A 57,671-nucleotide genomic window follows, 5' to 3' on the forward strand; every position below is an offset into this window, starting at 1 on the left:
GGCATTGTATTCACTCCTTACTATTCAGGATCGTTAATTGTCTACGTTTTTATGTGCAAGACACTTAAATAATTTATCACAATCAATGAATGAATGCAACAGCTTTGAAGAAGTCTTTCAAGAAAAATCACTTGACAGTGAATAAGCGGCAGATCCGGCCCGTGAGTTGTGAAGTGGCAGATAAATATAGTAAAATGAGAATAGTTTGATTCGCGAGGAGGATGTTTTGTGACGATTGAATTAACGACTGAACTTGGTCAAATTGACATTTCAAATGAAGTCATCGCGATGATCGCAGGCGGTGCGGCGGTAGATTGCTACGGTATTGTCGGTATGGCATCAAAAAATCAATTAAAAGATGGCCTTGCTGAAATGCTGCGTCGTGAAAATTTTACGCGCGGCGTTGTCGTACGCCAGGAAGAAGACCGTATTTTTATTGATATGTATATTATCGTGAGCTACGGAACGAAAATCTCTGAAGTGGCAAGCAATGTGCAATCAAAAGTAAAATATACACTTAATCAAACCGTCGGATTATCAGTTGATTCTGTTAATATTTTTGTACAGGGTGTGCGGGTAACGAACCCGTAGTGTGAGGAGGAAATTTTTGTGGGTATAACTTCATTGGACGGATTGCGCTTTGCCAGGATGGTGCAAGCAGGCGCACAGCATTTATCAGCAAATGCACAAATGGTTGACGCGCTGAATGTATTTCCCGTGCCGGATGGCGACACCGGCACGAATATGAATTTATCAATGACATCAGGAGCAAAGGAAACAGAAGCGGGCACGCAGCGCCATTTCGGGAAAACGGCAGAAGCGCTGTCGAAAGGGCTGTTAATGGGCGCGCGCGGAAACTCAGGCGTTATTTTGTCCCAGCTTTTTCGGGGGTTTGCAAAAGCAGTGACCGGCAAGCAGGAAGTATCCGCGTTTGAACTTGCTGCCGCATTTGAAGCAGGCGTTCAAACGGCATACAAAGCGGTGATGAAGCCAGTGGAAGGAACGATTTTAACGGTGGCAAAAGACGCCGCTAAAAAAGCGGTAGCCGTTTCTCAAAAAGAATCTGATATTGTCGCGGTAGTAGAAGCGCTTGTGAAAGAAGGACAGGCTTCCTTAAACCGGACACCGGAGCTTTTGCCTGTGTTAAAAGAAGTCGGCGTAGTCGACAGCGGCGGGCAGGGTCTTTTGCTTGTATACGAAGGCTTTTTGGCTGAGCTGAAGGGAGAAGCACTTCCGGCAGCGCTTTCGGACCGCCAGGACATAAAGGAGCTTGTCAGTGCGGAGCACCGTAAAAGTCTGCAGAGCTTTATGAACACAGAAGATATTGAATTTGGCTATTGTACGGAATTTATGGTCAAATTTGAAAAAGAAAAGCTCGTTAAACATCCTTTTTCTGAAGAGCGCTTCCGCGATGAATTAAGCCGGTTTGGTGATTCATTGCTTGTGGTTGCTGATGATGAAATTGCCAAAGTGCATATTCATGCTGAACATCCGGGAGAAGTACTGACCGTTGGGCAGCAATACGGAAGCTTAATCAATATGAAGATTGAAAATATGCGTGAACAGCACAGTGCGATTACTGGCAGCACATCCCAGGCGTCAGCCCAGCCGGTGCAACAGGCTAAATATGGTGTTGTAGCGGTTGCGATGGGAGCCGGTGTTGCTGAGTTATTTACGAGTATCGGAGCAGCCGCTGTTATTGAAGGCGGTCAAACGATGAATCCGTCCACAGAAGATATTGTTAAAGCAATCCAGGAGTGCCATGCTGAGCACGTGTTTGTTCTGCCAAATAACAAAAATATTATTATGGCGGCCGAGCAGGCAGCAGACATCACGGAAACGACTGTGTCTGTTATCCCAACCAAGACCGTTCCGCAAGGTCTGGCAGCCCTCATTGCGTTTAATCCAGAAAGTGATGCAGCATGGAATAAGGACGCCATGACCGCAGCATCCACGCAGGTAAAAACCGGACAAATCACATACGCTGTTCGTGATACGACCATTGATGGCATCGATATTAAGAAAAATGACTTTATGGGACTGGCCGAAGGGAAAATTGTGGTCACGCATACAGAATCGGCATCAGCGGCGAAAGAGCTGCTGCAGTCGCTGATCGATGACGAGTCAGAAATCGTAACGGTTATTCATGGGGAAGAAGCGTCAGAAGAAACGGTTGAACAAGTAACAAGTTTTATTGAAGAAACGTACCCGGATATCGAAGTGGAAGTGCATAACGGCAGACAGCCGCTGTATCCGTTTATTTTTTCGGTTGAATAAACAAAAGAGGGAGATCATTCTCTCTCAGGCTGTTGACAAACGCCCGCTTTCGGCGTCACTTGCTGGCTGTGAATGCTCATGACCCCCCCAAAAAGGTCACTCCGCTTCTCATCCAGCTGTGTTCCTAGAAAGGCAGGCGTTTTCAATCAGCCTGCTTTCTAACTTTGTCTACATTCTGAGAGGGAGATCATTCTCTCTCTTTTTCACGTTGAAAAGGAAGGGAGGAAAAAAACATGCTTGAAACAAGCCATCCGCTGAATCAGCCTGTCAGTGTGTTAAAAGGCGCAGGCAAAGAAGCGGAAGCATCTCTGGCTTCTATTGGTGTGCTTACGGTAGGGGATTTAATGGAATTTGTGCCGGCACGCTATGAAGATATGAGACTGAAAAGCCCTGAAGAAGCAGAACACGATGAAAAAGTTACGATCGAAGGTGTGATTCAAACCGAGCCTTCCATCATGTATTACGGAAAGAAAAAGTCGCGGCTGACATTTAAATTTTTGTCAGGTCCTCATTTGATTAACGTCACTTTTTTTAATCAGCCCTACTTAAAGAAAAAAGCGTCCGTCGGCGACACGGTTACCGTGACCGGAAAGTGGGACCGCCACCGCCTAGCTATTTCCGGCCAGACAATGGAGAAAGGGGCCTATGCACGCGGTACGGATTTCGAAGCGGTCTATTTATTGCGCAATGCCATTCCTCTCAAGCAGTTTCGGAAGCTTGTAAAACAGGCAATCGACTCCTTTGGTGAGTATATAGAAGAAACGCTGCCGGTTCATTTGATTCAACAATACCGCTTAATGGAAAGAAAAGCGGCGATTCGTGCCCTTCACTTTCCGATTTCACATAAAGAGATGAAACAGGCGCGGCGGCGATTTGTATACGAAGAATTTTTCTATTTTCAGCTTAAAATGCAGGCGCTCCGAAAAACGATTCGGGAACAGTCCGGGGGGATTGTTCAAAAATATGATCTCGCTAAGCTAAAAGAACTGATTGACTCATTGCCTTTTGAATTAACAAATGCGCAGAAAAAAGCTGTAAATGAGATATGTGCCGATATGAAATCGCCGTACCGAATGAACCGGCTGCTGCAGGGAGATGTAGGAAGCGGAAAAACCGCTGTTGCGACATTGGCACTGTATGCTTCCGTAACAGCAGGATTTCAAGGAGCCTTAATGGTGCCGACCGAAATTTTAGCAGAGCAGCATGCAAAATCGCTGCATGAGATGCTTGAGCCGTTTGGCGTCACAACAGCCCTATTGACCGGAACTGTAAAAGGGAAGCGCCGCAAAGCACTGCTTGCAGCACTTGAAGCAGGCGAAATTGATATTTTAATCGGGACGCATGCCCTTATTCAAGATGATGTTATCTTTCATAAGCTTGGACTTGTCATTACGGATGAGCAGCACCGGTTCGGGGTGAATCAGCGCCGCGTGCTTCGGTCCAAGGGTGAAAATCCTGATGTCCTGTTTATGACCGCAACGCCAATTCCCAGAACACTTGCCATTACCGTTTTTGGTGAAATGGACGTCTCGATCATTAATGAAATGCCGGCTGGCCGCAAAGCAATCGAAACCTATTGGGCAAAAGAAGAAATGCTTGGCCGTGTGCTTGAATTTACAGAAAAAGAGCTGCGAAAAGGGCGGCAGGCTTATGTGATCTGCCCGCTGATTGAAGAATCGGAAAAGCTTGATTTTCAAAACGCGCTTGATGTTCATTCACAGCTGACCCAGTATTTTGGAGGAAGATTTACAGTCGGCTTAATGCATGGGCGTCTGAGCGGTGAAGAAAAAGAAGCCGTAATGAAGGCATTCAGCGCGAATGAATGGAACGTGTTAGTCTCCACAACAGTGGTAGAAGTCGGGGTAAACGTGCCGAATGCAACGGTGATGATTATTTATGATGCAGAGCGATTCGGCTTGTCACAGCTACACCAGCTGCGTGGACGGGTAGGACGGGGATCAGAGCAGTCGTACTGCATGCTGATTGCTGATCCAAAGTCTGAAACCGGCAAAGAGCGGATGACCGCTATGACAGAAACGAACGATGGGTTTGTGCTCAGTGAAAAAGACCTGGAGCTGCGTGGGCCAGGAGATTTCTTTGGCCGCAAACAAAGCGGGCTGCCTGAATTTAAAATGGCGGATATGGTGCATGATTACCGGGCGCTTGAAACGGCACGCGAAGATGCCAAAGAATTAATTAATGCGCCCGATTTTTGGACCAGCCATGAATATCGGCATTTGCGGAAGGTTTTAAATGATTCGGGTGTGTTTGATGGTGAAAAGCTTGATTAAGAATGCAAGTTGCCTCTTGCATTCTTTTTTTGTTATCTTTATACTGTTTTTTAGTACCTAGTCCTAATATCGGATGGTGGGATAAATATGAGACGATCAAAAAAAGAGCGTCAGGACCGTCTGAAGCAAACAATCGGAGAAAATCCGTTTGTCACCGACGAAGAACTGGCGCAGGAGTTTGGTGTAAGCGTCCAAACGATTCGGCTTGATCGGATGGAGTTATCCATTCCGGAACTGAGGGAACGCATTAAATATGTAGCGGAAAAAAATATGCAGGATGAAGTGCGTTCATTGCCGATCGAAGAAGTTATCGGCGATATTATTGATATTGAATTAGACAAAAGTGCTATTTCTATTTTTGATGTAAAAAAAGAGCATGTCTTTAAACGGAACGGCATTGCACGGGGGCATCATCTGTTTGCCCAGGCGAATTCGCTGGCCGTTGCCGTAATAAATGATGAAATGGCTCTCACAGGCAAAGCGGATATTCGTTTTACACAGCCGGTGAAAGAAAACAGCCGGGTAATCGCCAAAGCGAAGGTGATTCGATCCCAAAAGGGACGAACCATTGTAGAGGTATCCAGTTTCGTCGGCAGTGACCTCGTGTTTCGCGGAGAGTTCTCGATGTTTCGTGCACCATCTGCAGAAAAGGAGGAAATAGATGAAACTCGCAATTGACGCAATGGGCGGTGACCACGCACCGGAGCAAATCATTTTAGGTGTGAATCGGGCATTAAAGGAAATGCCTCAGCTTGAAGTAATGCTTTATGGAGATGAAGAAAAAATCCGGCCTTATTTAGAGGAGAGCAGCCGGGCGCAGGTCGTTCATGCTCCCGATATGATTCTCGGCACAGACGAGCCGGTCCGGGCTGTGCGGCGGAAAAAACAGTCCTCACTCGTGTTAATGGCAGAGGCCGTTGCAGCTAACGAAGCGGCAGCATGTGTATCAGCAGGCAACACAGGTGCGCTTATGGCTGCAGGATTGTTTGTAGTCGGCCGTATTGACGGAGTAGAACGTCCGGCACTGGCCCCAACGCTTCCGACAATTGACGGTAAAGGATTTGTCATGCTTGATGCCGGTGCTAATTCGGATGCGAAACCTGAGCATCTGCTGCAGTATGCGATCATGGGTTCGGTTTATGCAGAAAAAGTGCGGGGGATCCCTAAACCTCGTGTGGGTCTTTTAAATATCGGAACGGAAGAAAAAAAAGGGAATGATTTAACAAAAGCCGCATACAAACTATTAAGCAAAGCGGCTGATTTGAACTTTATCGGCAACATTGAATCCCGTGAACTGTTAAACGGGGCAGCGGATGTTGTCGTCACAGATGGCTTTACCGGCAATATGGTTTTAAAAACCATTGAAGGCAGCGCATTGTCTGTTTTTTCTATGTTAAAAACCGCTTTGACTGCATCCACTAAATCAAAAATCGGCGCACTGCTGCTTAAAGATGAGCTGCGTGGGTTAAAATCAAAAATGGATTACACAGAGTACGGCGGCGCCGGTTTGTTCGGCTTGAAAGCGCCGGTCATCAAAGCGCACGGTTCATCGGACGCCAACGCCTTTTATCACGCGATCGAACAAGCCTACAAAATGGCACAGGCAAATGTGCCGGTTATTATTGAATCACAAATTGCCACTGGGAAGGAATGACACCATCAATGGGAAAAATCGCATTTGTATTTCCGGGACAAGGCTCTCAAGCTGTTGGAATGGGAAAATCACTTGCTGAGGAGCATGCCTCCATCAAGGAAATGCTTCAACAAGCAGACGAGCGCCTTGGCTACTCGTTAACGGACATTATGTTTAATGGCCCAGAAGAAAAGCTGACACTTACATCAAACGCGCAGCCTGCTCTTTTAGCGCACAGTATGGCTGTTTTAAAACGATTCGAAGAAGAAGGCATTGTGCCGGACTTTACCGCTGGGCACAGCCTTGGTGAATATTCTGCCTTGGCGGCTGCAGGGGCTATTACATACGAAGACGCAGTCTGGGCTGTACATGAGCGCGGCAATTTAATGGAAGCGGCTGTACCGGCTGGAGAAGGCGCGATGGCGGCTGTGCTTGGCATGGACCGCGCGGAGCTGGAAGCAGCCGTTGCAGAAGTTGCGGCAAACGGCCACGTCGTTGCTGCTGCTAACTTCAACTGCCCTGGTCAAATTGTGATCTCAGGGGCAAAAGAAGGCGTAGAGCAGGCATCTGCTCTTTTAAAAGAAAAAGGCGCAAAAAGAGTGATTCCGCTGAATGTGAGCGGTCCATTCCATTCGCCGCTTATGGAGCCGGCTGCTGAAAAGCTGCGCACCGTGCTCGAAAAAGCCAATATTCAGTCAAGCCGCGTACCGGTTATTGCCAACGTTGATGCACAGCCAGTAACAGAGGCAGAGGCGATTAAAGAAAATCTTGTGAAACAGCTGTACTCACCTGTTTTATGGGAAGACAGCGTGCAGGCGCTGCTTGATGCAGGAGTCGATACGTTTGTTGAAATTGGTTCAGGTACTGTTTTATCCGGCTTGATTAAAAAAGTAAACCGCCGTGTCCGCACCATTGCAGTGAGCGATGAAGAATCCATTGTAAAAGCAGCGGCAGCTCTAAAGGAGGAAACACAATGAACCTGGAAGGAAAAATAGCTCTTGTCACAGGAGCTTCCCGTGGAATTGGCAAAGCGATCGCACTTGAACTTGCCCGTTTAGGCGCAGACGTGGTCGTGAACTATGCAGGAAGCGAGCAAAAAGCAAAAGAAACAGCCGATGAAATTACAGCGATGGGCCGCCGTTCTTTTATCGTACAGTGTGATATTTCTGATAGTGAAGCAGTAGGGGCGATGGTGAAAGAAACGATTGACCAATTCGGCCGTCTTGATATTTTAGTAAACAACGCGGGAATTACACGCGATAACTTAATGATGCGCATGAAAGAGCAAGAGTGGGACGAGGTTATTAACACCAATTTAAAAGGTGTATTCCTTTGCACAAAAGCAGTTACCCGCCAAATGATGAAGCAAAAAAGCGGCCGTATTATTAACATTTCTTCGGTTGTCGGCCGAATCGGCAATGCTGGACAGGCAAATTATACAGCAGCGAAAGCAGGGGTCATTGGGTTAACGAAAGCATCGGCCCGTGAGCTTGCGCCACGCGGTATTACAGTGAATGCTATTGCGCCAGGATTTATTACGACTGACATGACGGATGAACTGCCGGCAGAAGCAAAAGAGCAGCTGATCAGCCAAATTCCGCTTGGCACGCTTGGCGATACAGCCGATATTGCTGCTGCAGCCGCATTTTTAGCCGGTGATGGTGCGAAATACATTACTGGCCAGGTGCTTGGTGTAGACGGCGGCATGGCAATGTAAGAAAAAGCGTGTTTTGGCAGGATGAATCGTCTATAATACTTGAGGGGAGGTGAATATTGTGGCAGATGTATTAGAACGTGTAACGAAAATCATCGTTGATCGTCTAGGTGTAGAAGAATCACAAATCAACCTTGATGCGAAATTCAAGGAAGATCTAGGTGCGGATTCTCTAGACGTAGTTGAGCTTGTAATGGAGCTTGAAGATGAATTCGATATGGAAATTTCCGATGATGACGCGGAAAATATTACGACGGTAGGCGACGCTGTATCGTACATAAACAGCAAAAACTAATCGTCCTTAATGGCAGGCCCGGTGATGCGGGTCTGCTTTTTTCATGCTTTTATTGAATGGAAGCCCAGGAACCGCACACAGGACCGTAAGGCATTAAGCAGTCCGGGCCAAGCTTTCCCGAAAGTGAAATGCAGGATTGTTAAACGAGCGCGATTCATAAACAGTGTCTTGCGCTTTAATTCTTTTTGCGCTATGCATTTTTTTCGGCTAAACTAATTTTGTGTGCACTTTAACATTGCGGAGGAACCAGAATGAAGAAAACAAATCAGGAGCAGCGATATTCAGAACGGAAAAATAAAGAATTTAAAGAATTCCAGGAAAAAATGGGCATCCATTTTCAAAATGAATCGCTCCTAAAGCAGGCTTTTACCCACTCTTCTTATGTGAACGAGCACAGAAGAAAACCATATGAAGACAACGAGCGCCTGGAGTTTTTAGGCGATGCCGTATTAGAGTTGACAGTTTCGCAGTTTTTATATAAAACGTATCCCGTTATGTCAGAAGGAGAGTTAACAAAGCTTCGCGCCGCTGTTGTATGCGAGCCTTCGCTTGTTACATTTGCGAACGAGCTTGAGTTTGGCCGGCTTATTTTACTCGGAAAAGGTGAAGAAATGACAGGCGGAAGAATGCGTCCGGCTTTGCTTGCTGACGTGTTTGAAGCTTACATTGGCGCCCTTTACCTTGATCAGGGGATGGATGCCGTCATTCCGTTTTTGGAAAAAATCGTTTTCCCGAAAATCAGTGCAGGAGCGTTTTCACATGTAATGGATTTTAAAAGCCAGCTGCAGGAATTTGTACAGCGTGAATTAAAAGGCTCCCCGTCTTACCGGATATTAGAAGAGAAAGGCCCGGCTCATAACAAAGAGTTTATTACGGAAGTATCCTTAAACGGTACAGTACTCGGCACAGGCAGCGGACGCTCTAAAAAAGAAGCAGAGCAATTTGCAGCGCGTATGGCGCTTGAACAGGTAAAACAATCGAAGTAGGAGACAGGTGGAGAAGTATGATCCTGAAAAAGCTTGATATAGCGGGATTTAAATCATTTGCAGGAAAAGTTAGCATTGACTTTATGCCCGGTGTAACAGCAGTAGTGGGACCGAATGGTTCGGGCAAAAGCAATATTACTGAAGCGATTCGCTGGGTACTTGGTGAACAGTCAGCTAAAAACTTGCGTGGCGGAAAAATGGAAGATGTCATCTTTTCGGGAAGTGATTCAAGAAGGCGGCTGAATGAAGCGGACGTGACCATCACGCTCGATAATCGGGACGGGGCGCTTCCGCTTGATTACAGTGAAGTAAGCATCACGCGCCGCGTAAACCGAAATGGCGACAGTGGTTTTTTTATCAACAAGCAAAGCTGCCGCTTAAAAGACATTATTGAACTGTTTATGGACTCAGGACTCGGGCGCGGTGCATTTTCAATTATTGGCCAGGGGCGGGTTGATGAAATATTAAACAGCCGTCCTGAAGAGCGGCGGTCTATATTTGAAGAAGCAGCCGGCGTGTTAAAATACAAAACCCGTAAAAAGCAGGCAGAAGTAAAGCTTGCTGAAACAGAAGAGAATCTAAGCCGTGTGCAGGATATTTTATACGAATTAGAGCAGCGGGTAGAACCGCTCGAAATTCAAGCCGCCGCAGCAAAAGATTATCTTGAGAAAAAGGAAGAATTAAAAGAAGTAGAAGCCTCTGTCTGGGCGTATGATCTTGGTGAGTCCCACGCTGAATGGGAAGAGAGAAAAAAAGACCGGGAGCACCAGGAGAAACAGATCGCTTATTTCAGCAGGGAAGCAGAAAGTGCAGAATCTCATATCCGTGCAGTCGAGCAGGAATTAAAAAAGCTGGCTGTTGAGGAAGAATTGATACAGGAAAAACTCATGGCTGTCGTGGAGTCACTTGAGAAAATTGAAGGAACACGGCGCTTGATGGACGAGCGTCAAAAAAATGCTTCTTATAATGAAGAAAAGCTTGTGAAATCGATAAACGAAGCCAAAGAAAAAGAAGCGGTATTAAAACAAGCGCTGGCAGAAGCGAAAAAGCAGTCTGAGGAGAAAAAACAAGCGCTTGATGTGTTAACAAAACAAGCAGCGGAAAAAGAAGCATTGCTTCGCGCAGTCTCGCAAAACAGCAGTGAAACGCTGGAATCTCTTAAAGCTGATTATATTGATCATTTAAGCAAAGAAGCAGCGGCGAAAAATGAGTTGGCTGAAATTGGCCGTCAGCTCGAACGATTAACAGCCCGATTTGAACGGCTCGGCGGACACAACGACCAATATCTTTCTGAACGGGCTGCCCTGCAAAGGGAGCAGGAACAGATCGAGCAGGCTCGTCTTGAGGCAGAGGAAAAGCTCAATGAGCATACAACAGCGTACCGCGAAGCAAAACGGGAGCGTGACAGTGTAAAGGAAAAGCTTGAAAAAAAGCGAAATGCCCTGTATAAAGCCTACCAGATTTTGCAGGAGGCGTCTTCCCGGCGCGACCTTTTAACCTCAATGGAAGAAGATTATTCAGGCTTTTTCTCCGGCGTTAAAGAAGTACTGAAAGAAAAAGACGGGCGTCTTCCCGGCGTGATTGGTGCTGCTGCACAATTGATCCGGGTACCTAAGCAGTATGAGCTCGCCATTGAAACAGCTCTTGGCGGAGCTCTCCAGCATATTATCGTAGAAGACGAAGCGGCTGCCCGCAAAGCGATTGCTTTTTTAAAGCAGCACAAATTCGGCCGGGCGACTTTTTTACCCCTGTCGACTGTAAAAGAAAAAGTGATCCCTGATCATACATTAGCCCTTGTCCGTCATGAAAACGGCTTTCTCGGAACCGCAGCAGAGCTAACCGATTATGAAGAACGGTACGCCCAGGTAGCGCGTCACCTGCTTGGCAATGTGCTTGTAGCGGATTCTCTTGAAAAAGCCAATCACATTGCACGTAAAATCAACCACCGTTACCGCGTTGTCACGATTGAAGGTGATGTAGTTAATGCAGGCGGTTCGATGACAGGCGGATCTGTGAAAAAAACAGGTGCATCTCTGCTCGGGCGCAAAAATGAACTGGACACGTTAAGTTCCCAAATCGTACAGATGGAGCAAAAAACAGCGCAGGCTGAAAGGGAAGTAAAAGCGCTGCAGGACCGTGCGGCTGAGTGTGATCGGTTAGTCAGCCGCCTTGAAGAAACGGGTGAGCTGTACCGCCAGGGACTTCAGGAAGCGAAAAACCAGCAGCTTGAATGGTCTTTTAATGAACAGTCCATCAATGACCGGCTTGCCGTTTACGATGCGGAAAAAAGAGAATTTCAAGAAGAAAGAGAGCGGCTTCAGAAGCGTGAAAAGGAAGCTTCCCGCTCTTTAGCCAAAAAACAGCAGGCGATTAAACAATTGGATGATCAAATTGCTTTTATTGAAAGAGAGCAAAAGGACGTTACATCAAAGCGGGATGAGCTTACAGAAGAACTTTACACGCTGCGTCCGCAGATCGCCGTGCTTGAAGAGCAGCTTGCGTTCAGCAGACAGCAGGAACAGCGGATCGGGGCAGAGTGGAAAGAGATTCAAAAACAAGTGAAGCAGCTCGAAGAAGAGCAGGCATTTATGAAAGCGGAGCGGTCAAACAGCGGTTCAACCGGCCTGACGCTTGCCCAGGAGGCGGAAGAGCAGGCTGCTGAAAAAGAGCGGCTGATCAAAGGGCTTGAATTGCTGAAAAAGGAACGAAGCAGCAAAACACAGAGGCTTGAAGAACAAACAGCCGCCCTTCAGGAGTCCCGCCGTTTATTAAAAGGGTTAACAGAATCGGTACGCGGGCATGATGTAGCCATTGCCCGCTTAGAAGTTGAAATCGATACATGGCTGCAAAAGCTGAACGAGCAATACAGCTTAACCTTCGAAGAAGCACAGCGGCTCTACCCGCTTACTTTGCCGATTGAAGAATCGAGACGGCAGGTCCGGCTCATTAAAAGGGCGATTGAGGAGCTGGGAGATGTAAATCTCGGAGCGATCGAAGAATATGAGATCACGTTTGAACGAGTGACGTTTCTGCGGGGCCAAAAAGAAGATCTTGAAGAAGCAAAGTCAACACTTCGCGATGTAATGAATGAAATGGATGTTGAAATGACCCGCCGCTTCTCAGAAACATTTGAAGCGATTAAAGCGGAATTTCAGCCGGCTTTTGTCCAGCTGTTTGGCGGAGGACGGGCTGAATTGAAATTGACCGACCCGAGAGATATTTTAAATGCCGGTGTGGATATTTCAGCGATGCCGCCAGGGAAAAAATTGCAGCATTTAAGTCTTTTATCCGGCGGAGAACGTGCTCTTACGGCTATTGCTCTTTTATTTGCTATTTTACGCGTACGCCCGGTTCCGTTTTGTATACTAGATGAAGTAGAAGCAGCACTTGACGAAGCGAACGTGCACAGGTTCAGCCGGTACTTAAAAGAATTCAGTGCGGACACACAGTTTATCGTCATTACACACCGCAAACAAACGATGGAAGAAGCCGATGCGCTCTATGGCGTGGCCATGCAGGAATCCGGGGTAACGAGCCTTGTCTCAGTAAGACTCGAAGAAGCGGCTGTAACGCAGTAAAAGAAAGGATGAAACAAATGAGCTTTTTTAAAAAATTAAAAGAAAAGTTTTCCGGCTCTCAGGAGCAGGAGCAAACAACGGAAAAGTATACAGAAGGGCTGAAAAAATCACGCTCTGGCTTTTCCGAAAAAATGAACAATTTATTTGCCCGCTACCGTAAAATTGATGAAGATTTTTTTGAAGAACTCGAAGAAATCCTGATCGGGGCAGATGTTGGTTTCGATACAGTGATGGAATTGATTGATGAATTAAAAACGGAAGTAAAACGCCAAAACAAAAACGAACCAGAAGCGATCCGCGAAATTATTACCGAGAAGTTTGTTGATATTTATGCGGGTGACCATGAAATGTCTTCAGATCTGAATATGCAGGATGAGGGCTTGACGGTCATTTTATTTGTTGGTGTCAACGGGGTTGGCAAAACTACGACGATCGGCAAGCTTGCCCACCAGTTTAAGGAAGAGGGTAAGAAAGTGATGCTCGCAGCTGGTGATACCTTCCGGGCTGGAGCGATTGAACAGCTTGAAGTATGGGGAGAGCGCACAGGTGTTGATGTGATCAAACAAGCAGAGGGGTCTGATCCAGCAGCAGTTATGTACGATGCCGTACGGGCAGCAAAATCACGACAAGCCGATGTTTTAATGTGTGACACAGCCGGCCGTCTTCAAAACAAAGTAAACTTAATGAATGAGCTTCAAAAAGTAAAGCGTGTCATTGAACGTGAAATTCCTGGCGCTCCGCATGAAGTTCTGCTCGTTGTCGATGCGACAACCGGTCAAAATGCATTGATTCAAGCGAAAACATTTAAAGAGGCGACAGATGTATCCGGCATCGTGCTTACAAAGCTGGATGGAACCGCAAAAGGCGGTATTGTACTGGCGATTCGTAAAGAACTGGGAGTTCCGGTTAAATTTGTAGGTCTTGGTGAAAAAATGGATGATCTGCAGCCGTTTGACGCTGAAAAATATGCGTATGGGCTGTTTACCGAGGCTTTTGAAGAAAGAAAATCAGATACAGAGGAAGATGAAACAGCCGAATAACCGGCTGTTTTTTCCCGTTCTTGACAGACGCAGCCGAAGCAGGTACACTAATTCAGTGTAAAGGTTTTTCACTTAACAAAGGAGGGGCGGCCGTGCTTGAGAAAACAATGCGGATGAATTATCTGTATGACTTTTATCAGATGCTTCTGACCGACAAACAGCGCAGCTACATGTCCCTATACTACTTGGACGATTATTCGCTCGGTGAAATCGCCGAAGAATATGAGGTGAGCCGCCAGGCGGTCTATGATAATATAAAACGCACAGAAGCGATGCTTGAAGAATACGAAGTAAAGCTCGGGCTGCTGAAGAAATTCCAAAAGCGCCAGGCATTTATGAATCAGCTCAAAGAAAGAGCGGATGAAGAAATGCTGAAGATTATCAAGGCAATTGAGGAACTTGAATAGGGGGACTGCATGATGGCATTTGAAGGATTGGCCGAACGGCTGCAAGGAACAATGCAGAAAATCCGCGGCAAAGGAAAAGTATCCGAATCCGATGTAAAAGAAATGATGCGAGAAGTTCGACTGGCTCTTTTAGAAGCGGATGTTAACTTTAAAGTCGTCAAAGAATTCGTGAAAAAAGTCAGTGAGCGTTCCGTCGGCCAAGAAGTGATGAAAAGCTTAACGCCGGGACAGCAGGTTATTAAGGTGGTAAAAGAAGAATTAACCACGTTAATGGGCGGGGAAGAAAGCCGTATTGGCACAGCAAAGCGCCCGCCGACCGTGATTATGATGGTAGGGCTGCAGGGTGCCGGGAAAACAACGACAACCGGTAAGCTTGCCAACCTGCTTCGCAAAAAATACAACCGCAAGCCGCTTCTTGTAGCAGCCGATGTATACCGCCCGGCGGCTATTAAACAGCTTGAAACGCTCGGCAAACAGCTTAGTATGCCGGTTTTCTCGCTCGGTGACCAGGAAAGTCCGGTCGAAATCGCCAGACAGGCCATTCAAAAAGCGAAAGACGACCATTTGGATTATGTACTCATTGATACAGCTGGCCGCCTTCACATTGACGAAGAATTAATGGACGAGCTGAAACAAATCAAAGAGCTGTCTTCTCCGGAAGAAATTTTTCTAGTGGTCGACTCTATGACCGGACAGGATGCTGTGAATGTCGCTGAAAGCTTTGATGAGCAGCTCGGCATTACAGGTGTTGTCCTTACCAAGCTTGATGGCGATACACGAGGCGGGGCGGCACTGTCTATCCGTTCTGTTACCGGGAAACCGATTAAGTTTGTCGGGATGGGTGAAAAGCTTGATGCACTTGAGCAGTTTCATCCGGAACGCATGGCATCCCGTATTCTTGGCATGGGTGATGTGCTGTCTCTTATCGAAAAAGCTCAAACGAACGTGGATGAAGCAAAAGCCAAAGAGCTTGAGCAAAAAATGCGGACCATGTCGTTTACTTTCGATGACTTTTTAGATCAGCTTGGACAAGTGCGTTCAATGGGACCGCTTGACGAAATTTTGAAAATGCTGCCAGGCGCGAACAAAATGAAAGGCTTAAACAACATACAGGTGGATGAAAAACAAATCGGCCGTGTGGAAGCCATTATCCGTTCGATGACTGCAGCTGAAAAAAAGCAGCCAGAAATCATTAATTCCGGCCGCCGCAAGCGTATCGCCCGCGGATCAGGCACAACGATCCAGGAAGTAAACCGCCTGTTAAAACAGTTTGAAGACATGAAGAAAATGATGAAACAAATGTCTTCTATGCAGCAAAAAGGAAAGAAAAAAGGCGGTCTGCCAAAGCTTCCTTTTATGTAAGAACAGTGGGATGCAAACTGTAAAGAAAAAACACTTTACAACACTTAAAGTATTTGATATGATTCTATCTTGTGTGAAACTATTTCGGAGGTGCTTATTAGCATGGCAGTAAAAATTCGTTTAAAACGTATGGGTGCAAAAAAATCCCCATTCTATCGTATCGTAGTAGCTGACGCCCGCGCGCCGCGTGATGGCCGTTCAATCGAAACAATCGGAACATACAATCCGGTTGCTCAGCCAGCAGAAGTAAAAATCAATGAAGAGCTTGCGCTTAAATGGCTTCAAGATGGTGCAAAACCATCTGATACTGTTCGCAATCTTTTCTCAAAAGAAGGCATTTTGGAAAAATTCCACAATGCTAAATACAGCAAGTAAGCTATTGCGAAACATCAATTCCCCAAAAGAATCTTTCTTTTGGGGAATTGCCATTTTTGTTCCATAAAAAGGAGCGGTGGGATGCATATTTTACAAACCGTATCAGTCGTTCAAGTGGTGACAGAGTCACTAAAACAAAGCCGTATGAATGCATACGAGCAGCAAAAACGCCGGTTAGAGCGGGAAACAGCCCAGCTGCTGTTTGAAAAGAAAAAAGCGGAGCGCGGCGGCTCCAAGCGGGCGGAAGCGGCGGCCCGTTATCAAATGGAAATTGACCAGCGTCATGAAAAGCTGGAAATGGTTGAATTTCAAATCAGCCAGTTAAAAGGGCTGCCTCTTGGGACAGAATTAAAAGAACGGGATATCCAATCCATTGTGGAGGTTAAGCCCGGAGACCGCTTCTATGGAAAAACCGGCGGCACGATTGTTGTAAAAGATGGCGTCATTGTAGAAATTCGCACCGAGGAGTGAAAAAATGAGCAAGTGGTTTAATGTGGGGAAAATCGTCAATACACATGGTTTGCGGGGAGAAGTCCGTGTCATGTCACAAACAGATTTTCCAGAGAAGCGATTTAAAAAAGGCAGTGAGCTCGCGGTTTTTAAAAAAGGGGATAAAGAAGGTATCCCGGTTACAGTCGCTGCACATCGCACCCATAAAAATTTTGATTTGCTGACGTTCGAAGGGCGTCCATCCATTGAGGATGTAGAGGCCTTCAAGGGAACGATATTAAAAGTACATGAAACCCACCTTGGCGAGCTGGATGAAGGAGAATTTTATCTTCATGAAATCGTTGGCTGCCAGGTGGAAACGATGTCAGGCGATACAGTTGGCAAAGTGATTGAAGTGCTGACACCGGGTGCAAACGATGTGTGGGTCGTAAAAGGCGAGGGCAAGACATTTTATATCCCTTACATTGATGATGTAGTGAAATCGATCGACAAAGAGAAAAAGCTGATCTTAATCGATCCGATGGAAGGACTGCTTGAATGAAGATCGATGTGCTGACACTATTTCCGGAAATGTTTGAGGGCGTTTTTTCTTCATCCATTATGAAAAAAGCAGCCGAAAAAAATAAAGCGTCCTTTCGGGCGGTGAACTTTCGGGATTTTGCGAAAGGAAAGCATAAAGTGGTCGATGATTATCCGTACGGCGGCGGTGCGGGAATGGTGCTTAAGCCACAGCCTCTTTTTGATGCGGTAGAAGCGTTAAAGGGGGAAGCGGAGGCAGCTCCGCGCATTATTTTAATGTGCCCGCAGGGAGAGCGATATACGCAAAAAAAAGCAGAAGAGCTTTCAAAAGAACAGCATTTAATTTTTTTATGCGGTCATTATGAAGGCTATGATGAACGGGTCCGCGATCACCTTGTAACCGACGAAATTTCGATCGGTGATTACGTGCTGACCGGCGGTGAACTGGGGGCAATGGTCATAGCGGACAGCGTGGTCCGTCTGCTGCCGGGCGTGCTTGGAAATGAACAGTCTGCCGTACTGGATTCATTTTCGTCCGGTATGCTTGAGCACCCCCATTACACACGTCCAGCCGACTTTAGAGGCATAAAGGTGCCAGATGTCCTTCTATCGGGCAATCATAAGCATATTGAAGAGTGGCGTGCAGAGCAGTCGCTTAAGCGCACGTGGGAACGGCGGCCTGATTTGCTGGATTTAATGAATTTAACGGATCAGGAAAAAGAAAAAATTAAGCGATGGGAATCCGAAAAATAACGTTGATTTAGTGGGAAATCTATGATAAAATTTCGTAGTCAGTGTGTAAAATAACACGCTGCATTAAAACGGTGTTCCGCTGCCGTGATTGCGCGGGTATGAACATTTGTTAGAAGGAGAGGAAAACACAATGAACCAATTGATTCAAGAATTGACACAAGAGCAGCTTCGTACTGATCTTCCAGCTTTCCGTCCGGGAGACACAGTTCGTGTACACGTTAAAGTTATCGAGGGTACACGTGAGCGTATTCAGGTATTTGAAGGCGTTGTAATCAAGCGTCGCGGCGGCGGCGTAAGCGAAACATTCACAGTCCGCAAGATTTCTTACGGCGTGGGCGTTGAGCGTGCATTCCCGCTTCACACACCAAAAATCGCGAAAATCGAAGTTATGCGTCGTGGTAAAGTTCGTCGTGCGAAATTGTACTACTTGCGTAACCTACGCGGTAAAGCAGCGCGTATTAAAGAAATTCGATAATAAGAGAGTAAAGGAGTCTGCCTGCAGACTCCTTTTTCTTTCAGGTTTTACGACCATCGTGATATGATAAGTGTACTTGAATTGAAGGTGGTGCCAGCATGGCTAAAGGAAAAAATGAATTTTGGGAATGGACGAAAGCGCTGCTGATCGCGGTCGGGCTTGCTGCCCTGATCCGGTATTTTATATTTGCGCCGATTGTGGTTGACGGTCTTTCGATGATGCCGACACTTGAAAGTGGGGATCGGATGATTGTGAATAAACTTGGTGATCCGGACCGTTTCGATATTGTCGTATTTCATGCGCCCGAACAGAAAGATTACATAAAACGAGTTATTGGTCTTCCAGGAGACACCATTGAGTATAAAAATGACATTTTATATGTGAATGGGAAAGCTATAGAAGAACCGTATTTAGATGAATATAAGAGGGAAGTAACCGATGGTCCATTAACTCCCGACTTTACGTTAGCTGAAATTACCGGCCAGGAAACTGTGCCGGAAGGCGAGATTTTTGTGATGGGCGACAATCGCCGTTTTAGTAAAGACAGCCGTCATATTGGTACTGTTAAAATTGACGAGATTGTCGGTGAAACCAGACTTGTTTACTGGCCGTTTGACCAAATTCATCTTGTAGAATAAACGGACTCGAAAGGAATGTGTACGCTTGACAATACAGTGGTTTCCAGGCCATATGGCCAAAGCAAGACGGCAGGTAACAGAAAAATTAAAGCTCGTTGATATCATTTTTGAATTGGTGGATGCGCGCCTGCCTTTGTCTTCGCGCAATCCGATGATCGATGAGATTTTAAACCAGAAGCCGAGGCTTGTCATTCTAAACAAAGAGGATATGGCCGATCCGGTTATGACAAAAGAGTGGATTGCTTACTTTAAAGAAAAAGGCGTTGTAGCCGTTTCGGTGAATTCCCAGGCGGGCAGCGGACTCGACAAAATTGTAAAAGCAGCTGAGAGCATTTTAAAAGAAAAATGGGATCGCATGCGCGCACGGGGAATGAAGCCGCGGGCAATAAGAGCGATGATTGTTGGTATTCCAAATGTCGGCAAGTCAACACTCATTAACCGGATTGCCAAAAAAAATATTGCCAAAACCGGTAATATGCCGGGCGTAACAAAAGCACAGCAGTGGATTAAAACGGCTAAAAACCTAGAGCTTTTGGATACGCCGGGTATTTTATGGCCAAAGTTCGAAGACCCGGAAATCGGCTACAAATTGGCCTTGACGGGTGCCATAAAAGATGCGATCTTGAATTTGCAGGATGTGGCGATCTGGGGGCTTCGTTTTTTAGAGAGCGAGTATCCGTCGCGGCTTCAAGAGCGCTATGGCTACAGAGAGCTTCCGGAAGACATGGCGGTTGTTTTTGAACAAATTGGTGAACGGCGCGGCTGCCTGTCTACAGGAGGCGGCATTGATTACGACAAGGTAACGGATGTAATTATTCGTGATGTGCGTACAACGCAGTTTGGCCGCCTTACATTTGATATTCCGCCACAAAAAGCGTGAAGGACTTCCTTCGCGTTTTTTTATGGAAAAAAAAGAAAAAAAGCCGATAATACAGATAAGGAGCCAAGAAAACATGTGCAAGGAAACGATTACCCAAATTAAACAGCAGCTCACAGCTGTCAGCAGCTTAGAAGACAAACAGCTGGCCCAGTGGGAGAAAGATGAAAGAAGGGGCGTGCAGACAGCTGTGAAAGCGTGCAGGCGCCGTCTTCAAAAGAAAAAGGATGAACAGGAGCGCCTGGAGCAAATGATGGCGTATGAGCGGGCAGCAATGAAGCGGGGAATGCAAAGCATTGCCGGCATTGATGAAGCGGGCAGAGGGCCCCTTGCAGGCCCTGTAGTAGCTGCTGCGTGTATTCTGCCGGATGGTTTTTTGCCAGAAGGGTTAAATGACTCTAAAAAAATAAAAGAATCCATCCGCGATGAACTATATGCGCTGATAATAGAAAAAGCGGCAGTCGGCGTCGGTATTGTCAGTGCAGAAGAAATTGACCGAATCAATATTTACGAAGCGGCTAAAAAAGCAATGATGCTTGCAGTAGAATCACTTCCAAAGCAGCCGGATCACCTGCTTGTCGATGCGATGACGCTGCCGGCTGCCATCAGCCAGGAGGCTATTATAAAAGGGGACGCTAAAAGTGCGTCTATTGCCGCAGCGTCTATTATTGCCAAGGTAACTCGTGACCGGCTCATGAAAGAATATGCAGCCCAATTTCCCGGCTATGGATTTGAAAAGAATATGGGATATGGCACGAAAGAGCATATTGAAGGATTAAAGCAATTTGGCGTAACGCCGCAGCACCGCAAAACATTTGCGCCTGTAAAAGATATGCACACACTATAAAAAGCAGGAGGGACATTCTATGGAAATTGGGCAGCAGGCCCTTCAAAAAGGTGTGCGGCTGCAGGAGGCGCGCAGCCCGATTGACATATTGAAAGAAGGGCATATTTTTTCTGGTAAAACCATCAAGCTTTTACCCGGACAAATGGCCGAAATCGCAGCGCTTGGCCAAAAGCTGACAGCACAGCTTGAAACACCGCTGCAAGCAGGAGAGCGCTATACGTTTCAAGTGGTTTCTTTGGATCGGGGTGTTTCACTCCGTGTACTTGCAGAAAACCCGGCAGCAAAGCTTCCAGCCGATCAAGTGTCTGTCCTGCTCGAAAAAATGGGACTGCAGCCAACGAAAGAAAACATGGCTTTTACAGCAGCGGCCCTCCAAAATGGAACAGCTCTTTCAAAATCTCTGATCCAAACCGCTTCGGGATGGCTTGGGAAGTCTGGAGCAGAAGGGATAAAAGTGGTCCGGTTTATGCTGAGCCGTCATTTGCCGATAACAGAAAATGTTTTCCAGTCCCTGCTAGCTGCCCGTTCAACGGGTTCGATGACCGAAAAAATGGGTTCTTTACAGCAATTACTCGTACAAAATGGCTTTAAACAATCAGAGGCAGCCAAAGCAATCGGCCGCCTGCTTGGAGAAACAGCAGAGACATTTGCTTTTAAAGGCACAGCCAATGAAAAAGCGGTTCAGCTGGTTTCAGCGCTGCAAGGTACCGATACGCCCGAAAAAGCGGCAGCCATCCGGGTGCTCGGCCAATCAATGGCTGCAAATCCTTCTTTAGCAGCCCAGCATGGAGAAGCACTGCTTGCCGGGATTGCCAGAAGCTCTGAGCCATCTTTGAACCAGAATGCGGAACTTCGCCCTGTCCAGCTGCTTAAACAAGCACTGTCCCAGCTGGCTGGAAGTCCTGTGTCTGAAAAAGCAGTTACCGTTTTTAAGCAGGCTCTTTCTTTATCCCTCCCTCTTGGGCATCCCGAACGACCGGCTTTGATGCAGCAGCTGGCACAGCTCGCAGACGGGTTTAAAACGGGACAGGCCCTTTCTCAAAGAACGGCTGCATCCTTGCTTCAGCTGGCTTCTTCTGCCGCTGTATCCCTTCCTGACCAGGCCGCGGCAAGAATGGCTGCATTGATCGGTGCCGATGCGCTTTCTTTTGAGGAACCGCCGGCAAGTTCGGTTCTACGTGATGCCTTCCGTTTTCTTGGAGTGGACCACGAAGCCGTTCTTGCCTCGAAAGGAAATGTCCAAAACGCTCCGCAGACTGTTAAGCAGGAGCTGATCAAGCTCATGTCAGATACAATGCCGGCACCCATTAAAGAAGCTGCTGAGCAGATGGTTGGCCGTCTTAATGCACAGCATATTTTGTCTGCCGAATCCGGCCCTGTTCAGCAGCTAGTGCTGCAGTCTCCTTTACAATTTGGTGAATTTAAAGGCGATGTGACGATCAAGTGGGAAGGAAAGAAAAAAGCAGACGGAAAAATTGACGCTGATTTTTGCCGTGTATTGTTTTATGTGGAAATGCCGCGTTTAAAACAAACGGTCATTGACATGCAGGTGCAAAACCGGATTGTGCATTTGCACATTGCCGCGGAAATTCCGGGCCCGCTGCTGAAAAAAATAAGCAGCCCGGCTGTTGATTCATTGAAAGAGGCCCTTGAAGCAGGCGGATACCGCTTGTCCGGCGTTTCGTTCAAGGAACCAGCGGCGCTGGAAAAGGAAAAGCCGCCGCTTGCCCGCATTATGGATGATGATCGTTATATGGGGGTGGATATACGCATATGAACCAGCCAAACCGGAGGCAGGCCGCCGCTCTTTCTTATAATCCAGACTCAGTCGGAGCGCCGGTTGTAAAAGCAAAGGGGAAAGGACTCATCGCTGATCAAATTATTGCCTCTGCAAAAGAAAATAATATTCCGATACAAGAAGATCCAGGGCTTGTTGAGCTGCTCGGACAGCTTGAAATAAATGAAGCGATTCCAGAAGATTTATATCAAGCGGTAGCCGAAGTGTTCGCTTTTATATACCGTCTTGATCAGTCCCTTGATAAATAAACATTGTAAGCGTTTTGCGAAAAATGTCTGTTCTTGAAAAAAGAGCGGATTTTTTATGTTCAAAAGCTGGACATAATTTTGATTTTTCTCTACAATGAAGTCGCAGTCTGATTTGCAAAAAGACTATGTTTTGAGACCGATAGGAGGCTGGAAGATGAATATTCATGAGTATCAAGGGAAAGAAGTTCTCAGAAGCTACGGCGTTGCCGTGCCGAATGGGAAAGTTGCGTTTTCCGTTGAAGAAGCGGTTGAAGCAGCAAAAGAACTTGGCACAGCAGTAAACGTTGTCAAAGCACAGATTCATGCGGGCGGCCGCGGAAAAGCGGGCGGCGTTAAAGTTGCAAAGAATCTCGACGAAGTACGTACATATGCACAAGAAATCCTCGGTAAAGTGTTAGTCACGCACCAGACAGGTCCTGAAGGCAAAGAAGTAAAGCGCCTTCTTATTGAAGAAGGATGCGACATTAAAAAAGAATACTATATCGGCTTAGTGCTGGACCGCGCAACGTCTCAAGTTGTTTTAATGGCATCTGAAGAAGGCGGAACAGAGATTGAAGAAGTAGCCGAAGCAACACCAGAAAAAATCTTTAAAGAGTATATTGACCCAGTAACTGGCCTTAGCGCATACCAGGCCCGCCGTATTGCGTTCAATATCAATATTCCGAAAGAACTTGTTGGACAAGCTGTTAAATTTATGATGAGCCTTTACACTGCGTTTGTAGAAAAGGACTGCTCTATTGCTGAAATTAACCCGCTTGTTGTAACAGGTGATGGAAAAGTAATGGCGCTGGATGCAAAATTGAATTTTGATTCAAATGCTCTATACCGTCATAAAGACATTTTAGAATATCGTGATCTTGAAGAAGAAGATGCAAAAGAAATCGAAGCATCAAAATATGACCTCAGCTACATTGCTCTTGATGGAAATATCGGCTGCATGGTAAACGGTGCAGGTCTTGCCATGGCAACGATGGATATTATCAAGCATTATGGCGGCGATCCGGCTAACTTCCTTGATGTTGGGGGCGGCGCAACAGCTGAAAAAGTAACAGAAGCATTTAAAATTATTTTGTCTGATGAAAATGTAAAGGGTATTTTCGTTAACATTTTCGGCGGCATTATGAAATGTGACGTTATTGCAACAGGTGTGGTAGAAGCTGCGAAGCAGGTAAGCCTGTCCGTACCACTTGTGGTGCGTTTGGAAGGTACGAATGTAGATGCCGGTAAAGCAATCTTGAACGAGTCAGGTCTTGACATCGTTTCAGCAGATTCTATGGCAGATGGCGCGCAAAAGATCGTTAGTCTCGTAAAATAATCAGGATGTTGACAATAGAAAGGCAGGTATAGGCATGAGTGTATTCATTAATAAAGATACAAAGGTAATTGTTCAGGGCATCACGGGCTCTACTGCCCTTTTCCATACAAAACAAATGCTTGAATATGGAACGAAAATTGTTGGCGGTGTTACTCCTGGTAAGGGCGGCACTGAAGTAGAAGGCGTACCGGTGTTTAATACGCTTCAAGAAGCTGTGCAGGCAACAGGTGCCAACGCGTCTGTTATTTACGTACCGGCTCCATTCGCAGCTGATGCCATTTTGGAAGCGGTTGACGCAAATCTTGACCTTGCTATTTGTATTACAGAACATATTCCAGTACTCGACATGGTAAAAGTGAAACGTTATATGCAAGGCAAGAAAACACGTCTTGTTGGGCCAAACTGCCCGGGTGTTATTACACCGGATGAGTGCAAAATCGGTATCATGCCAGGGTATATCCATACAAAAGGCCATGTTGGTGTTGTATCACGCTCCGGCACACTTACGTACGAAGCTGTACACCAGTTAACACAAGCAGGAATCGGCCAGTCTACAGCTGTTGGTATCGGCGGTGACCCGGTGAACGGAACAGACTTTATTGATGTTTTAAAAGCATTCAATGAAGATCCAGAAACAAAAGCAGTCATCATGATTGGTGAAATCGGCGGTACAGCAGAGGAAGAAGCAGCCGAGTGGGTAAAAGCAAACATGACAAAACCAGTTGTCGGCTTTATCGGCGGACGTACAGCGCCTCCAGGAAAGCGTATGGGCCATGCTGGTGCGATTATTTCAGGCGGTAAAGGAACAGCTGACGAAAAAATCCGTGTTATGAACGAATGCGGCATTCAAGTAGCGGAAACTCCGTCTGTTATGGGTGAAACATTAATTAAAGTTCTTGAGCAGCAAGGACTTTTAGAAGAATGCAAAACACATTAATCGAAAACGAAGACGCCTGAATTACTCAGGCGTCTCTCTTTGCATGTATTAAAGGAGGGAAATGCGTTGCATCATACAACTAAGCAGCTTTTAAAACTGCAATACTGCCCAGGTATCAGCTGGAAAGACCAATATGTATTATTAAAAAATGATCCTCATTTAAGCCATCTTCCCCGTATGACAGCCGCAGAATTTGCTGCCGCCACAAACCGTTCCATTGGACAAGCAGAAACCATTTTAAGCGGGTTTCATTCTCTTTCCTATCATCATCTTTATTCTTCTTTATTGGAGTCCTCTACAACCTTTATTCCCATTTATGACCCGCAATATCCTGAACCATTAAAAATGCTCCTACAGCCTCCGTGGGGCTTATTTGCTATGGGAGAAACGGCGCTTATGAGCAGCCGGAATATGCTTGCTGTTGTGGGAGCACGCGATGGAAATGAATACGGAAAACAAGTACTGCAAATGCTGGTCCCTGCTTTAGTCAAAAGAAATATTACAATCGTCAGCGGGCTTGCTAAAGGAATCGACGCTTTTTCACATGAAGCTGCCCTTCAGGCAGGCGGCAAAACGATTGCGATTATTGCGGGTGGATTTAGTCATTTATACCCAAAAGAAAACAAACCATTAGCCCATCGTATTTCCAGACAAGGTCTTATTTTGTCCGAATACGCACCGAACCGAAAACCGGAGAAATGGCAATTTCCAGCTCGAAATCGGATCATCAGCGGATTGTCAAAGGGTGTATTAGTCGTACAGGCGGCTAAAAAAAGCGGTTCACTTATCACAGCTTCTTTTGCACTTGAACAAGGCATTGACGTATTTGCAGTACCAGGACCAATTACCCATCCACTTTCAGAAGGTGTGCATGCTCTCATTGCGGATGGAGCCAAAATTGTTCATGGTGCTGACGATATTTTATCGGAATGGAGGCAGGAATAAAAAAACTTTTCGCGAAAACAGTTGCAATTCAGGTTTATATCATATAAATTTTGCAACAGAATGATTTTTGCAAAACATGTCCTGTTCTGTAATAAATAGAGAATGAAAATGAATAGCACAAATAAAGAAACGTTTGACAAACAAACCATAACCGCATAATAATATGTCTAATTATTCATTTTACCTCTCGGGGAGGCTTTATCTTATGTCAGATTATTTAGTAATAGTAGAGTCCCCGGCGAAAGCGAAGACAATTGAACGCTATCTCGGGAAAAAATACAAGGTGCGCGCATCCATGGGGCATGTTCGGGATTTGCCGAAAAGCCAAATGGGCGTAGACATAGAACATAATTATGATCCAAAATACATTACCATCCGCGGCAAAGGCCCGGTTTTAAAAGAACTAAAAACAGCTGCCAAAAGAGCGAAAAAAATCTACCTCGCGGCTGACCCGGATCGCGAAGGAGAAGCGATTGCCTGGCATTTGGCGCATTCACTAAACATTGATACCGCCTCTGACTGCCGGGTCGTATTTAACGAGATTACCAAAGACGCGATCAAGGAGTCTTTTAAGCACCCGCGGCCAATTAATATGGATTTGGTGGATGCCCAGCAGGCACGGCGGATTCTCGACCGGCTTGTCGGCTATAATATCAGTCCGTTATTGTGGAAAAAAGTAAAAAAGGGCCTGAGTGCCGGGCGTGTTCAATCAGTGGCTCTTCGCCTTGTGATTGATCGTGAAAATGAAATTAAAGTATTTGTACCAGAAGAATATTGGACCATTGAAGCGGAATTTACAAAAGGAACGGATACATTCAGTGCTTCTTTTTACGGGTTAAATGGCAAAAAAGAAAAGCTTTCATCAGAAGCCGATGTAAAAAAAGTGCTGGCTGCGATTGAAGGGAATCAGTTTTCTATTCAAACCGTTACAAAAAAAGAACGCCGGCGTAATCCAGCTGCTGCGTTTACCACTTCTTCGCTGCAGCAGGAAGCGGCACGCAAATTAAATTTCCGAGCGAAAAAAACAATGATGCTCGCCCAGCAATTGTATGAAGGAATCGACCTTGGCAAGGAAGGCACGGTTGGTTTGATTACGTATATGAGAACGGATTCAACACGCGTCTCGGAAGTAGCGCAGTCGGAAAGCCTGGAGTACATCACTGCTCATTATGGAAAAGAATATGTGAAAGAGCAGGGACAAAAAAGCGAATCAAAGAAAAAAGGTGCCCAGGATGCCCATGAAGCGATTCGTCCGACCAGCGCGATGCGTGAGCCGTCCGCACTGAAAGATTTTCTTTCGCGGGATCAGCATCGCCTTTATAAGCTCATATGGGAGAGATTTATCGCAAGTCAAATGGCCGCAGCTGTAATGGATACCGTCAGCACAGATATTGTAAACGGTGATGTGATGTTCCGGGCAACGGGGTCAAAAGTAAAGTTTCCTGGCTTTATGAAAGTATATGTAGAAGGTACGGATGACACAAAAGAAGAAAAAGAAAACTTTCTGCCAAATCTCGAAAAAGGGGATACGGTGCAATCAAAGGAAATTGATCCAAAGCAGCACTTTACTCAGCCGCCGCCCCGTTATACAGAAGCCCGTCTTGTTAAAACGCTAGAAGAGCTCGGCATTGGGCGTCCGTCCACGTATGCACCTACTCTTGACACGATTCAAAAACGCGGATACGTGGCACTGGATAATAAGCGTTTTGTTCCGACAGAACTGGGAACGATCGTCCACGAATTGATGGCCGAGTTTTTTGCGGATATTATCGATGTAGAATTTACGGTGAAAATGGAACGTGACCTTGATAATGTAGAAGAAGGCATTAAAGAATGGGCAGCTGTTATTGATGAGTTCTACAAGGGCTTTGAAGGCCATTTGGAAAAAGCAGAAAAAGAAATGGAGCAGGTTGAAATAAAGGATGAGCCTGCTGGTGAGGATTGTGAAAAATGCGGCCATGAAATGGTCTTTAAAATGGGCCGCTTTGGGAAGTTTATGGCATGCAGTAACTTCCCAGACTGCCGAAATACAAAAGCCATTGTCAAAGAAATCGGCGTAAAATGCCCTAAGTGTGCAGAAGGTAATATAATAGAAAGAAAAAGTAAAAAACGGCGTATTTTTTATGGCTGTGACCAATTCCCTGGATGCGATTTTCTATCGTGGGATAAGCCAATTGAGCGCCCATGTCCGAAATGCGGTAAACTGCTCGTTGAGAAAAAGCTGAAAAAAGGCGTGCAGATTCAATGCACGGAATGTGATTATAAGGAACAGCCGCAGTCTTAAAACGGTGAAAGCCGCCTTGTTTAGAGCAAAACAAGGCGGCTTTTTGCATGGACAACAACATTTTGCTTTTTTTCTACAAGCAGGTAGTGTACAATGCTTAATGGACATACGGGTACGTACCTTTAAAGCAGGGGGAAACAACGATGAATCAACCAATTAACGTAATCGGAGCGGGACTTGCGGGCAGCGAAGCCGCTTTTCAAATAGCAGAACGGGGCTTGCAGGTCCGCTTATACGAAATGCGCCCGGTTAAACAAACACCAGCGCATCATACAGATAAATTTGCCGAGCTTGTGTGCAGCAATTCATTGCGGGCAAACGGGCTGACGAATGCGGTTGGCGTGTTAAAAGAAGAAATGCGCCGTTTAAATTCAGTGATTATCAGTTCAGCGGATGCATGTGCGGTTCCGGCGGGCGGTGCACTGGCTGTAGACCGGCATGAATTTGCGGGACACGTAACAGAGCGGGTGAAAAATCATCCAAATGTAACCGTCATTAATGAAGAAGTAACAGAAATTCCAGAAGGGATTACCGTTATTGCAACAGGTCCTCTGACAACGAGCGGATTAGCTGAAAAAATAAAAGAGCTTACAGGGGAAGAATATTTATACTTTTATGACGCGGCAGCACCGATTGTCGAAAAAGACAGTATTGATATGAATATTGCGTATTTAAAATCCCGCTATGACAAAGGGGAAGCGGCTTATTTAAACTGCCCGATGAATGAAGAAGAGTTTGACCGTTTTTACGAAGCATTGATCGCGGCCGAAACGGTGCCGTTAAAAGAATTTGAAAAAGAAATTTTCTTCGAAGGCTGTATGCCGATTGAAGTTATGGCCAGCCGGGGCAGGAAAACCATGCTGTTCGGCCCGATGAAGCCGGTCGGACTGGAAGATCCACGTACAGGAAAGCGCCCATACGCAGTAGTACAGCTTCGCCAGGATAACGCGGCCGGAACGCTTTACAACATTGTTGGTTTTCAAACCCACTTGAAATGGGGACCGCAAAAAGAGGTGCTTCAGCTTATTCCGGGACTTCAAAATGTTGAAATTGTTCGTTACGGAGTAATGCACCGCAATACGTTTATTAATTCACCAAAAGCGCTGCTGCCAACTTATCAGCTAAAAAGCCGTCCAACACTTTTCTTTGCCGGACAAATGACTGGCGTGGAAGGATATGTAGAGTCAGCGGCAAGCGGCTTAATGGCAGGAATTAATGCTGCAAGGCTGGCACTTGGACAGGATCCGGTAACCGCACCGCAGGAAACAGCTATTGGCGGCATGGCACACTATATTACGCATACATCCCCGGATAATTTTCAGCCGATGAATGCCAACTTTGGGTTGTTCCCGGCGTTGCCAGAGAAAATTAAAGGCAAAAAAGAACGGTACGAAGCGCTCGCTGGGCGGGCTTTAGAAATAATTCAAACTTTTTCGAAAAGTTTGTAAATTTCTTGCGAAGGGCTGCTGACATATGCTATTATGTAGTAGCCCTTTTGTGAGGTGGGAAAATGTCTAAACTTTTCAAAAATTATACAAACTCTTATTTTGCTTACCTGCAAATTGAAAAAAACAGCTCTGTTCATACGGTAAAGAATTATCGTGATGATCTGGAGCACTTTTTTATGTTCATGAATGAACAGCTTATTACAGAATTAACAGATGTAACGCATCAAACAGCGCGCTTATATTTAACCTTGCTTCATGAGAAAAAAATGGCGCGGGCGTCTGTTTCACGAAAAATATCGGCCCTTCGCGGGTTTTATCGTTTTTTAATGAGGGAAAATGTCGTAACGGAAAATCCGTTTTTGCTTGTGCATCGGCCGAAAGGAACAAAGAAGCTCCCGTCTTTTTTTTATGAAGAGGAAATGAGGGAGCTATTTGAAGCGGCAGATGGGACAGATCTCCTGTCTATCCGAAATCGGGCGTTGCTTGAAATCTTGTACGGGACGGGTATCCGTGTCAGTGAATGTGCGGCGATTGAGCTGCCCGATTTAGATGCGCGCCTCGGTGTTCTTCTCGTCCATGGAAAAGGCGGGAAAGAAAGGTACGTGCCATACGGCAGTTTTGCAGCAGAGGCTGTGGAACATTACAATCAAAACAGCCGGCCCCTTTTAATCAAGAAAAATGAACATAGTAAATTGTTTGTGAATTTCAGGGGTGCACCAATCACGACTGGCGGAATCCGCCATATTTTAAATGATTTAATTCAAAAAGCTTCGTTATCAGGGAAAATTCATCCGCATATGCTAAGGCATACGTTCGCAACGCATATGTTAAATAACGGCGCGGATATGAGAACGGTACAGGAGCTGCTTGGGCATGCCAGCCTTTCGTCTACCCAAATGTACACACATATTACGAGAGAACACCTGCAGCATACATACCGCAATCATCATCCACGTGCATAAAGGAGAGAGAAGAAGTGGGAGAATTTCATGCAACAACGATATTTGCTGTTAAGCACAATGGATCTTCAGCGATGGCTGGAGATGGACAAGTAACGTTTGGCAACGCGGTTGTAATGAAGCACACGGCTAAAAAAGTACGTCGTCTTTTTAATGGAAAAGTCGTCGCTGGCTTTGCCGGATCAGTTGCGGATGCGTTCACGTTATTTGAGCTTTTTGAAAAAAAACTGAATGAATACAGCGGCAACCTGCAGCGGGCAGCTGTCGAGCTTGCCAAGGAGTGGCGTACTGATAAAATGCTTCGCCGTCTGGAAGCCATGCTCATCGTGATGGATAAAGACAATTTACTGCTTGTATCGGGTACAGGCGAAGTCATTGAACCGGATGACGGCATTTTAGCGATTGGATCGGGCGGGAATTATGCTTTGTCAGCAGGACGAGCACTCAAGCAATATGCTGTACAGCTGACTGCGGCGGAAATTGCAGAAGCCGCCTTGAAAACGGCAGCAGATATATGTGTATACACGAACCATAATATTATTGTAGAAGAACTGTAGTGAGGAGTGAAAAAATGAAGCCAAATACGATGAATATGACACCGCGCCAAATTGTCGAGCGTCTTGATCAATATATTGTAGGACAAAAAGAAGCGAAAAAGTCTGTCGCTGTTGCGCTTCGTAACCGGTACCGCAGAAGTTTGCTTGATGAAGCGATTCGTGATGAAGTCGTACCGAAAAATATACTCATGATTGGGCCGACTGGGGTGGGTAAAACAGAAATTGCCCGCCGTATGGCCAAGCTTGCAGGTGCGCCATTTATTAAAGTGGAAGCCACAAAGTTTACCGAAGTGGGCTACGTCGGCAGGGATGTTGAATCAATGGTGCGGGATTTGGCTGAAACGGCCGTCCGGCTCGTCAAAGAAGAAAAGATGAACGAGGTAAAGGAACCGGCCAAAGAAGCGGCCAACCGCCGTCTTGTCGAGCTGCTTGTTCCATCACGCAAAAAAAGCACATCGGTTAAAAATCCGTTTGAAATGCTGTTTGGAGGACAGAACAGCCAGCAGGAAGAATCAGATGATTCAACTGAAGATATGTCTATTTTTGAAAAACGCCGTGCAGTTGAGCAAAAGCTTGCAGCCGGAGAACTTGAAAATGAAACCATTACGGTGGAAGTGGAAGAGCAGCCGCCTTCTATGTTTGATTTGTTTCAAGGCTCCGGAATGGAGCAAATGGGGATGAATATGCAGGATGCTCTTGGCGGCCTGATGCCGAAAAAAAAGAAAAAGAAAAAGCTTGCTGTGAAAGACGCCCGCTCTGTGCTGGAGCAGGAAGAAGCCCAAAAGCTGATTGATATGGATGAGGTTACACAGGAAGCAGTTAGACGTGCCGAACAAACCGGGATTATATTCATTGATGAAGTGGATAAAATAGCGGTAAAAGGCGGTGCATCTTCAGGAGCCAATGTTTCGCGCGAAGGGGTTCAGCGCGACATTCTGCCAATTGTAGAAGGGTCAACCATTGTGACGAAATACGGGACGGTTAAAACAGACTATATTCTATTTATTGCAGCAGGCGCCTTTCACATGTCTAAACCGTCTGATTTAATCCCAGAGCTGCAAGGGCGCTTCCCAATCCGGGTTGAATTAGAGAAGCTGTCAACAGACGATTTTGTTCGAATTTTAGTAGAGCCGGATAATGCGCTTCTTAAGCAGTATAAAGCATTGCTTGAAACAGAAGGCATCCATGTTGAGTTTACAGATGAAGCTGTTCAGCGCCTGGCCGAAATTGCTGTTCATGTGAACAGTGAAACAGACAATATCGGTGCCCGCCGTCTGCATACAATCATGGAAAAGCTGCTTGAAGATTTATCTTTTGAAGCACCAGACATTATGATGGAAAAAATCACAATCACACCGCAATACGTAGATGAGAAATTATCTGCTATTTCACAGAACAAAGATTTAAGCGAATTTATTTTATAATCAATCGGAGGAACTGCATCATGAATCTTTTAGAGAAAACAAGAAAAATTAATCAAATGCTGCAAAACGCGGCAGGCAAAACGGTGAACTTTAAAGAAATGGCTGAATCCCTTTCTGAAGTAATTGAAGCGAATATTTTTGTCGTGAGCCGCCGTGGAAAACTGCTTGGCTTTGGCGTAAACCAGCAAATTGAAAACGAGCGAATGAAACAAATGCTCGTTGAACGCCAATTTCCAGAGCAATACACAAAAAGCCTGTTTAATTTAACTGAAACATCATCCAACTTAGATGTAAACAGTGAATACACCGCTTTTCCAGTGGAAAACAAGGAGCTGTTTCAAAACGGCTTAACAACGATTGTACCGATCGTAGGTGCTGGTGAACGTCTTGGTACACTTGTACTGGCTCGATTAGAAGAACAATTCCATGATGATGATTTGATTTTAGCGGAATACGGAGCAACAGTTGTTGGAATGGAAATTCTTCGTGAAAAAGCGGAAGAAATGCAGGAAGAAGCCCGCAGTAAAGCGGTAGTGCAAATGGCCATCAGCTCTCTTTCCTACAGCGAGCTGGAAGCAATCGAGCACATTTTCGAAGAATTAGATGGGAAAGAAGGACTGCTGGTTGCGTCTAAAATTGCAGACCGTGTGGGTATTACCCGCTCTGTTATTGTAAACGCGCTTCGTAAGCTTGAAAGTGCCGGGGTGATCGAATCACGTTCGCTTGGTATGAAAGGCACATATATCAAAGTCCTAAACAATAAATTCTTGATGGAATTGGAAAAACTGAAATCAAATTAACAAAAAACACCTGTAGTTACAAATACTGCAGGTGTTTTTTTATCGATTTTTTATGATAATAATCCCAAAATTGTTTAAGGGTGAGAGTATTATGTCAATTTATTCTTTAGTTATAGGAAATATGAAATTTTTTTGTTATTTTTGTTAAGTAGGTGTCGAAAAATGTCTTTTATGTTATATTTCTTTAAGTGTATAATTTATTAACAAAATAACTAAAGAATTCAAGGTACTGGAGTGGTTAAATTGAACCTGTTTTCAAATTCAATTACTTCTTTAGAACGAGGTTTGGATTACGCGGCTTTAAAGCAAAGAACGATTGCTGATAATATTGCCAATGTCGATACACCAAACTATAAGGCTAAAGAGGTAAACTTCAAGAAAATATTGGAAAATAATCAAAATGATTTTAAAAATAACCGAACAGATCAGCGTCATTTTGTTTTTTCCGCTCAATCACCAAACCATGTCATTATGACTGCACGAAATATGTCCTACAACGAAAATGGAAATAGTGTAGATTTAGATGCCGAAATGTCCAAAATGGCAGAAAATCAAATTTATTATAATGCACTGACAGACCGGCTTAGTTCAAAGTATGCTTCTCTGACAAATATCATAAAAGGAGGCAGATAAATATGTTTAACGGAATGAACATTACGGCATCTGCTCTGACTGCACAGCGTCTGCGTATGGATGTTATTTCTTCTAATATGGCAAATGCTGAATCTACCCGGGCAAAGCTCGTGGATGGGGAATGGCAGCCTTATCAGCGTAAATCCGTTGTGCTGCAGCCAAAAGGAAATTCGTTTTCAAGCTTTTTGCAGATGGCGTCAAACCGCCAGGAAGCAGGAAACGGTGTAAAAGTGACTAAAATCATTGAAGATACAGAAACACCTAATAAAATGGTTTATGACCCAGAACACCCTGATGCGAATGAAGAGGGTTATGTAAGTATGCCAAATGTAGACCCTTTACGGGAAATGGTTGATTTAATGAGTACAACCCGCTCCTATGAGGCGAATGTAACGGTTTTTAATGCTTCGAAGGCTATGATGACTAAAGCGCTTGAAATTGGGAAATAAGGAAATAAGGAGATGATTTAAATGGCGATTGAAGCATTAAATGCGGTTTCTACACCTGCGATCGAAACATCTGCTTTAAAAAAAGCAGCTACACCCTATGAATCTCAGCAAAAATTCGCGGATTTTTTAAAAGATTCATTGAATACTGTGATGAAAACAGAAGCGGAGTCAAACTCGCTGACGGCAAAAATGATCAATGGTGAAAATGTTGATATTCATCAAGTGATGTCAGCCGCTCAAAAATCAGGCATCACCATGCAGTTAACATTGGAAGTCCGTAATAAAGCTGTAGAAGCATATCAGGAAATGATGCGGATGCAGATGTAATAGACCATGACCGAATGAAGTGACCGGGGGATTGTAATGAACGAAAATATAAAACAACAGCTTGCAAGAATAAAAGAATATTGGAACAGCCGGTCAAAAAAACAAAAAGTGATTGGAATATCATCCTTTGCTCTTTTTGTTATTGCGTTGTCACTAATCGTTTTTTTGACTAACAGAACGACAATGGTTCCTCTTTACAGCGAGCTTGCTCCTTCAGAGATCGGTGCTGTAAAAGAAAATCTCGACGGGCGGGGTATTCCGTACGAAGTGACTGAAGGAGGAACAGGTATCCTTGTGCCGGAAGAATCCGTCGATACGCTCAAAGTGGATCTAGCCGCTGAAGGCCTTCCGCAGTCCGGTACGATTGATTACAGCTTTTTCAGCGAAAATGCCGGGTTCGGAATGACGGACAATGAATTTAATGTTCTTAAGCTTGATGCGATGCAGACCGAGCTTAGCAATCTTATTTCTGAGATTGATGGAGTAAAAGATGCGAAAGTTATGATTAACCTGCCGCAGCAGCAAATTTTCGTTACCGACGAAGCAGAAAAAGCATCTGCTTCGGTTGTGCTGAATACAGAACCAGGCTATCAATTTGATGAAAAACAAATTAAGTCCCTTTATCACTTAGTATCCAAAAGTGTCCCGAACCTTCCTGTCGAAAATATTGCCATTATGAATCAAAATTTTGAATACTACGACCTTGCGAGTGCAGGAAGCGGTTCGGGCGATTCATTCGAACAGCAGCTGGCTGTGAAAAAACAAGTGGAACGCGACGTGCAGCGGCAGGTACAAAGTATGCTTGGCACACTGATGGGCGCGGACAAAGTGGTTGCAACGGTTACAGCCGATATTGACTTTACCCAGGAGAATCGAGAAGAAAACCTGGTAGAGCCGGTTGACGAAGAAAACATGGAAGGTATCCAAATCAGTGCTCAAAGAATTACCGAAACCTATTCAGGGGATGCAGCAGGCGCAGGAGGCGTTCCGCAGGCAGAAGAAGAAGGGGACACAGCCACTTCTTACCTTGAAGGAGCAACAGGTACAGGCGATTACGAGCGGACAGAGGAAACGGTCAATAACGAAGTAAACCGGATTCGCCGGGAAATCAAAGAAAGTCCGTATAAGATCCGCGACTTAGGTATCCAGGTTATGGTAGAGCCGCCAACGCCGGATGATCCAAACTCTATGCCTGACCAAAGCGTGGAAGAAATCCAGCAGCTGCTCGGCAACATTGTCAGAACGTCTATTGATGAAAGCTACAATACTGATTTAACAGACCAGGCACTTGAAGATAAAATTACGGTTTCAGTTCAGGAATTAAATGGGAAAGTTGCATTTGAGGAAGAAGAAACATCCTCTATTCCATGGTGGGTATATCTCATTGGGGCTATTCTTCTTGTCGTTATCGGTGTGCTCGTCTTTATGATGATAAGAAGACGCCGTGAGGAAGAAGAAGAATTCGAGGAAGAATTAGAAGAAGAGATTGAAGAACTGTTGACTGAAACAGAGAGCAGCACAAGACGGAAACAGTTAGAAAAAATGGCGAAAGAAAAACCAGAAGAGTTTGCAAAACTGCTTCGTACTTGGCTGTCTGAGGAATAGGAGGGCAATATGGCGATACGTGAGAAGAAACTGACCGGAAAACAAAAAGCCGCAATCCTGCTTATTTCTCTTGGGCCGGATTACTCGGCTTCTGTTTACAAACATTTATCAGAAGAAGAAATTGAACGGCTGACACTGGAAATTTCGGGTGTAAAAAAAGTAGATACCGAGATTAAAGAAGAAGTGTTCGAAGAATTTCATAATATTGCATTGGCGCAGGATTATATTTCCCAGGGGGGGATCGGTTATGCCAAAACTGTTCTTGAAAAAGCGCTCGGAACAGATCAGGCGCAAAATATCATTAACCGTTTAACATCTTCCCTACAAGTTCGGCCGTTTGATTTTGCTCGCCGGGCAGACCCGGGACAAATATTAAACTTTATTCAAAATGAACACCCGCAGACGATTGCTTTGATTCTTTCTTATTTGGATCCGCAGCAGGCAGGGCAGATTTTATCGGAGCTGCCGCAGGAAGTTCAAGCGGATATCGCAAAAAGAATTGCCATTATGGACAGCACGTCTCCAGAAATTATCAATGAAGTTGAAGCGATTTTAGAACGGAAATTGAGCTCAACGGTAACGCAGGATTATACACAGACAGGCGGAGTGGAAGCGGTCGTTGAAGTGCTGAATGGTGTAGACCGCTCAACGGAAAAAACGATTTTGGATGCACTTGAAATACAAGATCCTGAATTGGCAGAAGAAATTAAAAAGCGCATGTTTGTGTTTGAAGATATTGTTACACTGGATAACCGCTCTATTCAGCGTGTTATTCGCGACTGTGAAAATGAAGACTTGCTGCTTTCTCTTAAAGTTTCAAGCGAGGAAGTGCGTGAAGTGGTTTTCCGCAATATGTCTCAGCGAATGGTGGAGACGTTCAAAGAAGAAATGGAATATATGGGTCCTGTCCGGCTTCGTGATGTGGAAGAAGCGCAGTCACGAATTGTTGCGACGATTCGCCGTCTAGAGGAAACGGGAGAAATTATCATTGCTCGTGGCGGAGGAGATGATATTATTGTCTGATTTTGAACGGTATGAGTGGCCGATAGAACAAGAAGCGGGTACACGAATCATTGGCATAAAGCCTATTTACACACGCAATGAACAAAAAGAAGCAGTTGCACCGGATTTTTCTTATGAACGATCACAAGTGTTAGAAGAAGCAAACCGCCAGGCACAAAGAATCTTAGAAGAGGCTGAAACGAAGCGGCAGCGGATCGAACAAGAATCTGCCGCCTGGCAGCAAAACTGGGTGAAGGAAAAAGAACGCCTGCAAAAAGAAGCCTATGACCAGGCGTTTCAGCAGGGAGCAGAACAAGGAAGAGCAGCCGGATACAATGAGATGAAAGAGCTGATTGAAGAAGCACATTCTATCGTGTCATCTTCGAAAATTGAATACGAAAAAAATGTTGAGCGGTCAGAACGTACCATCATAGAGCTTGCTGTTATCTGCGCAGAAAAAATTCTGCGTACAGAGCTTGATCAAAACGAAGATGCTTTTATGAGTATCATTCGCTCAGCATTAAAAGAAACAAAAAACCAAAAAGAAATTCAAATTCATGTTCATCCAGGAAAATATGAATTGGTCATTTCACAAAAAGATGAAATAGAAGCTCTATTCCCAAATGAAATCAACTGCTATATTTTTCCGAATGAAGAAGCGGGGGAAAACGCCTGCTTTATTGAAACATCGAATGGCCGAATTGATGCCGGCGTTGATACACAGCTGCACCAGCTGCGTAAAACGCTGCTTCAATTGCTGGAGAGTGAATAAGAGATGAAAGCACAGGACTTAAAGTATGTGATCCCGACTCTTGATTCGTTTAAAAGATATGGACGGGTAAAAAGGGTTGTCGGCTTAATGATTGAATCACAGGGTCCGGAAAGCTCTATTGGTGATATTTGTTTGATCCATTCGAAAGACAATAAACGGACCATTATGGCCGAGGTAACCGGGTTTCGGGATGAAATGATGATCTTAATGCCATACCGGAATATAAACGAAATTTCACCGGGCAGCCTTGTAGAATCACTCGGTCACCCTCTTCAAGTAAAATCAGGACCGGCTTTGATCGGCAAAATTATTGATCCGCTTGGAGAACCTTTTGACGATTCTGTGCTGCCGCGGACGTTGACGCCGATTGAAACAGAAGCAGATCCGCCAAATCCGATGACAAGACCGCCAATACGGGAAAAGCTTGAAGTCGGTGTACGGGCTATTGATGGGATGCTGACAGTCGGGAAAGGTCAGCGGGTCGGTATTTTTGCAGGAAGCGGTGTTGGGAAAAGCACACTGCTTGGCATGATTGCCCGCAATACAAAAGCAGATTTAAACGTCATTGCTTTGATTGGGGAGCGCGGCCGGGAAGTGCGCGAATTTATTGAACGGGACCTTGGCCCCGAAGGAATGAAAAAGTCGATTGTAGTCGCCGCCACTTCAGACCAGCCGGCATTGATGCGTATTAAAGGAGCATTTACAGCTACAGCCATTGCTGAGTACTTTCGGGATAAAGGGTTGAATGTCATGCTTATGATGGATTCAGTCACGCGGGTTGCCATGGCACAGCGAGAAATCGGGCTGGCCGTTGGAGAGCCTCCTGCCACCAAAGGATACACGCCATCCGTTTTTGCAATTATGCCAAAGCTGTTGGAACGCACAGGAACAAACGAACATGGAACGATTACCGCTTTTTATACAGTGCTCGTAGATGGTGATGACATGAATGAACCGATTGCAGATGCCGTGAGGGGAATATTGGATGGACACATTGTGTTAGACCGTGAGCTCGCGAATAAGGGGCAGTACCCAGCTATAAACGTATTAAAAAGTGTCAGCCGTCTTATGCCCCATATTGTCAGCCGAAGCCATTATGATGCGGCAGTAGCAGTAAGGGATTCGTTAAATACGTATTTAAACTCTGAAGATTTGATTAACATCGGTGCATATAAAAGAGGGTCATCCGCTGAGATTGATAGAGCCATTCAAAACTATCAGCCGATTCTCTCGTTTTTAAAACAGCGGACGGATGAGCAGGCCGGACTGGATGAAACAGAAGCCGGTTTAGTTCATCTAGCCCAAGGAAGGGACAGTTAATGCATGTCATTTAATTATAAATTCGAGAAAATTATGCAGCTTCGTGAACGTGAAAAAGAGGAGTCTGAGAACGTATTTAGAGAAGCACAGAGCCAATTTGAAACGGAAGCAAACAAACTGTATGAGCTGTTGAAGAAAAAAGAAGATTTAATCGCCGTGCAGGAACAAAAAATGAAATCCGGTTTTTCTGTACTCGATATTCAGCACTATCAGCAATTTATCTCGAATTTGGAAAAATTAATTGATCAGCAGCAGCGAGTTGTTGTAACAGCACGCGGCCGGATGCAGTGGTGTGAACAGCAGCTAAAGGAAAAAAATATAGAAGTAAAAAAATACAGCAAAATCCGAGCGAATGAATTAACGCACTATCGCAAATGGGCAGCTTCAGAAGAAGCAAAGCAAATGGACGAGCTTTCATCCATTCAGTTTATGAACCGAAAGATCAGGTGATGAACACATGGCAGGAAAAAAGAAAAAAAAAGTTCCGGCTGATATGGAGGGAAAAAACAGTTACAACCCTTTTCAATGGCTGCTGTTTATCGTTGTTATTCCCTTGTTGTTTGCGCTGACTGTTGGTTTGGTTGTCATGACGATTGCCGGCGTAAATGTATTTGAAAAAACAAAGGAAGTAGCAGCGAATATTCCCTATGTATCAGAATGGACTGGAGCAACCGAACAAGACGGTAAAACAGACAGCGAAAAAGTAGTAGAGCTGCAGGGGGAAATTAAAAACAAACAAGCAAAGATTGATCAGCTGTCGGATGATCTTGAAAGCTCCAAAGCGGAAATCGAAGAATTGTTAACAGAGCAGGACCGGCTGAATGCCCAGATTAAGCAGCTTCAAAACCAGCAAAAAGAAACAGCCGAAACGGAAGAAAAAAGTGCGGCGAACAATGTTGCCAAAACGTATGAATCAATGGATGAAGAAAGCATTGCCGGTATTATTACGAACTTAACAAACAATGAAGCAGTCGCGATTTTGCAAGAATTAAGTGTTGAAAAACAAGCAGCAATTTTTGAAAACCTAGACGCGAAAAAAGCCGCTGAATATACAAAAATATTATCGAACGAATAAGGAATATGGAGTAAAATGTGAGATAATGCGGGAGGAAAAAAGGGGGGTGACAAATGATGCAGATTACTTTAGGGTCCAGTTCTTTACCACTATCTAACGGATCTTCGGCAAATCCAGCCGGAGCGGGCGGTACAGGAGTATTTGGCAGCCTGCTGCTTGGCTCTGTTCAACAAGCTGTTCAAAACCCGGCCGTCTTGGTTCCGTCCACAAGTACTAATTCAAATGACTTATCTGCTCTGTTGGCTTCTTTGTTCAACAGTGCTGACGGCTCTGAGCTGGCAGAAGAATTAGTTGGAAAAAAAGCGGAGCTTTTAACATTAACCGAAGAGCTTGTTGAAAAAGGAGAAATGCCCACGCTTCAGGAACTGGCGGTTCTACTGCAAACGGATGTGGAAACACTGCAGCATTCCCTCCAGAAGCTGATTCACGCAGTAAATGGAAGTGCAGAAGAAGCGGGTTTAGAGAACCCATTAGAGGATACCGGAAAACCGGAAACAGACGAAGCGCTGTCAATTGAACAGTTAACAGCTTTAATAAGTCAGCTTAGTGAACAAGTGCCGCCTTTATTGAAAGAAGCCGATAAGCCATTCGTCGTAACAGCCATAAGGGCAGCACAGCTCATAAACTATTTTGCCCAGCATATACAAAAGCCGGAGCCTCGTTTTCAAGCATTGCAAACCGCATTGAAAAATGCAGAAGCGCTGGTAAAACAGCAGCTTAATAACGTCCTGCCACAAACAAAACAAACGGGACTGCAGAGCGCTGCCGGTCTTCAAGCCAATGCCACTCCTGTAAATCAAGCGAGTTTGCAGGAAGCATTTACAAATTATAAAAGAATTCAGGGGCCAGGAGAATCGACTGAAAGCAAAGCCGCTTCTGCAAAGCCGGCTGCACAGGCTGCAGAAGCTGTGAACCCGTTGCTGCATCCGCTCTCTAAAACAGAACAGTTTGTGATGAGTGTGAAAACAGCGCCGCGGCCAATGAATATGGAGCAGTTTATCCAAAAGTTTGAACAAATTTTGGGAAGCTCTAGCATGCTGAAAATGCCAAACGGAACAAAAATGCTGATTAAGCTTTATCCGGAGCAGCTTGGCTCTCTCCGTATCGAACTGCTTCAGCAAAACGGGGTGATGACAGCTAAAATTTTATCATCGACTCAAACAGTGAAAGAACTGCTTGAACAAAATGCCCACCAGTTAAAGCATGCATTCAGCCAGCAAAACGTGACAATTGATAAATTGGACATCATAAGTCCGGAAACGAAACAGCAGCTGTTTGACCGAGGTGCCCAGCAGCAGCGCCAGCAGGAACAAAAACAGCCGGAACAGGAATCGACAGAGCAGAACGAGACTGAAATGCTTTCTACCTTTGAGGAAGCTTTGCAAAACGTTACATTGGAGGTGTAATAGATGTCGAAAATTGATCCTTCGCTTTATTTGGCCAATAACCCGGCTCAAACGAAACAAACCGGCAACAGTTCGCTCGGCAAAGATGAATTTTTAAAAATTTTAATGGCGCAGCTGCAAAACCAGGATCCGCTTAATCCGATGGAAGACAAAGAGTTTATTGCGCAGATGGCCCAGTTTACATCATTGGAGCAAATGGTGAATATGACCTCAATGATTGAAAAAATGGTGCAGTCACAAACTGCTTCTCAAATGATTAATTATCAGTCATTTGTCGGCAAAGATGTAACATGGCATAAATTGACGGACCAGACAGATGAAAATGGACAGCCGATTGTGGAAACAGGAAATGGCACAATCGCCTCTATCAAGTTTGCTGGTGAAAGCGTCCAGTTTACGTTAACAGATGGAACGGTACTCGAACCAGCGAATATTTCTGAACTAACCGGCGGGACAGGATCGACAAGCTCGACAGGATCGACAAGCTCGACAGGATCGAGCAGCGCAGTCAGTTCGAATCCATTAGTGGAAGCGAGCTATTTAATTGGCCGCACTGTCACATGGGGCGCAGAAGGTGATGGACAAAGCGCGGCTGTTCAATCCGTTTCGATGAAGGACGGACAGATTTGGCTGCAGCTTGCAAATGGTGAAAAAATCACGGCTTCTACCTTAACAAAGATCGAGTAGGCAGGTGACGAGAATGAAAGCAGTCAATCCAATAATTCATGGAGTACGCCAGCCCATCATTCCGCCAGCTAAAAAGCAGTCAGCACAAAACACTGTCTTAACATTTAATGAAACATTTAAAACGGTTACCGCAACACCAAAAGAGCTGATCATTTCCAAGCATGCCGCGCAGCGGTTAACAGAGCGGGGGATCCATTTGAATGAAACAGAATGGAACTTGATTGGCGAGAAACTTTCCGAGGCTAAGTCTAAAGGAGTAACCGATTCACTCGTTGTACTGAAAGATGCTGCGCTTGTGGCAAGTGCAAAAAACCATACCATTATTACGGCGATGAACCGCGAAGAAGCAACTGCACATCTTTTTACCAATATCAATGGCGCTATTCTTATGGACACACTTTAAACTGGCTGGACCGAACAGGAGGCCAACCGTCTGCTGACCGATTGACGCGGACGAATTCGAAAGGAGAAAAGAACTTATGTTACGTTCAATGTACTCAGGAATCAGCGGAATGAAAAACTTTCAAACAAAGCTTGATGTAATTGGGAACAACATTTCTAATGTGAATACGTACGGATTTAAAAAGGGACGAGTAGTATTCAAAGACTTGGTTTCACAAAGTATAGCAGGTGCAAATGCTCCTGCAAATGGCAGAGGAGGAGTCAATCCAAAACAAGTAGGATTAGGAGCACAGCTATCGGCCATAGATACCATTCACACTGAGGGTTCTACTCAGACGACTGGTAGAACATTAGATTTAGCCGTGTCGGGTGATGGTTTTTTTCAAGTAACAGATGGAACTAATACTTATTATACAAGAGCCGGAAATTTTTATATGGATGAAAATGGGGACCTTGTAAACTCTGATGGTCTTTATTTAGTAGGGGATGGCGGTAATATAAATGTGCCAACGGAAGCAACAAGCTTAAGCATTGGGGCTGGCGGTGTCGTCAGCTATATCGAGGACGGCAACCTAGTAGCTGACCAGACTATTGAATTAGCTAAATTTCCAAACAGTAGTGGTTTAATAAAAGTCGGGGAAAATTTATACCAGCAATCGGCTAACTCAGGAGACCCGGTAACTGGTGTTCCAGGGGATCAGGAATCTGGAATGGGTAAACTTGTAGCGGGGGCGCTAGAAATGTCCAACGTTGACCTTTCTGAAGAATTCTCAGAAATGATCGTAGCACAGCGTGGTTTCCAAGCAAATACACGTATTATTACAACATCAGATGAAATTTTACAGGAATTAATGAGCATGAAGCGTTAATCGCTTGTTTATTTTCAAATGCAGGGGAGGGACAGGGCTGGCACGTTCAGCCCTGGCATACATGATTACTGTAACAAAACTGAACGGCAAGCCGTTCTCGCTAAATGCTATTTACATAGAAACGGTAGAAAGCTTTCCGGACACCACCATTACACTAACCAATGGAAGAAAGTATGTTGTTCTCGAACCGCATGAACAGGTAAGGGCGGATATTGAATCGTTTTATGCACGCATTTCGCTTCTCGGAAAAGTAAAGGCGGAGGAGGAACAGGATGGAGAATGAACAAAAAGCGCCGAAAAATAAATTACTTACTATTATGATTGTGCTGCTGGCCGTTATCCTGCTGGCCGGCACGATCGCCGTAATTATTATTTTGCGCGCGTCAGGCGGAGAAGAAGCTCAAAAAGAGCCATCTATTGATGAAGTGCTTGAATCGTCTGTGGATATTCCTGAAATGACAACAAACCTTGCTTCGGAGGACTTTATCCGTATTTCGTTTAAAATTCAAATGGACAGCAAGGAAGCGATGGAAGAAATGACAAAGCGGGACTTCCAGGCGAAAGATATCATTATTCAAAAGTTATCGGAAATGACAGCAGATGACCTAAAAGGCGAAGCCGGAAAACAGAAACTAACGGAAACGCTAAAAACAAATTTAAATAGTATTATGCAGGAAGGGAAAGTAGAGAAAGTATACATTACTTCCTATATCATTCAGTAACGATACCTGCACTTGATCGGAGGTGAGACAATTGTCAGGAGAAATCTTGTCTCAAAATGAAATTGATGCCCTCTTGTCTGCTTTGTCAACGGGGGAAATGAATGCGGATGAGTTAAAGAAAGAAGAAGCAGAAAAGAAAGTAAAGGTATATGATTTTAAACGTGCCTTGCGGTTTTCAAAAGACCAGATTCGAAGTTTAACAAGAATGCATGATAACTTTGCCCGGATTTTGACGACATTTTTTGCGGCACAGCTTCGTACGTACGTGCAGCTTGAAGTGGTATCTGCTGATCAAATTCCTTACGGAGAGTTTATCAGCTCGATTCCAAACCGGACGATTTTAAATGTATTTGAAGTTCCGCCGCTTGAGGGACGGATCCTAATGGAAGTAAATCCGAACGTCGCTTATGCGATGCTGGACCGTCTTCTCGGCGGACGGGGTGTAAGTGTCAATAAAGTAGAAAATTTAACAGAAATTGAAACGCGGATCATGTCGAACATGTTTGATCATGCTTTTGAAAATTACCGAGAAGCATGGTCTAATGTTGTAGAAATCGATCCAATCGCTACTGATTTTGAAGTGAATCCGCAATTTCTGCAAATGGTTTCCCCAAACGAAACCGTCGTAGTGATCTCGTTAAATACAACGATTGGGGAAACAACAGGCATGATCAACATTTGTATTCCGCATGTTGTCTTGGAACCTATTATTCCAAAGCTTTCTGTACACTACTGGATGCAAAATCCTGACAAAAAAGAACGCAGCCCACAGGAAGCGCAAAATTTGGACAGCCGGATCAAAAAAGCTTCCCTGCCGGTTATCGCAGAGCTTGGCCAAACGGCTATCACGATTGAAGAGTTCTTAACGATGACAGAAGGAGATGTGATCAGCTTAAATACAGTAGTTGGCGACGCACTTACGATAAAAGTAGGGAATGTACCGAAATTTTCAGCACAGCCCGGGCGTGTAAACCGGAAACTGGCTGTTCAGGTGCTTGATTATGTGAAAGGAGGGGAAGATGATGATGAGTGATGATATGCTCTCACAAGAAGAAATTGATGCATTGTTAAGAGGCGGAGACAGCGATGATACAGAAGAAAGTGCAACGCTTGAAGCCACTAAAAATGTAGAAGAATACTTAGACGCATTCGAACAAGATACGCTTGGTGAAATCGGCAATATCTCATTCGGCAGCTCAGCAACGGCTCTTTCAAGCCTGCTAAACCAAAAAGTAGAGATTACAACACCTACCGTATCAGTTGTAGAAAAAAGCCGGTTAAAAGATGAGTTTCCACATCCATATGCGGCGATTGAGGTTCAATACACCGAAGGGTTTGCCGGGGCAAATTTACTTGTGATTCATCAAAATGATGCGGCTATTATTGCCGATTTAATGCTTGGTGGAAGCGGAGTAGGCGTAGCGCCTGATTTAGGAGAGCTGCAGCTAAGTGCCGTGCAGGAAGCGATGAACCAAATGATGGGTTCAGCTGCTACTTCCATGTCAACCATTTTCAATAAAAGGGTGGATATTTCCCCGCCGTCGATTTCTCTTTTAAATTTACATGAGGGAGAGGGAGAGGAGACGATTCCAGAGCAGGAGCTGCTCGTTAAAATATCGTTCCGCTTAACAGTGGGGGACCTGATTGATTCAAATATTATGCAGCTGATCCCGCTTCAATTCGGGAAGCAGCTTGTCACAGAGCTGATGAATCCAGCGCCGCAGGAAGCAGCACCGCCGCCGATTCAGCAGGCTCCGGTAACGAAACCGGCCGCTGCCCAGGCGCCACCGCCGCCTGCGGAGCCTCCGTCTATGCCGGCGAGACCATCTCAGGAACCGGTTTATATGGGCCAAAATACAGGCAGGCAAGCTTCTGAGGCAAAAGTTGAAACGGCCGTTTTTTCTTCGTTTCAGTCACCTCAGCTTGGAGATCAGGAAGCGCGCAATTTAAATATGCTGTTTGATATCCCGCTTCAGGTAACGGTCGAGCTTGGCCGTACAAACCGAAACGTGAAAGATATTTTAGAATTAACATCCGGCTCTATTATTGAACTGGATAAATTGGCTGGAGAGCCAGTTGATGTACTTGTTAACAACCGTTTGATCGCCAGAGGCGAAGTGGTTGTAATAGAAGAAAACTTTGGCGTCCGGATTACAAATATTGCAAGTCCGGCTGACCGATTAAAAAATTTGAATTAAATTGAATACAGGGGGTTTTTCTGATGAGTAATCGAATTTTAGTGGTGGATGACGCCGCATTTATGCGCATGATGATCAAGGACATTTTATCGAAGAATGGATATGAGGTAGTAGGCGAAGCTGAAAATGGTGCCCAGGCTGTTGAAAAATATGCTGAATTGAAACCGGATCTTGTAACGATGGATATCACAATGCCGGAAAAAGACGGGATTACTGCCTTGAAAGAAATTAAAGCAGCAGATGCCAGCGCGAAGATTATCATGTGCTCAGCTATGGGGCAGCAAGCAATGGTTATTGATGCGATTCAAGCAGGAGCCAAAGATTTTATTGTCAAACCGTTTCAGGCTGATCGAGTGATCGAAGCTATTTCTAAAGTGCTTTCTTCTTAAGGTGTGATGGTTCATGAACTTATTTATAAAAGCGACTTTTGCGCTTTTATTAGCGTTTGTGTTGTTTTCCGGCAATGAGATCGTTGCCGGAGCAGCACTTTCCGATAAAAGTAGTGTACAAGATTGCATAAACAATCCAGATTCGTGCCAGCAGGAACAGCCGGCCGCGAACAACAGCCAGGATAATGCCGATGAAAATGTCACCGCTTCAGTCGGGGTCAGTTTTTGGGAGATTATTCGGGTGATTGCGGCACTTGCTTTTGTAGTGGCGCTTCTTTATTTTCTGCTTCGGTTTGTGAATAAAAAAAGCCGTTCTTACCAGGAAACGCATATTGTCCGGCATTTAGGCGGGACGCCGCTTGGAGGCAGCCGGTCCATTCAAGTTGTAAAAGTAGGAGATCGCGTCCTGGTTTTAGGAGTAGGAGACGATGTATCCCTCTTAAAAGAAATTGACGATCCGGCTGAGCGGGGTGACTTAATCAGCCGCTATGAAGAACAATCAGAGAAAATGATTCAGCCTGCTGAATTTGTGAGCAAGCTGAAAGAACGGCTGGGCAGACAGAGTGAAGAGAAAGAACCTGCTTCATTCAAGCAGGAATTTGAACAAAAAATGCATGAGCTTAGAAAAAAACGGGAGCAGGCTATGCGGGAATTGGCAGACAGGGAGCGGAAACAAGATGAATGAATTTATGGAAATATTTAATTCAAGCGACCCGGAAAATGTATCAACATCTGTTAAATTGCTGCTAATGTTAACCGTTTTATCCCTGGCGCCGAGTATCTTAATTCTCATGACTTGTTTTACACGAATTGTCATTGTGTTATCGTTTGTCCGGACAGCTCTCGGCACGCAGCAAATGCCGCCAACACAGGTTTTACTTGGACTTTCCCTTTTTTTAACCTTTTTTATTATGTCTCCGGTTTTACAGGAAGTGAATGAAGAAGCATTAACACCACTTTTCAATGAAGAAATCAATCTTGAAGAAGCATACTCGCTGGCGAGCGGCCCATTTAAAGAATTTATGAGCGAGCAGACCCGCCAAAAAGATTTACAGTTGTTTTTGGATTACACTCAGGCAGAGCAGCCGAAATCGATTGACGACATTCCGCTGACAACGCTTGTGCCGGCTTTTGCACTAAGCGAAATCAAAACGGCTTTTCAGATTGGTTTTATGATTTTTATTCCGTTTCTTGTAATCGACATGATTGTGGCAAGTATCCTTATGTCTATGGGAATGATGATGCTGCCGCCCGTTATGATTTCCCTTCCTTTTAAAATCCTGCTGTTTGTTTTAATTGATGGGTGGTATCTCGTAATAGAATCCTTGCTTCAAAGCTTTTAGGAAGGTGACAACATGAATACAGAAATGGTTCTTTCCCTGGCTGAAAAAGGGGTATATACAACTTTAATTGTGTGCGCGCCGCTTTTGCTTCTGGCACTTGGGATCGGTTTGATTGTGAGTATTTTTCAGGCAACAACGCAAATTCAGGAGCAGACGCTTGCGTTCGTGCCAAAAATTGCGGGTGTTTTAATTGGCCTGATTTTTTTTGGCCCATGGATGCTGGAGCGGATGATCACCTATACATCGGATATTTTTACTAATTTAACGAGATTTGTTGGTTAAACAAGTATGACAGAATTAATGCCAGATCCATCTCTTTTTTTGCTTGTCCTTGTCCGTGTATCGGCTTTTTTTGTGACCATGCCGTTGTTTTCATATCGGACCATTCCCGCCCAGCACCGGGCTGCTTTTTCGTTAGTGCTTGCCTGGACGATGTATTACACGATCGATGCCGCACCCATTGAAATCAATGGGGAATATATTTTGCTTATTTTAAAAGAAGCCATGGTGGGTCTTTTAATTGGCATGGCCGGATTTATCGTTTTATCGGCTATTCAAATTGCCGGCGGCTTTATTGATTTTCAAATGGGTTTTGCGATTGCAAATGTTATTGACCCGCAGACGGGGGTTCAAAGCCCGCTGATGGGCCAATATTTATACATGTTTTCGTTATTGATGCTGCTTGCCTTAAATGGGCATCACCTTATTTTAGATGGCATTTTCTACAGCTACCAGCTGATCCCGATCAACGAGCTCACTTTTCCATTTGGCAGTCAGGAAACGGCTCATTATATGGCGAGAACGTTCACCAGTGTATTTGTGATCGCTTTTCAAATGTCAATGCCTGTAGTAGCCGTTTTATTTTTAACGGATGTGATGCTTGGTGTGGTAGCACGAACCGTGCCGCAGCTAAACATCTTCGTAGTGGGCTTTCCATTGAAAATTGGGGTGGCCTTTGCGGTTATGTTTATTGTAATGGGTGTGATTTTTACGCTTGTTCGTCAGTTGTTTCAAATGATGCTTCTCACTATGCGGGATTTAATGACGATTTTTGGAGGCGGATAATGTGCTTAAATTAGATTTGCAGTTTTTTGCAGGTGAAAAAACAGAAAAAGCCACGCCGAAAAAAAAGCAGGATTCCCGTAAAAAAGGCCAGGTTACAAAAAGTCAGGACTTAAATACAGCGGTCAGCCTGCTCGTTCTGTTCGGTTTTTTATCGCTGTTTGCTGCTTCAATGGGCAGGAATATTTTTTATATGTTTGAACATTCGCTTCAAACTTACATGATGATGGAAGTCACGGAAGCAAACTTAAAAACGATTGTATTTGAAATAATGGAACAAGGTTTAATGATTGTCGGTCCATTTATGGCAGCGGCAGTGGCGGCGGGAGTCGTCGCCAATTATGCCCAGGTAGGATGGCTGGTTACAGGCGAGCCTATTAAACCAAAGCTTGACAAGCTGGATCCGATCAAAGGATTTAAACGAATTTTTTCGATGCGGGCGATTGTAGAGTTGTTAAAATCAATCTTGAAAATTGGTTTTGTCGGTACAGCCGCTTTTGTTATTTTGTGGTCAAATATGGATGAAGTGTTGAAGCTGGCCCTAAAGCCTATTCAAGATACGCTTCCGTTTGTCGGTTCCATTACCGTACAAATGGGTTTAGCCGCCGCCGCCGCATTACTTGTTTTAGGGGTTTTGGATTACTTTTACCAAAAGTATGATTTCGAAAAAAGTCTGCGTATGTCCAAGCAGGATATTAAAGATGAGCATAAAAACTCAGAAGGTGACCCGCTCATTAAATCAAAAATCCGACAGACGCAAAGAGAAATGGCTATGCGCCGAATGATGCAGGAAGTGCCGAATGCAGACGTCGTGATCACTAACCCGACTCACTACGCCATTGCGCTAAAGTATGATGAATCCAAAAGGGATGCGCCGTATGTAGTGGCCAAAGGCACAGATTATCTAGCGCAAAAAATCAAATTTGTGGCTAAAGAAAATGATGTCATGATGGTTGAAAACCGGCCGCTTGCACGGGCTCTTCATGATCAAACGGAAATAGGCGATTCAGTACCGGAAGAATTCTTTAAAGCCATTGCTGAAATTCTAGCATACGTATATCGAATAAAAAATAAATTGTAATTTTTCGTTGGGAGAGAAAAAAATGAAAGCAAGAGACCTCTCGGTTTTACTAAGCGTGATCTTAATCGTTGCCATGCTGATCATTCCATTGCCAACATGGCTGTTAAGTGTGCTCATCATCATGAATATCTCTCTTGCGCTTCTCGTTTTGCTCATCTCCATGAACATGAAAGAAGCGCTGGAGTTTTCTGTGTTTCCGTCGCTCCTTTTATTGTTGACGTTATTCCGGCTTGGCCTGAATGTGTCGACAACGCGTTCCATATTGAGTCACGGCGAAGCTGGGGGCGTTGTCGAGACATTCGGGACATTCGTAGTTGGCGGTAATGTTGTAGTAGGGATGGTTATTTTCGTTATTCTGGTTATCATCCAGTTTGTTGTCATTACAAAAGGAGCCGAGCGTGTATCAGAAGTGGCAGCCCGGTTTACACTTGATGCCATGCCGGGAAAACAGATGAGTATTGATGCGGATTTGAATGCTGGGATGATTTCTGAAGCCCAGGCACGCGAGCGCCGGGAAAAAGTCAGCCGTGAAGCCGATTTTTACGGTGCGATGGATGGGGCAACAAAGTTTGTTAAAGGAGATGCGATTGCCGGTATTATTATGGTTATCATTAACTTAATTGTCGGCATGGTCATTGGTGTGATGCAGCAGGATCTATCTTTTGCTGAATCGGCTGCCCGTTATTCTCTTTTAACGGTTGGGGATGGAATCGTTTCACAAGTGCCGGCACTGCTTATTACAACCGCAACGGGTATTGTTGTGACCCGTGCAGCTTCTAAAGGAAATCTAGGAGAAGAAATTACCGCACAGCTTTTACGTTATCCTTCTATGCTGTATATCGCAGCAGGAACGATTTTTCTGTTAGGCATCGCTACGCCTATTACGGATATGTTAACCATTCCTATTGCAGCCGGTCTTGCATACGGCGGCTATATGATGAACCGAGTACCGAAACCAGATCTGGAGGATCCGGTGCCGTCTGAAGAAGAAACAGAAATGGAAGAGTTAAAAAGTCCAGAATCTGTGGTGAACCTTTTAACCGTAGACCCGATTGAATTTGAATTTGGGTATGGCTTAATTCCGCTCGCCGATACAAATCAAGGCGGAGATTTGCTTGATCGTATCGTAATGATCAGGCGCCAGCTGGCACTTGAGCTCGGCCTGGTTATTCCGGTTGTCCGCATCCGGGATAATATTCAGCTTCAGCCAAATGAATACCGTATGAAAATCAAAGGCAGTGAAGTGGCAGGCGGGGAACTGCTGCTGGATCATTATCTGGCAATGAGCCCTGGTGAAGAAGATGATTTAGTAGAAGGCATTGACACGATCGAGCCATCATTCGGCCTGCCGGCAAAATGGATTACGGAAGATGCAAAGGAGCAGGCAGAAATTTTCGGCTATACCGTTGTTGATCCGCCAAGTGTTGTGTCCACTCATTTAACGGAAACGATTAAAAAGTATGCAAACGAACTTTTAGGGCGCCAGGAAACGCAGCAGTTAATCGACCATTTAAAAGAAACATATCCGATTTTAGTAGATGAAGTAACACCAAATCCACTTTCTGTTGGAGAAGTACAAAAAGTGCTGTCAAAGCTGTTAAAAGAAAACTTATCTATCCGTAATCTGCCGATCATCTTTGAAACCCTGGCTGACTATGGAAAAATGACTTCAGACACCGATTTGCTGACAGAGTATGTAAGGCAGGCGCTTGCCCGCCAAATTACCATGCAGTTTGCAGATGAGAGCGGGTCATTGAACGTTATCACGCTGTCAGGAAGAATTGAAAAGCTGATTGCAGATGGTGTGCAGCAAACCGAACATGGAAACTATCTATCTATCGATCCAAATGATTCGCAGCGTATTTTAGAAGCGACGGCTCAGCAGGTTGAACAAGCGTCTTTTATGCAGCAATCGCCTGTTATTCTTTGTTCTCCTGCTATTCGGATGTATGTACGGCAGCTTTTAGAGCGTTATTTTCCACAAATACCGGTGCTGTCTTATAATGAGCTTGAACCAAGTGTGGAAGTGCAAAGTACAGGGGTGGTGACCATCGAATGAAAGTAAAAAAATATCTTGCACCTTCTATGCCGGAAGTGATGAAAAAAGTCAGAGCAGAATTGGGAGCCCAGGCCGTTATTTTGCAGTCGAGAACGGTTTACTCGGGTGGAATTTTCGGCTTATTTAAGAAAAAAAACATTGAGGTGGTGGCAGCAGTCGATCCTGCAGCCGCTGCTGTGCCTGCACAGTCTGAAGTAAAGCGGCCGGCTTTGCAGGAAAAGCCAGCTTCAATAGTTCCCGAAGAATTAAAAAATGAAATGAACGATATGAAAAAAATGATTCGGGACCTTCAAAAATCAACGGCTTCTTCTGCTTTGTATCCGGATATGCTGCAGCCGGCCATTGATCAATTAAGCCGGCATGGAATAGCGAAAGAATGGATTGACCAAACGGCTTCCTATTTATTCGAAAAATGGCATACCGAAAAAGAAGCAGCCACAGCCCGGCAAATAAGGGAGTGGACACTTCTTTATTTAAAAAGCTGTCTGCCGGATTCCGGCTTATCAAACAAAGCCGGAGTAAAGTTTTCTTATTTACTCGGTCCGACGGGAGTGGGCAAAACCACAACCATTGCAAAGCTTGCTTCAAAGCAGGTGCTTGATTTCAATCGAAAAGTAGCTTTTATTACAACAGATACATACCGGATTGCGGCCATCGAGCAGCTGAAAACATATTCCGGGCTTTTGAATGCACCAATGAAAGTAGCTTATTCAAGGGAAGACATGAACCAGTGTATGCAGGAATTGAGCTCGGCTGACGCTGTTTTTATTGATACAGCAGGACGCAACTATCTCGATGGCCAGTATGTGGCGGATCTTCGGCCTTTGATCATGCAGCGTCCCGAAGAATCTGCTTATTTCCTCGTATTAAGTGCAACAGCGAAAGAAGAAGATTTACATGCTATTATTCAAAATTTCTCATCTTTACGAATAGATGGATTTATTTTCACAAAGGTTGATGAAACAAAAACAAAAGGGGCTCTCCTTAATTTAATGCATACGTATAAACGGCATACTGCTTTCGTTTCCAATGGTCAAAATGTACCAGATGACTTGATCGAACTTTCGACAGAACAATTAGTAAATTACATTTTCGAGGACTGGAAAGCATGAAAGACCAAGCGGAACTGCTTCGTCAAAAAATGATGCAAAAATCAGTCCAGTCAGGGCCTTATAATCAAAAAGCAGCTCGAGCGCTGGCCATTGTCAGCGGCAAGGGCGGTGTTGGAAAAACAAACATTTCTGTTAATTTAGCGGTCGGGCTTGCAAAAATAAATAAAAAAGTTTTGCTGTTTGATATGGACATTGGCATGGGTAATATTTATCATTTAATTAACGGGAACCCCTCATTATCGATTGTTGATTTTTTTGAAAGGGACTTTCCGCTTACTCAGCTTATTCAAGCTGGACCTGAGGGGCTTTCCTACATTCACGGGGGTTCTGCTTTTTCGTCCCTGTTCGAATGGAAAGAAGCTTATCAAGAAAAATGGATTTTAGGACTTCAGTCACTGATAGCAGAATTTGACTTTCTCCTTTTCGACATGGGAGCAGGAGCTACAAAAGAAAGCTTAAATATTCTCCAAGCGGTTGATGAGGTATTGACAGTTACGACACCTGAACCAACTGCTATGACGGATGCGTACTCTATGATGAAATTTATTCACATGCGCGATCCGCAAAAAATCTTTTATTTAATTTGTAACCGCGTGGAATCAAAAAAAGAAGGCCAGGAAACTGCTGGGCGTTTGGGCAGTACGATGCATCGGTTTTTAAATGTAAAGCCCGTTTTTCTTGGAGCCATTCCGGAGGATTCCGCAGTGAGAAAAGCAGTGAAAATGGGACAGCCATTTCTTCTCTCCTTTCCAAAAGCAAAAATCTCGTTTTCTTTTGAGCAAATTGTGCATCAATACGCAGAGGAGCCAAAGGAAACCTTCAAGGAAGGTTCCCGTTTTATAAGTAAGCTGCGCCGCTTCTTTACAGAAAGAGGAGGGTACGAATGAACGCAAAAAAAGTTCTCGTAGTGGATGACTCCGCTTTTATGAGAAAGTTGATTTCCGAGTTTTTATCTGCACATCCTCAGCTTGAAGTGATAGCTTTTGGCCGAAATGGACGAGATGGTGTAAAAAAAGCACTGGAGCTTAAACCAGATGTGATCACTCTTGATGTTGAAATGCCGGAAATGGATGGGCTGGAGGCTTTAAAAGCCATTATGGAAAAGCAGCCGTGTCCAGTGGTGATGTTGTCTAGCTTAACAAAAGAAGGAACGGAAACAACACTGAAAGCGATTGAGCTTGGCGCAGTTGATTTTATTGCAAAACCATCAGGAACGATCTCGCTTGATCTTCACAAAATTAAAGATGTCTTGATTGAAAAAGTACTGGGTGCATCAAAAGCAAATATCAGCATGAAGCCCGCTATATTTAAAAAAACTGCTGTTATTTCTCCTCCGGCTGAGAGCGAATATACAGAGACAAACGCTGTGCGTCCCCAAATTCGCAGCAAAAAAATGAATAAACTGGTTCTGATTGCGACTTCTACTGGAGGGCCGCGCGCTTTGCAGCATGTAGTGACTAAACTTCCAGCCTCGCTTCCGGCTCCGGTCGTGATTGTTCAGCACATGCCGCCTGGTTTTACAAAGTCTTTGTCAGATAGGCTTGATTCACTGTCCGAAATTCGGGTGAAAGAAGGCGAAGATGGTGAAATTCTGCAAAATGGCACAGTGTATATCGCACCGGGTGGAAAGCATCTGCGCTTAAAAAAAACAGGGACATCCACCGTTATTGCATTAGATGAATTGCCTCCGGAAGGCGGACACCGTCCTGCAGCCAATGCGACATTCCGTTCTGCCGCCGCTATACACGACCTTGAAAAAACAGCAGTCATTATGACTGGAATGGGGTCGGACGGAGCGGAAGGGCTTATTACATTAAAAGAAACCGGAACTGTGAAAGCTATTGCGGAAGCGAAAGAAACATGTGTGGTATATGGGATGCCAAAAGCGGCCATTGCAACACACCTTGTTGATGATGTAGTGCCGGTCGACGAGATTGCTTCAGCCATTGTTAAGCACGTATACAATAAGAGGTGAACACGTATGGATACAAATCAGTATTTGGAAATTTTTATTGATGAAAGTAAAGAACACCTTCAAGCGATGAGCGAGCATTTGCTTGAATTAGAGAAAGATCCGGAAAATATCGCGATTGTAAATGAAATTTTCCGCTCCGCCCATACGTTAAAAGGGATGTCTGCAACGATGGGATATGAAGATTTGGCCAATTTAACCCACAAATTGGAGAACGTCCTTGACGCGATTCGTAACCATCAAATATCTGTATCCTTGGAAATAATGGATACGGTTTTTTCTTCTGTAGATGACCTTGAAGCAATGGTAGAAGATATTGCAGCAGGAGGAGACGGCAAAAGGGACGTTTCAGCTATTGTAGAAAAACTTCTGATTATTGAACAGGGAGAAACAGCAGCAGCGGTTGAAGCTCCCGAGGCTCCCACGGCTTCCCAGCCCACAGCCGCCCTTTCATATGACGAGTTTGAATGGACAGTGATTAATCAATCAAAAGAGCAGGGATTCACTTGTTTGGAGATCGCCGTTTCACTTCGACCGGATTGTGTGTTAAAAGCCGCACGTGTATTTATGGTGTTTGAGGTGCTTGAGAAATGCGGAGAAGTGATCAAAAGCTCTCCTTCCTCTGAGCAGCTGGAAGAAGAAAAATTTGATGAAACCTTTACGGTCACGCTTATTACAAAAGAACCGGCAGGCGATATTGGAGAAAAAATAAAGAAAGTGTCTGAAGTAGAGCAGGTGCAGGTAACAGAAATTACTTCTGTAACCGAGCCGGAAATGAGGCCTGCTTCCCCTCCGCCTGCAGCGCCTCAGCCAAAACTGGACAGTGCTGCACAGGAAACAGCTAAGAAACAGCCGGCAGAGACAGAAAAGAGCGAAGCCAAATCGCCGAAGCAGGCTGCCTCTAATAAAACCATTCGGGTAAACATTGAGCGCCTTGATATTTTAATGAACTTATTTGAAGAGCTTGTGATTGACCGGGGACGGCTTGAATCTATTTCGGCAGAGTTAAATCATACCGAGCTGAATGAAACTGTAGAACGCATGTCACGTATTTCAGGCGACTTGCAAAATATTATCTTAAACATGCGCATGGTTCCGGTAGAAACAGTGTTCAACCGTTTTCCAAAGCTGGTCCGTCAATTATCACGGGATTTAGGAAAACAAATCAACTTGGAAATTATCGGTGCGGAAACAGAACTTGACCGTACGGTGATCGATGAAATTGGCGATCCGCTCGTTCATTTAATTCGGAATGCGGGAGATCACGGAATCGAGATGCCGGAAGTCCGTCTTTCAAAAGGCAAGCCGGCTGAAGGAACGATTAAGCTGAAAGCGTACCATAGCGGCAACCATGTATTTATTGAAATTGAAGATGACGGGGCCGGGATCAATAAAGACCGCGTTCTTCAAAAAGCGCTTGATAAAGGAATCGTAACAGAAGAGCAGGCACTAGGAATGACAGACCGCCAGATTTTTGAGCTCATTATGGCATCTGGTTTCTCAACAGCTGAAGTGATTTCTGATTTATCGGGACGCGGCGTAGGATTGGATGTTGTGAAAACAACCATTGAATCGCTGGGCGGCTCCATTACGATCGATTCTCAAGAAGGAGCAGGCTCCATCTTCTCCATTCAGCTGCCGCTGACACTATCGATTATTTCTGTTATGCTCGTCGAAGTGGAAAAAGAAAAATATGCCATTCCTTTGTCTTCTATTATCGAAACGGCGATTGTCAAAAAAGAAGATATTATGAATGCGCATAACCAGCAGGTCATTGATTTTCGTGGAAAGGTAGTACCTCTTTTGTTTTTAGAGGATATTTTCTCTGTGCCGCATGAAGAAGATGACGACCGTTTTTACTCTGTTGTCCTCGTCCGCAAAGGCGAAAAGATGGCTGGATTAGTGGTAGATTCATTTATCGGACAGCAGGAAGTAGTGCTTAAATCACTCGGAA

At 44.8% G+C, this 57,671-nt stretch carries 61 protein-coding genes (2 of these 61 running past the window's edge); 60 read left to right on the plus strand and 1 reads right to left on the minus strand.

Going from position 1 to position 57,671, the window contains the following annotated elements; all coding sequences use genetic code 11:
- Nucleotides 1-5 carry the 5' end (the start) of a 50S ribosomal protein L28 gene (rpmB, locus tag RG959_RS07625; protein WP_045850130.1) on the minus strand. 184 nt of this gene lie to the left of the window's left edge, so 5 of the gene's 189 nt are visible here — the first part of the coding sequence; the start codon lies at nt 3-5; its stop codon lies off the left edge, out of view.
- A gap of 223 nt (nt 6-228) precedes the next feature.
- On the opposite strand from rpmB, the gene RG959_RS07630 reads away from it, so the two are divergent.
- From RG959_RS07630 to RG959_RS07925, 60 genes are all read left to right on the plus strand, one after another.
- Nucleotides 229-591, plus strand: coding sequence for an Asp23/Gls24 family envelope stress response protein (locus RG959_RS07630; protein WP_315692565.1), 363 nt, complete (start codon nt 229-231; stop codon nt 589-591).
- Between the two features lie 18 nt (nt 592-609).
- The gene (locus RG959_RS07635) at nt 610-2,277 is read left to right on the plus strand and encodes a DAK2 domain-containing protein (protein ID WP_342796598.1); all 1,668 of its coding nucleotides are present in this window, start codon (nt 610-612) and stop codon (nt 2,275-2,277) included.
- A gap of 233 nt (nt 2,278-2,510) precedes the next feature.
- The gene (recG, locus tag RG959_RS07640; protein WP_342796599.1) at nt 2,511-4,568 is read left to right on the plus strand and encodes an ATP-dependent DNA helicase RecG; all 2,058 of its coding nucleotides are present in this window, start codon (nt 2,511-2,513) and stop codon (nt 4,566-4,568) included.
- Nucleotides 4,569-4,655: 87 nt separating this feature from the next.
- The gene (fapR, locus tag RG959_RS07645) at nt 4,656-5,246 is read left to right on the plus strand and encodes a transcription factor FapR (protein ID WP_342796600.1); all 591 of its coding nucleotides are present in this window, start codon (nt 4,656-4,658) and stop codon (nt 5,244-5,246) included.
- Complete coding sequence (gene plsX / locus RG959_RS07650; RefSeq protein WP_342796601.1) at nt 5,230-6,222, plus strand: phosphate acyltransferase PlsX; 993 nt, start codon at nt 5,230-5,232, stop codon at nt 6,220-6,222. Before fapR ends, plsX begins: the two co-directional genes overlap by 17 nt.
- Before the next feature lie 8 nt (nt 6,223-6,230).
- Nucleotides 6,231-7,178: an ACP S-malonyltransferase gene (gene fabD / locus RG959_RS07655; RefSeq protein WP_251270270.1), complete on the plus strand. Its 948-nt coding sequence runs from the start codon at nt 6,231-6,233 to the stop codon at nt 7,176-7,178.
- The gene (gene fabG, locus RG959_RS07660) at nt 7,175-7,918 is read left to right on the plus strand and encodes a 3-oxoacyl-[acyl-carrier-protein] reductase (RefSeq protein WP_242232079.1); all 744 of its coding nucleotides are present in this window, start codon (nt 7,175-7,177) and stop codon (nt 7,916-7,918) included. The genes fabD and fabG overlap by 4 nt, the downstream gene beginning before the upstream one ends.
- A 58-nt stretch (nt 7,919-7,976) precedes the next feature.
- Nucleotides 7,977-8,210 (plus strand): acyl carrier protein, encoded by a 234-nt coding sequence (gene acpP, locus RG959_RS07665; RefSeq protein ID WP_251270269.1) that lies wholly within the window; start codon nt 7,977-7,979, stop codon nt 8,208-8,210.
- Between the two features lie 251 nt (nt 8,211-8,461).
- Nucleotides 8,462-9,196, plus strand: coding sequence for a ribonuclease III (gene rnc, locus RG959_RS07670; RefSeq protein ID WP_242232077.1), 735 nt, complete (start codon nt 8,462-8,464; stop codon nt 9,194-9,196).
- A gap of 17 nt (nt 9,197-9,213) precedes the next feature.
- Nucleotides 9,214-12,774: a chromosome segregation protein SMC gene (gene smc / locus RG959_RS07675; protein WP_342796602.1), complete on the plus strand. Its 3,561-nt coding sequence runs from the start codon at nt 9,214-9,216 to the stop codon at nt 12,772-12,774.
- A gap of 17 nt (nt 12,775-12,791) precedes the next feature.
- On the plus strand, nt 12,792-13,814 hold the full coding sequence (gene ftsY / locus RG959_RS07680; protein ID WP_342796603.1) for a signal recognition particle-docking protein FtsY: 1,023 nt from the start codon (nt 12,792-12,794) through the stop codon (nt 13,812-13,814).
- Between the two features lie 92 nt (nt 13,815-13,906).
- Nucleotides 13,907-14,221, plus strand: coding sequence for a putative DNA-binding protein (locus tag RG959_RS07685; protein ID WP_242232453.1), 315 nt, complete (start codon nt 13,907-13,909; stop codon nt 14,219-14,221).
- A 12-nt stretch (nt 14,222-14,233) separates the two neighbouring features.
- Entirely contained in the window at nt 14,234-15,583 is a 1,350-nt protein-coding gene (gene ffh, locus RG959_RS07690; RefSeq protein ID WP_315696062.1) for a signal recognition particle protein, read from the plus strand.
- Between the two features lie 102 nt (nt 15,584-15,685).
- Nucleotides 15,686-15,958 carry a 30S ribosomal protein S16 gene (gene rpsP / locus RG959_RS07695; RefSeq protein WP_046175080.1) on the plus strand — a complete coding sequence of 91 codons (273 nt, stop codon included), beginning with the start codon at nt 15,686-15,688 and terminating at the stop codon, nt 15,956-15,958.
- 81 nt (nt 15,959-16,039) lie between these two features.
- Nucleotides 16,040-16,429 carry a YlqD family protein gene (locus RG959_RS07700; RefSeq protein ID WP_242232073.1) on the plus strand — a complete coding sequence of 130 codons (390 nt, stop codon included), beginning with the start codon at nt 16,040-16,042 and terminating at the stop codon, nt 16,427-16,429.
- Between the two features lie 4 nt (nt 16,430-16,433).
- Nucleotides 16,434-16,949 (plus strand): ribosome maturation factor RimM, encoded by a 516-nt coding sequence (rimM, locus tag RG959_RS07705; protein WP_342796604.1) that lies wholly within the window; start codon nt 16,434-16,436, stop codon nt 16,947-16,949.
- The gene (gene trmD / locus RG959_RS07710; RefSeq protein ID WP_342796605.1) at nt 16,946-17,680 is read left to right on the plus strand and encodes a tRNA (guanosine(37)-N1)-methyltransferase TrmD; all 735 of its coding nucleotides are present in this window, start codon (nt 16,946-16,948) and stop codon (nt 17,678-17,680) included. Before rimM ends, trmD begins: the two co-directional genes overlap by 4 nt.
- A 130-nt stretch (nt 17,681-17,810) precedes the next feature.
- Nucleotides 17,811-18,155 (plus strand): 50S ribosomal protein L19, encoded by a 345-nt coding sequence (rplS, locus tag RG959_RS07715; RefSeq protein WP_242232070.1) that lies wholly within the window; start codon nt 17,811-17,813, stop codon nt 18,153-18,155.
- Nucleotides 18,156-18,253: 98 nt separating this feature from the next.
- Nucleotides 18,254-18,793, plus strand: coding sequence for a signal peptidase I (gene lepB, locus RG959_RS07720; RefSeq protein ID WP_251270265.1), 540 nt, complete (start codon nt 18,254-18,256; stop codon nt 18,791-18,793).
- A gap of 25 nt (nt 18,794-18,818) precedes the next feature.
- Nucleotides 18,819-19,673: a ribosome biogenesis GTPase YlqF gene (gene ylqF / locus RG959_RS07725; protein ID WP_342796606.1), complete on the plus strand. Its 855-nt coding sequence runs from the start codon at nt 18,819-18,821 to the stop codon at nt 19,671-19,673.
- A 73-nt stretch (nt 19,674-19,746) separates the two neighbouring features.
- The gene (locus RG959_RS07730) at nt 19,747-20,517 is read left to right on the plus strand and encodes a ribonuclease HII (protein ID WP_342796607.1); all 771 of its coding nucleotides are present in this window, start codon (nt 19,747-19,749) and stop codon (nt 20,515-20,517) included.
- A gap of 19 nt (nt 20,518-20,536) precedes the next feature.
- On the plus strand, nt 20,537-22,294 hold the full coding sequence (locus RG959_RS07735) for a hypothetical protein (RefSeq protein WP_342796608.1): 1,758 nt from the start codon (nt 20,537-20,539) through the stop codon (nt 22,292-22,294).
- Nucleotides 22,291-22,563, plus strand: a complete 273-nt coding sequence (locus RG959_RS07740) for an EscU/YscU/HrcU family type III secretion system export apparatus switch protein (RefSeq protein ID WP_251270259.1) — start codon at nt 22,291-22,293, stop codon at nt 22,561-22,563. Before RG959_RS07735 ends, RG959_RS07740 begins: the two co-directional genes overlap by 4 nt.
- Before the next feature lie 154 nt (nt 22,564-22,717).
- Nucleotides 22,718-23,878: an ADP-forming succinate--CoA ligase subunit beta gene (gene sucC / locus RG959_RS07745; protein ID WP_251270258.1), complete on the plus strand. Its 1,161-nt coding sequence runs from the start codon at nt 22,718-22,720 to the stop codon at nt 23,876-23,878.
- A gap of 34 nt (nt 23,879-23,912) precedes the next feature.
- Nucleotides 23,913-24,815, plus strand: a complete 903-nt coding sequence (gene sucD / locus RG959_RS07750; protein WP_242232063.1) for a succinate--CoA ligase subunit alpha — start codon at nt 23,913-23,915, stop codon at nt 24,813-24,815.
- Between the two features lie 66 nt (nt 24,816-24,881).
- Nucleotides 24,882-25,760, plus strand: coding sequence for a DNA-processing protein DprA (gene dprA, locus RG959_RS07755; protein ID WP_342796609.1), 879 nt, complete (start codon nt 24,882-24,884; stop codon nt 25,758-25,760).
- A 205-nt stretch (nt 25,761-25,965) separates the two neighbouring features.
- Nucleotides 25,966-28,044, plus strand: a complete 2,079-nt coding sequence (gene topA, locus RG959_RS07760) for a type I DNA topoisomerase (protein WP_342796610.1) — start codon at nt 25,966-25,968, stop codon at nt 28,042-28,044.
- Nucleotides 28,045-28,187: 143 nt separating this feature from the next.
- Nucleotides 28,188-29,492, plus strand: a complete 1,305-nt coding sequence (trmFO, locus tag RG959_RS07765; protein WP_342796611.1) for an FADH(2)-oxidizing methylenetetrahydrofolate--tRNA-(uracil(54)-C(5))-methyltransferase TrmFO — start codon at nt 28,188-28,190, stop codon at nt 29,490-29,492.
- 62 nt (nt 29,493-29,554) lie between these two features.
- Nucleotides 29,555-30,454: a tyrosine recombinase XerC gene (xerC, locus tag RG959_RS07770; protein ID WP_342796612.1), complete on the plus strand. Its 900-nt coding sequence runs from the start codon at nt 29,555-29,557 to the stop codon at nt 30,452-30,454.
- Nucleotides 30,455-30,468: 14 nt separating this feature from the next.
- Nucleotides 30,469-31,008 carry an ATP-dependent protease subunit HslV gene (hslV, locus tag RG959_RS07775; protein WP_251270251.1) on the plus strand — a complete coding sequence of 180 codons (540 nt, stop codon included), beginning with the start codon at nt 30,469-30,471 and terminating at the stop codon, nt 31,006-31,008.
- 29 nt (nt 31,009-31,037) lie between these two features.
- A complete protein-coding gene (gene hslU, locus RG959_RS07780; RefSeq protein WP_342796690.1) occupies nt 31,038-32,432 on the plus strand; it encodes an ATP-dependent protease ATPase subunit HslU in 1,395 nt (464 codons plus the stop codon).
- 20 nt (nt 32,433-32,452) lie between these two features.
- Nucleotides 32,453-33,232 (plus strand): GTP-sensing pleiotropic transcriptional regulator CodY, encoded by a 780-nt coding sequence (gene codY, locus RG959_RS07785; RefSeq protein WP_251270249.1) that lies wholly within the window; start codon nt 32,453-32,455, stop codon nt 33,230-33,232.
- A 234-nt stretch (nt 33,233-33,466) separates the two neighbouring features.
- Nucleotides 33,467-33,865: a flagellar basal body rod protein FlgB gene (gene flgB / locus RG959_RS07790; RefSeq protein ID WP_342796613.1), complete on the plus strand. Its 399-nt coding sequence runs from the start codon at nt 33,467-33,469 to the stop codon at nt 33,863-33,865.
- Nucleotides 33,862-34,314 carry a flagellar basal body rod protein FlgC gene (gene flgC / locus RG959_RS07795; protein WP_315696055.1) on the plus strand — a complete coding sequence of 151 codons (453 nt, stop codon included), beginning with the start codon at nt 33,862-33,864 and terminating at the stop codon, nt 34,312-34,314. The genes flgB and flgC overlap by 4 nt, the downstream gene beginning before the upstream one ends.
- Nucleotides 34,315-34,335: 21 nt before the next feature.
- The gene (gene fliE, locus RG959_RS07800; protein ID WP_309087078.1) at nt 34,336-34,641 is read left to right on the plus strand and encodes a flagellar hook-basal body complex protein FliE; all 306 of its coding nucleotides are present in this window, start codon (nt 34,336-34,338) and stop codon (nt 34,639-34,641) included.
- A 36-nt stretch (nt 34,642-34,677) separates the two neighbouring features.
- The gene (gene fliF / locus RG959_RS07805) at nt 34,678-36,246 is read left to right on the plus strand and encodes a flagellar basal-body MS-ring/collar protein FliF (RefSeq protein WP_342796614.1); all 1,569 of its coding nucleotides are present in this window, start codon (nt 34,678-34,680) and stop codon (nt 36,244-36,246) included.
- 9 nt (nt 36,247-36,255) lie between these two features.
- On the plus strand, nt 36,256-37,269 hold the full coding sequence (gene fliG, locus RG959_RS07810; protein WP_251270243.1) for a flagellar motor switch protein FliG: 1,014 nt from the start codon (nt 36,256-36,258) through the stop codon (nt 37,267-37,269).
- Nucleotides 37,262-38,020 carry a flagellar assembly protein FliH gene (gene fliH, locus RG959_RS07815; RefSeq protein ID WP_342796615.1) on the plus strand — a complete coding sequence of 253 codons (759 nt, stop codon included), beginning with the start codon at nt 37,262-37,264 and terminating at the stop codon, nt 38,018-38,020. Before fliG ends, fliH begins: the two co-directional genes overlap by 8 nt.
- Before the next feature lie 3 nt (nt 38,021-38,023).
- Nucleotides 38,024-39,340, plus strand: coding sequence for a flagellar protein export ATPase FliI (gene fliI, locus RG959_RS07820; protein ID WP_342796616.1), 1,317 nt, complete (start codon nt 38,024-38,026; stop codon nt 39,338-39,340).
- Between the two features lie 3 nt (nt 39,341-39,343).
- Nucleotides 39,344-39,790, plus strand: coding sequence for a flagellar export protein FliJ (gene fliJ, locus RG959_RS07825; protein ID WP_342796617.1), 447 nt, complete (start codon nt 39,344-39,346; stop codon nt 39,788-39,790).
- A gap of 7 nt (nt 39,791-39,797) precedes the next feature.
- Nucleotides 39,798-40,415, plus strand: coding sequence for a MotE family protein (locus RG959_RS07830; RefSeq protein WP_342796618.1), 618 nt, complete (start codon nt 39,798-39,800; stop codon nt 40,413-40,415).
- Nucleotides 40,416-40,468: 53 nt separating this feature from the next.
- Nucleotides 40,469-41,821 (plus strand): flagellar hook-length control protein FliK, encoded by a 1,353-nt coding sequence (locus tag RG959_RS07835; RefSeq protein ID WP_342796619.1) that lies wholly within the window; start codon nt 40,469-40,471, stop codon nt 41,819-41,821.
- A gap of 3 nt (nt 41,822-41,824) precedes the next feature.
- Nucleotides 41,825-42,508: a flagellar hook assembly protein FlgD gene (gene flgD / locus RG959_RS07840; protein ID WP_342796620.1), complete on the plus strand. Its 684-nt coding sequence runs from the start codon at nt 41,825-41,827 to the stop codon at nt 42,506-42,508.
- A 13-nt stretch (nt 42,509-42,521) separates the two neighbouring features.
- Nucleotides 42,522-42,911: a TIGR02530 family flagellar biosynthesis protein gene (locus tag RG959_RS07845; RefSeq protein WP_342796621.1), complete on the plus strand. Its 390-nt coding sequence runs from the start codon at nt 42,522-42,524 to the stop codon at nt 42,909-42,911.
- Between the two features lie 76 nt (nt 42,912-42,987).
- Complete coding sequence (flgG, locus tag RG959_RS07850; protein ID WP_342796622.1) at nt 42,988-43,779, plus strand: flagellar basal body rod protein FlgG; 792 nt, start codon at nt 42,988-42,990, stop codon at nt 43,777-43,779.
- A 61-nt stretch (nt 43,780-43,840) separates the two neighbouring features.
- Complete coding sequence (locus RG959_RS07855) at nt 43,841-44,062, plus strand: flagellar FlbD family protein (RefSeq protein ID WP_315692528.1); 222 nt, start codon at nt 43,841-43,843, stop codon at nt 44,060-44,062.
- Nucleotides 44,052-44,501 (plus strand): flagellar basal body-associated protein FliL, encoded by a 450-nt coding sequence (gene fliL / locus RG959_RS07860; RefSeq protein WP_342796623.1) that lies wholly within the window; start codon nt 44,052-44,054, stop codon nt 44,499-44,501. Before RG959_RS07855 ends, fliL begins: the two co-directional genes overlap by 11 nt.
- A 31-nt stretch (nt 44,502-44,532) precedes the next feature.
- Nucleotides 44,533-45,534 carry a flagellar motor switch protein FliM gene (fliM, locus tag RG959_RS07865; RefSeq protein ID WP_342796624.1) on the plus strand — a complete coding sequence of 334 codons (1,002 nt, stop codon included), beginning with the start codon at nt 44,533-44,535 and terminating at the stop codon, nt 45,532-45,534.
- The gene (gene fliY, locus RG959_RS07870) at nt 45,524-46,699 is read left to right on the plus strand and encodes a flagellar motor switch phosphatase FliY (protein ID WP_483298860.1); all 1,176 of its coding nucleotides are present in this window, start codon (nt 45,524-45,526) and stop codon (nt 46,697-46,699) included. Before fliM ends, fliY begins: the two co-directional genes overlap by 11 nt.
- Nucleotides 46,700-46,722: 23 nt before the next feature.
- Nucleotides 46,723-47,088, plus strand: a complete 366-nt coding sequence (locus tag RG959_RS07875; protein ID WP_342796625.1) for a response regulator — start codon at nt 46,723-46,725, stop codon at nt 47,086-47,088.
- Between the two features lie 13 nt (nt 47,089-47,101).
- The gene (locus tag RG959_RS07880; protein WP_315692525.1) at nt 47,102-47,773 is read left to right on the plus strand and encodes a flagellar biosynthetic protein FliO; all 672 of its coding nucleotides are present in this window, start codon (nt 47,102-47,104) and stop codon (nt 47,771-47,773) included.
- Entirely contained in the window at nt 47,766-48,431 is a 666-nt protein-coding gene (fliP, locus tag RG959_RS07885) for a flagellar type III secretion system pore protein FliP (protein ID WP_342796626.1), read from the plus strand. The genes RG959_RS07880 and fliP overlap by 8 nt, the downstream gene beginning before the upstream one ends.
- Before the next feature lie 12 nt (nt 48,432-48,443).
- Nucleotides 48,444-48,713 (plus strand): flagellar biosynthesis protein FliQ, encoded by a 270-nt coding sequence (gene fliQ, locus RG959_RS07890; protein WP_242234439.1) that lies wholly within the window; start codon nt 48,444-48,446, stop codon nt 48,711-48,713.
- Nucleotides 48,714-48,719: 6 nt separating this feature from the next.
- The gene (fliR, locus tag RG959_RS07895; RefSeq protein ID WP_342796627.1) at nt 48,720-49,496 is read left to right on the plus strand and encodes a flagellar biosynthetic protein FliR; all 777 of its coding nucleotides are present in this window, start codon (nt 48,720-48,722) and stop codon (nt 49,494-49,496) included.
- 1 nt (nt 49,497) lies between these two features.
- Complete coding sequence (gene flhB, locus RG959_RS07900) at nt 49,498-50,574, plus strand: flagellar biosynthesis protein FlhB (protein WP_342796628.1); 1,077 nt, start codon at nt 49,498-49,500, stop codon at nt 50,572-50,574.
- Nucleotides 50,575-50,596: 22 nt separating this feature from the next.
- Nucleotides 50,597-52,633 (plus strand): flagellar biosynthesis protein FlhA, encoded by a 2,037-nt coding sequence (gene flhA, locus RG959_RS07905; RefSeq protein ID WP_342796629.1) that lies wholly within the window; start codon nt 50,597-50,599, stop codon nt 52,631-52,633.
- Nucleotides 52,630-53,745 carry a flagellar biosynthesis GTPase FlhF gene (gene flhF / locus RG959_RS07910; RefSeq protein ID WP_342796630.1) on the plus strand — a complete coding sequence of 372 codons (1,116 nt, stop codon included), beginning with the start codon at nt 52,630-52,632 and terminating at the stop codon, nt 53,743-53,745. The genes flhA and flhF overlap by 4 nt, the downstream gene beginning before the upstream one ends.
- Nucleotides 53,742-54,632 carry a MinD/ParA family protein gene (locus tag RG959_RS07915; RefSeq protein WP_342796631.1) on the plus strand — a complete coding sequence of 297 codons (891 nt, stop codon included), beginning with the start codon at nt 53,742-53,744 and terminating at the stop codon, nt 54,630-54,632. Before flhF ends, RG959_RS07915 begins: the two co-directional genes overlap by 4 nt.
- Entirely contained in the window at nt 54,629-55,720 is a 1,092-nt protein-coding gene (locus RG959_RS07920; protein ID WP_342796632.1) for a protein-glutamate methylesterase/protein-glutamine glutaminase, read from the plus strand. Before RG959_RS07915 ends, RG959_RS07920 begins: the two co-directional genes overlap by 4 nt.
- Before the next feature lie 6 nt (nt 55,721-55,726).
- Nucleotides 55,727-57,671, plus strand: the 5' portion of a protein-coding gene (locus RG959_RS07925) for a chemotaxis protein CheW (protein ID WP_342796633.1). It continues 95 nt past the right edge of the window; only the first 1,945 of its 2,040 coding nucleotides appear in the window; the start codon lies at nt 55,727-55,729; the stop codon falls past the right edge of the window.

This window comes from Domibacillus sp. 8LH (assembly GCF_038806185.1).
Taxonomy (GTDB): domain Bacteria; phylum Bacillota; class Bacilli; order Bacillales; family Domibacillaceae; genus Domibacillus; species Domibacillus indicus_A.

What these genes read in the sequence shown, in the direction of transcription:
- fabD (WP_251270270.1), top strand. Translation starts at nt 6,231, where the DNA reads ATGGGAAAAATCGCATTTGTATTTCCGGGACAAGGCTCTCAAGCTGTT.
- fliF (WP_342796614.1), top strand. Translation starts at nt 34,678, where the DNA reads ATGAACGAAAATATAAAACAACAGCTTGCAAGAATAAAAGAATATTGG.
- codY (WP_251270249.1), top strand. Translation starts at nt 32,453, where the DNA reads ATGAATCTTTTAGAGAAAACAAGAAAAATTAATCAAATGCTGCAAAAC.
- fliR (WP_342796627.1), top strand. Translation starts at nt 48,720, where the DNA reads ATGACAGAATTAATGCCAGATCCATCTCTTTTTTTGCTTGTCCTTGTC.
- flgD (WP_342796620.1), top strand. Translation starts at nt 41,825, where the DNA reads ATGTCGAAAATTGATCCTTCGCTTTATTTGGCCAATAACCCGGCTCAA.
- fliJ (WP_342796617.1), top strand. Translation starts at nt 39,344, where the DNA reads ATGTCATTTAATTATAAATTCGAGAAAATTATGCAGCTTCGTGAACGT.
- RG959_RS07855 (WP_315692528.1), top strand. Translation starts at nt 43,841, where the DNA reads ATGATTACTGTAACAAAACTGAACGGCAAGCCGTTCTCGCTAAATGCT.
- trmD (WP_342796605.1), top strand. Translation starts at nt 16,946, where the DNA reads ATGAAGATCGATGTGCTGACACTATTTCCGGAAATGTTTGAGGGCGTT.
- topA (WP_342796610.1), top strand. Translation starts at nt 25,966, where the DNA reads ATGTCAGATTATTTAGTAATAGTAGAGTCCCCGGCGAAAGCGAAGACA.
- flhF (WP_342796630.1), top strand. Translation starts at nt 52,630, where the DNA reads ATGAAAGTAAAAAAATATCTTGCACCTTCTATGCCGGAAGTGATGAAA.
- RG959_RS07920 (WP_342796632.1), top strand. Translation starts at nt 54,629, where the DNA reads ATGAACGCAAAAAAAGTTCTCGTAGTGGATGACTCCGCTTTTATGAGA.
- fliP (WP_342796626.1), top strand. Translation starts at nt 47,766, where the DNA reads ATGAATGAATTTATGGAAATATTTAATTCAAGCGACCCGGAAAATGTA.
- fabG (WP_242232079.1), top strand. Translation starts at nt 7,175, where the DNA reads ATGAACCTGGAAGGAAAAATAGCTCTTGTCACAGGAGCTTCCCGTGGA.
- RG959_RS07845 (WP_342796621.1), top strand. Translation starts at nt 42,522, where the DNA reads ATGAAAGCAGTCAATCCAATAATTCATGGAGTACGCCAGCCCATCATT.
- RG959_RS07915 (WP_342796631.1), top strand. Translation starts at nt 53,742, where the DNA reads ATGAAAGACCAAGCGGAACTGCTTCGTCAAAAAATGATGCAAAAATCA.
- fliY (WP_483298860.1), top strand. Translation starts at nt 45,524, where the DNA reads ATGATGAGTGATGATATGCTCTCACAAGAAGAAATTGATGCATTGTTA.
- rimM (WP_342796604.1), top strand. Translation starts at nt 16,434, where the DNA reads ATGAGCAAGTGGTTTAATGTGGGGAAAATCGTCAATACACATGGTTTG.
- RG959_RS07735 (WP_342796608.1), top strand. Translation starts at nt 20,537, where the DNA reads ATGGAAATTGGGCAGCAGGCCCTTCAAAAAGGTGTGCGGCTGCAGGAG.
- sucD (WP_242232063.1), top strand. Translation starts at nt 23,913, where the DNA reads ATGAGTGTATTCATTAATAAAGATACAAAGGTAATTGTTCAGGGCATC.
- lepB (WP_251270265.1), top strand. Translation starts at nt 18,254, where the DNA reads ATGGCTAAAGGAAAAAATGAATTTTGGGAATGGACGAAAGCGCTGCTG.
- rnc (WP_242232077.1), top strand. Translation starts at nt 8,462, where the DNA reads ATGAAGAAAACAAATCAGGAGCAGCGATATTCAGAACGGAAAAATAAA.
- flhA (WP_342796629.1), top strand. Translation starts at nt 50,597, where the DNA reads ATGAAAGCAAGAGACCTCTCGGTTTTACTAAGCGTGATCTTAATCGTT.
- fliE (WP_309087078.1), top strand. Translation starts at nt 34,336, where the DNA reads ATGGCGATTGAAGCATTAAATGCGGTTTCTACACCTGCGATCGAAACA.
- xerC (WP_342796612.1), top strand. Translation starts at nt 29,555, where the DNA reads ATGTCTAAACTTTTCAAAAATTATACAAACTCTTATTTTGCTTACCTG.
- RG959_RS07835 (WP_342796619.1), top strand. Translation starts at nt 40,469, where the DNA reads ATGATGCAGATTACTTTAGGGTCCAGTTCTTTACCACTATCTAACGGA.
- ftsY (WP_342796603.1), top strand. Translation starts at nt 12,792, where the DNA reads ATGAGCTTTTTTAAAAAATTAAAAGAAAAGTTTTCCGGCTCTCAGGAG.
- fapR (WP_342796600.1), top strand. Translation starts at nt 4,656, where the DNA reads ATGAGACGATCAAAAAAAGAGCGTCAGGACCGTCTGAAGCAAACAATC.
- fliI (WP_342796616.1), top strand. Translation starts at nt 38,024, where the DNA reads ATGAAAGCACAGGACTTAAAGTATGTGATCCCGACTCTTGATTCGTTT.
- trmFO (WP_342796611.1), top strand. Translation starts at nt 28,188, where the DNA reads ATGAATCAACCAATTAACGTAATCGGAGCGGGACTTGCGGGCAGCGAA.
- RG959_RS07730 (WP_342796607.1), top strand. Translation starts at nt 19,747, where the DNA reads ATGTGCAAGGAAACGATTACCCAAATTAAACAGCAGCTCACAGCTGTC.
- RG959_RS07740 (WP_251270259.1), top strand. Translation starts at nt 22,291, where the DNA reads ATGAACCAGCCAAACCGGAGGCAGGCCGCCGCTCTTTCTTATAATCCA.
- sucC (WP_251270258.1), top strand. Translation starts at nt 22,718, where the DNA reads ATGAATATTCATGAGTATCAAGGGAAAGAAGTTCTCAGAAGCTACGGC.
- recG (WP_342796599.1), top strand. Translation starts at nt 2,511, where the DNA reads ATGCTTGAAACAAGCCATCCGCTGAATCAGCCTGTCAGTGTGTTAAAA.
- smc (WP_342796602.1), top strand. Translation starts at nt 9,214, where the DNA reads ATGATCCTGAAAAAGCTTGATATAGCGGGATTTAAATCATTTGCAGGA.
- RG959_RS07830 (WP_342796618.1), top strand. Translation starts at nt 39,798, where the DNA reads ATGGCAGGAAAAAAGAAAAAAAAAGTTCCGGCTGATATGGAGGGAAAA.
- RG959_RS07880 (WP_315692525.1), top strand. Translation starts at nt 47,102, where the DNA reads ATGAACTTATTTATAAAAGCGACTTTTGCGCTTTTATTAGCGTTTGTG.
- rplS (WP_242232070.1), top strand. Translation starts at nt 17,811, where the DNA reads ATGAACCAATTGATTCAAGAATTGACACAAGAGCAGCTTCGTACTGAT.
- ffh (WP_315696062.1), top strand. Translation starts at nt 14,234, where the DNA reads ATGGCATTTGAAGGATTGGCCGAACGGCTGCAAGGAACAATGCAGAAA.
- fliG (WP_251270243.1), top strand. Translation starts at nt 36,256, where the DNA reads ATGGCGATACGTGAGAAGAAACTGACCGGAAAACAAAAAGCCGCAATC.
- RG959_RS07875 (WP_342796625.1), top strand. Translation starts at nt 46,723, where the DNA reads ATGAGTAATCGAATTTTAGTGGTGGATGACGCCGCATTTATGCGCATG.
- plsX (WP_342796601.1), top strand. Translation starts at nt 5,230, where the DNA reads ATGAAACTCGCAATTGACGCAATGGGCGGTGACCACGCACCGGAGCAA.
- rpsP (WP_046175080.1), top strand. Translation starts at nt 15,686, where the DNA reads ATGGCAGTAAAAATTCGTTTAAAACGTATGGGTGCAAAAAAATCCCCA.
- fliQ (WP_242234439.1), top strand. Translation starts at nt 48,444, where the DNA reads ATGAATACAGAAATGGTTCTTTCCCTGGCTGAAAAAGGGGTATATACA.
- hslU (WP_342796690.1), top strand. Translation starts at nt 31,038, where the DNA reads ATGAATATGACACCGCGCCAAATTGTCGAGCGTCTTGATCAATATATT.
- fliL (WP_342796623.1), top strand. Translation starts at nt 44,052, where the DNA reads ATGGAGAATGAACAAAAAGCGCCGAAAAATAAATTACTTACTATTATG.
- flgG (WP_342796622.1), top strand. Translation starts at nt 42,988, where the DNA reads ATGTTACGTTCAATGTACTCAGGAATCAGCGGAATGAAAAACTTTCAA.
- RG959_RS07700 (WP_242232073.1), top strand. Translation starts at nt 16,040, where the DNA reads ATGCATATTTTACAAACCGTATCAGTCGTTCAAGTGGTGACAGAGTCA.